At 66.0% G+C, this 56,447-nt stretch carries 52 protein-coding genes and 1 pseudogene (2 of these 53 only partly in view); 32 read left to right on the top strand and 21 right to left on the bottom strand.

Going from position 1 to position 56,447, the window contains the following annotated elements:
• From QHC78_RS08465 to QHC78_RS08405, 13 genes are all read left to right on the top strand, one after another.
• Window positions 1-66, top strand: the 3' end of a protein-coding gene (locus QHC78_RS08465; protein ID WP_319743432.1) for a methionine ABC transporter permease. Its footprint begins 597 nt before the window's first position; only the last 66 of its 663 coding nucleotides appear in the window; the start codon falls outside the window, past its left edge; the stop codon is at window positions 64-66.
• 64 nt (window positions 67-130) lie between these two features.
• Window positions 131-946, top strand: a complete 816-nt coding sequence (locus QHC78_RS08460) for a MetQ/NlpA family ABC transporter substrate-binding protein (protein ID WP_319743431.1) — start codon at window positions 131-133, stop codon at window positions 944-946.
• 139 nt (window positions 947-1,085) lie between these two features.
• A complete protein-coding gene (locus QHC78_RS08455) occupies window positions 1,086-2,180 on the top strand; it encodes an ABC transporter ATP-binding protein (RefSeq protein ID WP_319743430.1) in 1,095 nt (364 codons plus the stop codon).
• 44 nt (window positions 2,181-2,224) lie between these two features.
• Window positions 2,225-3,190 carry an ABC transporter substrate-binding protein gene (locus QHC78_RS08450; protein WP_319743429.1) on the top strand — a complete coding sequence of 322 codons (966 nt, stop codon included), beginning with the start codon at window positions 2,225-2,227 and terminating at the stop codon, window positions 3,188-3,190.
• A 40-nt stretch (window positions 3,191-3,230) separates the two neighbouring features.
• Window positions 3,231-4,895, top strand: a complete 1,665-nt coding sequence (locus QHC78_RS08445) for an ABC transporter permease (RefSeq protein ID WP_319743428.1) — start codon at window positions 3,231-3,233, stop codon at window positions 4,893-4,895.
• 70 nt (window positions 4,896-4,965) lie between these two features.
• Window positions 4,966-5,730: a GntR family transcriptional regulator gene (locus QHC78_RS08440; protein WP_319743427.1), complete on the top strand. Its 765-nt coding sequence runs from the start codon at window positions 4,966-4,968 to the stop codon at window positions 5,728-5,730.
• Window positions 5,731-5,764: 34 nt separating this feature from the next.
• Window positions 5,765-7,162 (top strand): malonyl-CoA decarboxylase domain-containing protein, encoded by a 1,398-nt coding sequence (locus tag QHC78_RS08435; protein ID WP_319743488.1) that lies wholly within the window; start codon window positions 5,765-5,767, stop codon window positions 7,160-7,162.
• A 97-nt stretch (window positions 7,163-7,259) separates the two neighbouring features.
• Window positions 7,260-8,228: a Bug family tripartite tricarboxylate transporter substrate binding protein gene (locus tag QHC78_RS08430; protein WP_319743426.1), complete on the top strand. Its 969-nt coding sequence runs from the start codon at window positions 7,260-7,262 to the stop codon at window positions 8,226-8,228.
• The gene (locus tag QHC78_RS08425; RefSeq protein WP_319743425.1) at window positions 8,228-9,091 is read left to right on the top strand and encodes an enoyl-CoA hydratase/isomerase family protein; all 864 of its coding nucleotides are present in this window, start codon (window positions 8,228-8,230) and stop codon (window positions 9,089-9,091) included. Before QHC78_RS08430 ends, QHC78_RS08425 begins: the two co-directional genes overlap by 1 nt.
• A complete protein-coding gene (locus tag QHC78_RS08420) occupies window positions 9,088-10,626 on the top strand; it encodes a malonate--CoA ligase (RefSeq protein ID WP_319743424.1) in 1,539 nt (512 codons plus the stop codon). The genes QHC78_RS08425 and QHC78_RS08420 overlap by 4 nt, the downstream gene beginning before the upstream one ends.
• Before the next feature lie 486 nt (window positions 10,627-11,112).
• The gene (locus QHC78_RS08415) at window positions 11,113-11,562 is read left to right on the top strand and encodes a low affinity iron permease family protein (RefSeq protein ID WP_319743423.1); all 450 of its coding nucleotides are present in this window, start codon (window positions 11,113-11,115) and stop codon (window positions 11,560-11,562) included.
• A 69-nt stretch (window positions 11,563-11,631) separates the two neighbouring features.
• Window positions 11,632-13,488 (top strand): diguanylate cyclase domain-containing protein, encoded by a 1,857-nt coding sequence (locus tag QHC78_RS08410; RefSeq protein ID WP_319743422.1) that lies wholly within the window; start codon window positions 11,632-11,634, stop codon window positions 13,486-13,488.
• Window positions 13,489-13,587: 99 nt separating this feature from the next.
• The gene (locus QHC78_RS08405; RefSeq protein WP_319743421.1) at window positions 13,588-14,040 is read left to right on the top strand and encodes a DUF1178 family protein; all 453 of its coding nucleotides are present in this window, start codon (window positions 13,588-13,590) and stop codon (window positions 14,038-14,040) included.
• A 52-nt stretch (window positions 14,041-14,092) separates the two neighbouring features.
• Here the strand turns inward: QHC78_RS08405 and efp are convergent, their stop codons facing one another.
• From efp to QHC78_RS08390, 3 genes are all read right to left on the bottom strand, one after another.
• Window positions 14,093-14,650 carry an elongation factor P gene (gene efp, locus QHC78_RS08400; protein ID WP_319743420.1) on the bottom strand — a complete coding sequence of 186 codons (558 nt, stop codon included), beginning with the start codon at window positions 14,648-14,650 and terminating at the stop codon, window positions 14,093-14,095.
• Between the two features lie 203 nt (window positions 14,651-14,853).
• The gene (gene earP, locus QHC78_RS08395) at window positions 14,854-15,954 is read right to left on the bottom strand and encodes an elongation factor P maturation arginine rhamnosyltransferase EarP (protein WP_319743419.1); all 1,101 of its coding nucleotides are present in this window, start codon (window positions 15,952-15,954) and stop codon (window positions 14,854-14,856) included.
• Window positions 15,954-16,886, bottom strand: coding sequence for a LysR family transcriptional regulator (locus tag QHC78_RS08390; protein WP_319743418.1), 933 nt, complete (start codon window positions 16,884-16,886; stop codon window positions 15,954-15,956). The genes earP and QHC78_RS08390 overlap by 1 nt, the downstream gene beginning before the upstream one ends.
• 95 nt (window positions 16,887-16,981) lie before the next feature.
• Here QHC78_RS08390 and QHC78_RS08385 point away from each other — a divergent pair, with 95 nt between their 5' ends.
• Both QHC78_RS08385 and QHC78_RS08380 read left to right on the top strand, forming a co-directional pair.
• Window positions 16,982-17,395 (top strand): CidA/LrgA family protein, encoded by a 414-nt coding sequence (locus tag QHC78_RS08385; RefSeq protein WP_319743417.1) that lies wholly within the window; start codon window positions 16,982-16,984, stop codon window positions 17,393-17,395.
• The gene (locus QHC78_RS08380; protein WP_319743416.1) at window positions 17,392-18,069 is read left to right on the top strand and encodes an LrgB family protein; all 678 of its coding nucleotides are present in this window, start codon (window positions 17,392-17,394) and stop codon (window positions 18,067-18,069) included. The genes QHC78_RS08385 and QHC78_RS08380 overlap by 4 nt, the downstream gene beginning before the upstream one ends.
• A gap of 33 nt (window positions 18,070-18,102) precedes the next feature.
• Here QHC78_RS08380 and QHC78_RS08375 read toward each other — a convergent pair whose 3' ends face one another.
• Window positions 18,103-18,825, bottom strand: coding sequence for a glutathione binding-like protein (locus QHC78_RS08375; protein WP_319743415.1), 723 nt, complete (start codon window positions 18,823-18,825; stop codon window positions 18,103-18,105).
• A gap of 235 nt (window positions 18,826-19,060) precedes the next feature.
• Between QHC78_RS08375 and QHC78_RS08370 the strand changes: the two genes are divergently transcribed.
• On the top strand, window positions 19,061-20,056 hold the full coding sequence (locus tag QHC78_RS08370) for a bile acid:sodium symporter family protein (RefSeq protein ID WP_319743414.1): 996 nt from the start codon (window positions 19,061-19,063) through the stop codon (window positions 20,054-20,056).
• Window positions 20,057-20,073: 17 nt separating this feature from the next.
• Here QHC78_RS08370 and QHC78_RS08365 read toward each other — a convergent pair whose 3' ends face one another.
• From QHC78_RS08365 to QHC78_RS08340, 6 genes and pseudogenes are all read right to left on the bottom strand, one after another.
• Window positions 20,074-21,261, bottom strand: coding sequence for a DUF2863 family protein (locus QHC78_RS08365; protein WP_319743413.1), 1,188 nt, complete (start codon window positions 21,259-21,261; stop codon window positions 20,074-20,076).
• A gap of 31 nt (window positions 21,262-21,292) precedes the next feature.
• Complete coding sequence (locus QHC78_RS08360; RefSeq protein ID WP_319743412.1) at window positions 21,293-22,240, bottom strand: hydroxymethylglutaryl-CoA lyase; 948 nt, start codon at window positions 22,238-22,240, stop codon at window positions 21,293-21,295.
• Window positions 22,237-23,433 (bottom strand): CaiB/BaiF CoA transferase family protein, encoded by a 1,197-nt coding sequence (locus QHC78_RS08355; protein WP_319743411.1) that lies wholly within the window; start codon window positions 23,431-23,433, stop codon window positions 22,237-22,239. The genes QHC78_RS08360 and QHC78_RS08355 overlap by 4 nt, the downstream gene beginning before the upstream one ends.
• A 122-nt stretch (window positions 23,434-23,555) precedes the next feature.
• Entirely contained in the window at window positions 23,556-24,455 is a 900-nt protein-coding gene (locus tag QHC78_RS08350; RefSeq protein ID WP_319743487.1) for a LysR family transcriptional regulator, read from the bottom strand.
• Window positions 24,456-24,549: 94 nt separating this feature from the next.
• Window positions 24,550-27,252, bottom strand: coding sequence for an aconitate hydratase AcnA (acnA, locus tag QHC78_RS08345; protein WP_319743410.1), 2,703 nt, complete (start codon window positions 27,250-27,252; stop codon window positions 24,550-24,552).
• Between the two features lie 219 nt (window positions 27,253-27,471).
• Window positions 27,472-27,836: pseudogene (locus tag QHC78_RS08340) on the bottom strand (glutathione S-transferase).
• 163 nt (window positions 27,837-27,999) lie between these two features.
• Here QHC78_RS08340 and selD point away from each other — a divergent pair.
• The 5 genes from selD (at window position 28,000) to QHC78_RS08315 (ending at window position 32,848) form a co-directional block, all read left to right on the top strand.
• On the top strand, window positions 28,000-29,034 hold the full coding sequence (gene selD / locus QHC78_RS08335) for a selenide, water dikinase SelD (RefSeq protein WP_319743409.1): 1,035 nt from the start codon (window positions 28,000-28,002) through the stop codon (window positions 29,032-29,034).
• Window positions 29,034-30,134 (top strand): tRNA 2-selenouridine(34) synthase MnmH, encoded by a 1,101-nt coding sequence (gene mnmH, locus QHC78_RS08330; protein ID WP_319743408.1) that lies wholly within the window; start codon window positions 29,034-29,036, stop codon window positions 30,132-30,134. Before selD ends, mnmH begins: the two co-directional genes overlap by 1 nt.
• Before the next feature lie 351 nt (window positions 30,135-30,485).
• Window positions 30,486-30,932 carry an SRPBCC family protein gene (locus QHC78_RS08325; protein ID WP_319743407.1) on the top strand — a complete coding sequence of 149 codons (447 nt, stop codon included), beginning with the start codon at window positions 30,486-30,488 and terminating at the stop codon, window positions 30,930-30,932.
• A 53-nt stretch (window positions 30,933-30,985) separates the two neighbouring features.
• Window positions 30,986-32,317: a 3-deoxy-D-arabino-heptulosonate 7-phosphate synthase gene (locus tag QHC78_RS08320; protein WP_319743486.1), complete on the top strand. Its 1,332-nt coding sequence runs from the start codon at window positions 30,986-30,988 to the stop codon at window positions 32,315-32,317.
• A 51-nt stretch (window positions 32,318-32,368) separates the two neighbouring features.
• Window positions 32,369-32,848: a VOC family protein gene (locus tag QHC78_RS08315; RefSeq protein WP_319743406.1), complete on the top strand. Its 480-nt coding sequence runs from the start codon at window positions 32,369-32,371 to the stop codon at window positions 32,846-32,848.
• A gap of 53 nt (window positions 32,849-32,901) precedes the next feature.
• Here QHC78_RS08315 and lysS read toward each other — a convergent pair whose 3' ends face one another.
• The 5 genes from lysS to QHC78_RS08290 all read right to left on the bottom strand — a co-directional run bounded on the left by lysS (window position 32,902) and on the right by QHC78_RS08290 (window position 39,167).
• A complete protein-coding gene (gene lysS / locus QHC78_RS08310) occupies window positions 32,902-34,431 on the bottom strand; it encodes a lysine--tRNA ligase (protein WP_319743405.1) in 1,530 nt (509 codons plus the stop codon).
• 12 nt (window positions 34,432-34,443) lie between these two features.
• Window positions 34,444-35,190 (bottom strand): SDR family oxidoreductase, encoded by a 747-nt coding sequence (locus QHC78_RS08305; RefSeq protein WP_319743404.1) that lies wholly within the window; start codon window positions 35,188-35,190, stop codon window positions 34,444-34,446.
• Between the two features lie 19 nt (window positions 35,191-35,209).
• Window positions 35,210-36,314 (bottom strand): peptide chain release factor 2 gene (gene prfB / locus QHC78_RS08300; protein ID WP_319743403.1). Its coding sequence is split into 2 segments (ribosomal slippage): window positions 35,210-36,232 and window positions 36,234-36,314, totalling 1,104 coding nucleotides; the frame shifts between segments, so codons are not numbered across the junction.
• A 79-nt stretch (window positions 36,315-36,393) separates the two neighbouring features.
• Window positions 36,394-38,106, bottom strand: coding sequence for a single-stranded-DNA-specific exonuclease RecJ (recJ, locus tag QHC78_RS08295; protein ID WP_319743402.1), 1,713 nt, complete (start codon window positions 38,104-38,106; stop codon window positions 36,394-36,396).
• Window positions 38,085-39,167 carry a hypothetical protein gene (locus QHC78_RS08290; protein ID WP_319743401.1) on the bottom strand — a complete coding sequence of 361 codons (1,083 nt, stop codon included), beginning with the start codon at window positions 39,165-39,167 and terminating at the stop codon, window positions 38,085-38,087. The genes recJ and QHC78_RS08290 overlap by 22 nt, the downstream gene beginning before the upstream one ends.
• 104 nt (window positions 39,168-39,271) lie before the next feature.
• On the opposite strand from QHC78_RS08290, the gene QHC78_RS08285 reads away from it, so the two are divergent.
• From QHC78_RS08285 to QHC78_RS08260, 6 genes are all read left to right on the top strand, one after another.
• Window positions 39,272-40,540 (top strand): lipoprotein-releasing ABC transporter permease subunit, encoded by a 1,269-nt coding sequence (locus QHC78_RS08285; protein WP_319743400.1) that lies wholly within the window; start codon window positions 39,272-39,274, stop codon window positions 40,538-40,540.
• Entirely contained in the window at window positions 40,533-41,246 is a 714-nt protein-coding gene (locus tag QHC78_RS08280; protein ID WP_319743399.1) for an ABC transporter ATP-binding protein, read from the top strand. Before QHC78_RS08285 ends, QHC78_RS08280 begins: the two co-directional genes overlap by 8 nt.
• A gap of 88 nt (window positions 41,247-41,334) precedes the next feature.
• Complete coding sequence (locus tag QHC78_RS08275) at window positions 41,335-42,147, top strand: TatD family hydrolase (RefSeq protein WP_319743398.1); 813 nt, start codon at window positions 41,335-41,337, stop codon at window positions 42,145-42,147.
• A 119-nt stretch (window positions 42,148-42,266) separates the two neighbouring features.
• On the top strand, window positions 42,267-44,663 hold the full coding sequence (locus tag QHC78_RS08270) for a DNA internalization-related competence protein ComEC/Rec2 (protein WP_319743397.1): 2,397 nt from the start codon (window positions 42,267-42,269) through the stop codon (window positions 44,661-44,663).
• An 85-nt stretch (window positions 44,664-44,748) separates the two neighbouring features.
• Window positions 44,749-45,648 (top strand): alpha/beta fold hydrolase, encoded by a 900-nt coding sequence (locus tag QHC78_RS08265; protein WP_319743396.1) that lies wholly within the window; start codon window positions 44,749-44,751, stop codon window positions 45,646-45,648.
• Between the two features lie 136 nt (window positions 45,649-45,784).
• The gene (locus QHC78_RS08260; protein WP_319743395.1) at window positions 45,785-46,132 is read left to right on the top strand and encodes a RidA family protein; all 348 of its coding nucleotides are present in this window, start codon (window positions 45,785-45,787) and stop codon (window positions 46,130-46,132) included.
• A 60-nt stretch (window positions 46,133-46,192) separates the two neighbouring features.
• On the opposite strand, the gene QHC78_RS08255 is transcribed toward QHC78_RS08260, so the two are convergent.
• Window positions 46,193-47,047, bottom strand: coding sequence for a M90 family metallopeptidase (locus tag QHC78_RS08255; protein WP_319743394.1), 855 nt, complete (start codon window positions 47,045-47,047; stop codon window positions 46,193-46,195).
• An 84-nt stretch (window positions 47,048-47,131) separates the two neighbouring features.
• Between QHC78_RS08255 and QHC78_RS08250 the strand changes: the two genes are divergently transcribed.
• Complete coding sequence (locus QHC78_RS08250; protein ID WP_319743393.1) at window positions 47,132-49,366, top strand: RelA/SpoT family protein; 2,235 nt, start codon at window positions 47,132-47,134, stop codon at window positions 49,364-49,366.
• On the opposite strand, the gene QHC78_RS08245 is transcribed toward QHC78_RS08250, so the two are convergent.
• Genes QHC78_RS08245 through ompR form a run of 4 tightly spaced genes read right to left on the bottom strand, consistent with a single transcriptional unit; the run spans window position 49,305 to window position 52,493 of the window.
• Complete coding sequence (locus QHC78_RS08245) at window positions 49,305-49,775, bottom strand: gamma-glutamylcyclotransferase family protein (protein ID WP_319743392.1); 471 nt, start codon at window positions 49,773-49,775, stop codon at window positions 49,305-49,307. The genes QHC78_RS08250 and QHC78_RS08245 overlap by 62 nt on opposite strands.
• A gap of 6 nt (window positions 49,776-49,781) precedes the next feature.
• Entirely contained in the window at window positions 49,782-50,339 is a 558-nt protein-coding gene (locus tag QHC78_RS08240) for a peroxiredoxin (RefSeq protein ID WP_319743391.1), read from the bottom strand.
• Between the two features lie 46 nt (window positions 50,340-50,385).
• Entirely contained in the window at window positions 50,386-51,747 is a 1,362-nt protein-coding gene (locus tag QHC78_RS08235; protein ID WP_319743390.1) for a sensor histidine kinase family protein, read from the bottom strand.
• Window positions 51,748-51,764: 17 nt separating this feature from the next.
• Entirely contained in the window at window positions 51,765-52,493 is a 729-nt protein-coding gene (gene ompR, locus QHC78_RS08230; RefSeq protein WP_087779290.1) for an osmolarity response regulator transcription factor OmpR, read from the bottom strand.
• Window positions 52,494-52,614: 121 nt separating this feature from the next.
• Between ompR and QHC78_RS08225 the strand changes: the two genes are divergently transcribed.
• Genes QHC78_RS08225 through QHC78_RS08210 form a run of 4 tightly spaced genes read left to right on the top strand, consistent with a single transcriptional unit; the run spans window position 52,615 to window position 55,200 of the window.
• The gene (locus tag QHC78_RS08225; RefSeq protein ID WP_319743389.1) at window positions 52,615-53,013 is read left to right on the top strand and encodes a hypothetical protein; all 399 of its coding nucleotides are present in this window, start codon (window positions 52,615-52,617) and stop codon (window positions 53,011-53,013) included.
• A 54-nt stretch (window positions 53,014-53,067) separates the two neighbouring features.
• Window positions 53,068-53,847, top strand: coding sequence for a tRNA (adenosine(37)-N6)-threonylcarbamoyltransferase complex dimerization subunit type 1 TsaB (tsaB, locus tag QHC78_RS08220; RefSeq protein ID WP_319743388.1), 780 nt, complete (start codon window positions 53,068-53,070; stop codon window positions 53,845-53,847).
• A complete protein-coding gene (gene rimI / locus QHC78_RS08215) occupies window positions 53,847-54,380 on the top strand; it encodes a ribosomal protein S18-alanine N-acetyltransferase (protein WP_319743387.1) in 534 nt (177 codons plus the stop codon). The genes tsaB and rimI overlap by 1 nt, the downstream gene beginning before the upstream one ends.
• Complete coding sequence (locus tag QHC78_RS08210) at window positions 54,370-55,200, top strand: uracil-DNA glycosylase (RefSeq protein WP_319743386.1); 831 nt, start codon at window positions 54,370-54,372, stop codon at window positions 55,198-55,200. The genes rimI and QHC78_RS08210 overlap by 11 nt, the downstream gene beginning before the upstream one ends.
• Here QHC78_RS08210 and QHC78_RS08205 read toward each other — a convergent pair.
• Window positions 55,169-56,447, bottom strand: the 3' portion of a protein-coding gene (locus tag QHC78_RS08205; protein WP_319743385.1) for an amidohydrolase family protein. 86 nt of this gene lie beyond the right edge of the window; only the last 1,279 of its 1,365 coding nucleotides appear in the window; the start codon falls outside the window, past its right edge; it ends in the stop codon at window positions 55,169-55,171. The genes QHC78_RS08210 and QHC78_RS08205 overlap by 32 nt on opposite strands.

Genomic DNA, 56,447 nt, shown 5'->3' with positions numbered 1-56,447 from the left:
ATCGTGCTGGTGCAGATCATCCAGTTCGGCGGCAACGCCTTGGCCCATAAGCTGGACAAGCGTTGACCGTCCGGTTTATCGAGGGCACGGTTCGCCGTGCCGGTAACTTCATTTACTAGGAATCCCGACGATGTCCGTCCTTCGCCGCAAAGTCATTCTCGGTACCGCCGCCGCCGTCCTGGCCCTGGGGGCCGCTGCCGTCCACGCCGCCGATCCCGCCAAGAAGAACCTGGTGTTCGGTGCGACCGCCGGCTACAACTACGACGTGCTCAAGCTCGGCATCGTGCCGCAGCTCGAGAAGCAAGGCTATAAAGTCAGGCTGGTCGAGTTCAACGACTACGTTCAGCCCAACCTGGCGCTGGCGCAGGGCTCGCTCGATGCCAACCTGTTCCAGCACATTGCCTACCTGAACCGCTTCAAGGCCGACCAGAAGCTGGACCTGGTCGATCTGGTGCAGAGCACCACCGCACCCATGGGTATTTATTCGAAGTCACGCAAGAGCCTGGCCGATGTGCAGGAGGGGGATCGCTTCACCCTGCCGAACGATCCCAGCAACCTGGCGCGCGCCTTGTTGCTGTTACAGCAGAATCGCGTGATTACCGTCAAATCCGATGTGGACCCGCTGCGGGTGACTGAGAAGGACCTCGCGAGCAACCCGAAGAAGATCCGGCTGCAGCCGGTCGAAGCTGCACAGCTGCCGCGCACCGTGGGCGACGTCGAGTTTGCCGTGGTGCCGGGCAACTTCGCGATTGCGTCCGGTCTGAAACTGACCAGCGCGGTGGCGCTGGAGACGCCGCCTGTGCAGTTCCAGCAAGTCGTGGCCATCCGCCGGGCGGACCAGGGCAAGCCGTGGGCCAAGGACTTGGCCGCGGCGTTCAAGTCGCCGTTCTTCAAGAATGTGCTGGACAAGGACTTCCCCGGATACGTTCGTCCGCAAGGGCTCTGATCGCACGCGACGCGGTGCAGTGGGGGCGCCGCTGTAATCAGTCCGTCATCGGGCAGACATAGTATTTACACGATGCTACGGCGCCATGGCCGGATTCTTCCGAATCCGGTTGCCATGGCGTTTTTCGTTCGTGTGACTCGTGCCCGACTTGTACTTCCCTTCATCGTCTTCATCATCCGGCGCCGCCATCGATATCGAGGGCCTGGTGCAGCGTTTCGGCGGCCAGGTCGTTCTGGACTCCATCGATATCCGGCTGGACCCGGGACAGGTCCTGGCCTTGCTCGGTCCGTCCGGTTGCGGCAAGACGACCCTGCTCAAGCTGCTGGCCGGGCTGAACCGGCCTAGCGCCGGACGCATCGCGATCGACGGCGTGACGGTGGTGGATGACCACGTCTTCGTTCCTCCCGAGAAGCGTGGCCTGGGCATGGTGTTCCAGGATTACGCGCTCTGGCCGCACATGGATGTAGGCGCCAATGTCGCCTTTCCATTGGAGATGCGTGGCGTGCCGCGTGCCGAACGGGCCAGGCTGGTGGATCGCGCGCTGCACACCGTGGGCCTGGCCGGATTCCAGGAGCGGGCGCCCGGGAGCCTGTCGGGCGGGCAGCAGCAACGTGTCGCCCTGGCGCGTGCGATCGTGGCGCGTCCACGCGTGCTGTTGTTCGACGAACCGCTCTCCAATCTGGACCGCGATTTGCGCGAAAGCCTGTGCGGCGAGATCGGCCAATTGCTGCGCGAGCTCGGAACGACCGCCGTCTATGTCACTCACGATCACGAAGAAGCCTTCACCCTGGCCGATACGGTCGCCGTGATGCGTGCCGGCAAGATCTGCCAGATGGCGCCGCCGGAATCGCTGGTGCAGGAACCGGCCAGTCCCGATGTCGTGGAGTTCCTGAAATTGGGTGCCTTGCGCCATGGCGTCCGCACCGAGCGGGGATGGCGGCTGTCCGGCGGTCTGGAGCTGCACTGCCCGGAGCCGCTGTCCGGTGTGCCCGGGGGCGCCGGTCATTTGTTCATTCCTCATGGCGCGCTCAAAGCGGGCCAGCGCCAGACTTTGCACGGCTACGTCGTCGCGCAGCGATTCCGCGGTGGTCACTACGCCACCACCGTGCGTATCGGCGACGATCACAATGCCTTTGAACTGGCATGGTTGACCGATAGGCGCATGCCGGTCCGCCACCCGGTAGGACTGGACCTGGATTGGAGCCGGCTGCGCTGGTTTCCGCAGGCGGCGTAAATGATTCTCCCGGCGCTATGCCGTTTTTCCACTCAGGACTCTCGATGATGAAAATCAAGCCTCTGATGGGCGCCTTGGCGCTCGCTTCCTTGCTGGCTGCGGGCTCTGCGCAGGCCTTGACCGTCTATACCGCCGGGCCCGGCGGATTGATCAAGCAACTGGCGGATGACTTCAAGAAGGAAACCGGTATTGCCGTTGATGTGTTCCAGGCAGATACGGGCAAGGTCATGGCCAGGCTGGAAGCCGAGGCATCGAATCCCAAGGCCGACGTGGTGATCTCGGCCTCTTGGGACAGCGCGCTGGACCTGGACAAGCGCGGTTGGCTCCTGCCGTACGTCAGCCCGAACGCAGCGCAGGTGCCGGCCGAATACAAAGGGCCCAGCTATGTCGCGCAAGGCCTGTCGGCGCTGGCCATAGCCTGGAATACCCAGAGCGGCACGCCGCGGCCGGCCGACTGGGCCGACCTGGCCAAGCCGCAATTCAAGGGTCTGGTCAACATGCCGGATCCCGCGCAGTCCGGCACAGCGCTGGAGTTGCTCTCCGGCCTGCAGGCCGCACGCGGCGATGAGGCGTGGCGCCTGTTCGAGGATCTCAAGCACAACGGTATGGCTATTGCCGGCGCCAATGCCCAGGCCATGAATCCGGTGCTGCAGGGCGCCAAGGCCGCGGTCTTCGGGGCAGTGGATTACGTGGCGCTGGGCAACCAGGCCAAGGGCGAGAGCATCGAGGTCATCTTCCCGTCCAGCGGCACGGTGATCGCGGCACGGCCCATGATGATCTTGAAATCCAGCCGCCATCAGGACGATGCCAAGCGCTTTGTCGATTTCGTGCTGTCCGACGCCGGTCAGGCACGCGTCGCGGCCACCTACCTCATGCCCGCTCGCCAGGACGTGAAGGCCAAGCGTCCGGTGATCAAGGACATCAAGGCGTTGCCTGCGGAAAGCGAGGCGCAGCGCGCCGGACGCCAGTCGCTGTTGGAGCGCTTCACGGCCTTGTTCGGCCGCAAGTAAGGCGCAGAGGGCACTGCATAGCGAAGAAGGAGCGGCACCGATGCGCGCGAATACGTGGCTGCTCGGCGCGGCCGTGTCGGCCTTGGGCATCCTGGTGGCCATGCCATTGGGCTTCGTCCTGCTACAGGCGGTTTTCCCTGAACTGGCCCAAGGCTCGCTGGCTCGTCCGTTCGCCCACCTGGCGGCGACGTTGGGCGACCCGGTGCTGGTCGAACTGACCTTCAATACACTCAAGCTCGGTGCCTGCGTGGTCCTTGGAGCGGCCGCCATCGGTATTCCGCTGGGCACGCTACGGGGTCTTTTCAATGTGCCGGGCGCCAGGCTGTGGGATGTATTGATGCTGGTGCCGTTCATGATTCCGCCTTATATCAGTGCGCTGGGCTGGATCATGCTGTTGCAGCCGCGCGGCTATCTGCAGCAATTGCTGGGCGTGCATGCCGGTGGGGCGCTGTTCTCGTTCGGCGGCGTCGTGTTCGTCATGGTCTGGAATGTGGTGCCGGTCGTCTATTTCGCGGTGTCGCGCACGATGGCCGCTTCGGGATCACGCCTGGCGCAGGTGGGAAGAGTATGCGGCGGCGGAGCTTGGCGCTGTTTCTGCCGCATCACGCTGCCGCTTGCCTTGCCCGGCATCGCGGCCAGCCTGCTGCTGGTGTTCGCGATGGCCATCGAGGAATACGGAACGCCGGCAGCACTGGCGGCCAACGCGGGGTTCTTTGTGCTGGTCACCGGCATCGAGCGGCGGTTCTCGGAATGGCCGATCGATTTGCCCGGGGCATCGGTGCTGTCGCTGATCCTGGTTGCTCTGGCCATGCTGGCCTTCGCCTGGCAGCGCCGCATGGTCAGGGGAAGCAACTATGAGACCACGACCGGTAAACCCGGCCGCGGCGAATTGCTCTCGTTGGGGGCGTGGCGTTGGCCCGCTGCCTTGTTGTTCGCCGCGACGGTAGCGGTGGCCGCGTTTGCGCCGTTGTTCGCCATTGCCGCGACGGCCTTCAGCAGGACCTTGTCGGGCGGTCTGACCGCCGGCAATCTGTCGCTCACGCATTTCGAGGCTATCGCCGCCAGTGGCAGCGAAGCCTCCCGCGCGCTGGCAACTAGCCTGCTGCTGGGCTTGGGGGCGGCGGTGGCGACCGGCCTGATCGGCGTACTGGTGGCCTACTGCGTGGTCAAGACCCGGGCACGCGGCCGCGTGCTCCTGGATGCACTGGCCGTGCTACCCAATACCATGCCGGGCGTCGTGGTCGGGGTCGGACTGATCCTCGCCTGGAACCAGGGGTTCTGGCCCATGACGCCGTACAACACCTGGGGCATTCTGCTGTTGGCTTATTGCTGCCTGCTGCTGCCATATCCCGTCCGCTATTGCCACGCAGCGCTGATGCAGATCGGCGATGGCCTGGAAGCCGCCGCCCGGGTGCACGGCGCGGGCGCCATCAAGGCACTGCTGCGTATCCTGCTGCCGCTGCTAGCGCCTAGCCTGGCCGCCGCCATGCTCCTGGTCTTCGCCGTCGCCTCGCGTGAACTGGTGGCGTCGCTGCTGCTGGCGCCCACGGGCGTGCAAACCGTGTCGCTGTTCATCTGGCGGCAGTTCGAGCAAGGCTCGGTGGGGCAGGGCATGGCCATGAGCCTGGTGACCGTGGCGCTGACGACCACCCTGATGGTGGCAGCGACGGTATGGCTGGAGAGACGCAAGTCCCGGCATGTGTAAGCTTATCCCGCAATTTGTGTATTTATAAAAAGTTCTTGTATACAAGAGCGGGTTCCGGCAAGATGGCTGCATGTCGTCCCGCCTGTCCCCCTCCGTATCTGCCGGCGAAAGCGAGCGTCCTGGCCGCCCGGGGGTGGCACGTCCTGCTGACGCCGCTGCTGCCGGATCGGCGCGGCAGGGCGACAAGAAGCGTTCGGAAACGCTGCGCGAAACCATCGAGGAGTTGATCGCCGTCGGGGAGTTGTCGCCGGGTGACCCGCTGGACGAGACCGTACTGGCAAACCGCTTCGGCGTCTCGCGCACGCCTATACGGGAAGCCTTGATACAGCTTGCCTCGGCCGGGCTGGTCGAGATGCGTCCTCGCCGCGGGGCGCTGGTGGCGCAGATCGGTCCGCAACGGTTGGTCGAAATGTTCGATGTCATGGGCGAGCTGGAGGCCATGTGCGCGCGGCTGGCCGCCCGCCGCATGACCGCCGAGGACCACCGGAAGCTGCAGGACGCCCACCACGCCTGCCTGGCCTCGCGCGATGCCGGCGATGCCAATGCCTATTACTACCTGAACGAGATTTTCCACCGCACCATCTATACCCTCGGCTACAACGCCTTCCTGACCGAGGAAGCCATCAAGCTGCACCGTCGCCTGGGGCCTTATCGGCGGCTGCAGTTGCGGGTGCGCGATCGCATCGCCACTTCCTACGACGAACATGAAGGCATCGTCCAGGCCTTGCTTGCCGGCGATGCCGCGCTGGCCGCCGAACGCGCGCGCGACCACGTGGTCGTGCAGGGCCAGCGCTTTGCCGATTTGATGGCCTCGCTGCCCAGGCAGCCGGGCTGATCGTTGTTACCAGGACGCACCGGGGATGAACCAAATGCTCAATAGCGACCGCCAAGATACTCAAGACACCCGCCCCGCCGCGCCGGCTCCCGATCCTCAGCCGGCGCAATCCCTGCTGGCACGTTGGAGCAAGTGGTTCGGCGGGCGGCCGCAAGGCGTGGCGGATCCGGCGCCGCCGACGCAGACCGCCGCGCTGTCCACCCGCGATGCCAACCGGCTGCGCGCGTCGTTGCTGCCGTGCTTCCTGGCGCGCTTGACCGACGTGGCCGCCAACCGCGCCGCGCGGGCATGGCAGGAGCAGTACCGGACGGCCGACGCCGAGCGGCGCGGCGCGATGCTGGCCATCCTGGCCGAAGTAGGAGCCTCGGCGGCCGGCCCGGCCGATGCCGGCAAGGACACACCACCGTCGGATCTGCCGCGGGCGCTCTCGCATGCCCGGGTGCGTTTTTTCAAGCGCCTCAATGCCTTGCCCGAGGGCCTTCCGTTCCTGCTCGAGCTGCGTACCGACATGCTGGCGTGGCGCGCGCGCATTCCGGCGCTGCAGGGCTTGGATGCCGACCTGGAGGGGTTATTGTCGAACTGGTTCGACGTCGGCCTCTTGGAGCTGCGCCGCATGACCTGGGATTCGCCGGCCTCGCTGCTGGAAAAACTCATCGTGTACGAGGCCGTGCATGAGATCGCCTCCTGGACCGACCTGCGCAATCGCCTGGACTCGGATCGCCGCTGCTACGCGTTTTTCCATCCTCGCATGCCGAACGAGCCGCTCATCTTCGTCGAGGTGGCGTTTGGCGCCGAGATGGCGGACAACGTGCAGCGCCTGCTCGACGAAAGCGCACCCATGGAGAACCTGGACAAGGCGCGGTGGGCCATTTTCTATTCCATCTCCAATACCCAGCAGGGGTTGCGCGGCGTCAGTTTCGGCAATTTCCTGCTCAAGCGCGTGATCGAAGAGCTCAACGCGGAGCTCCCGAAAATCAAGCGTTTCGCCACGCTCTCGCCCATGCCGGGTTTCTGCGATTGGCTCAAGAAGCGCAGTGCCGAGGAGATCGCTGCGCTGGCCAAGGCCGAGAAGGCCGGTGCCCAGGGCGGTGAAGCGGAGTCCGGCGCCGATCTGCTGGCGCGCATCCAACAGGCGGTGGACGAGGAGCCGGCGCCCGCTGCCGTACAGGCGCTGGCGATGCGCCTGGCGGCCCGTTACCTGGTGGAACGCAAGGGAGCGCTGCCGCTGGATCCGGTGGCGCGTTTCCATCTGGGCAACGGCGCGCGCATCGAGCGCTTGAACTGGGGGGCGGATCTCTCGCGCAAGGGGCGCAGCCAGTCGTGCGGCCTGATGGTGAATTATGTGTACGAACTGGATGCACTGGACGACAACCTGGCCAAGCTGAGCAGCGGCCGGCCGGAAATGAGCAGGGGTTTTGCCCGGCTGCTGTAAGACACCGGGCGGATCCATAATCGGGCGAAGACCGGGCGGGGGACACGCCCGGCGAGCTGGCGTGTAGCACCTTCATACCAAGAGAGAGGAGACGGAGATGAAACGCAGCATTGCCTTGTTTGCGTGCCTGGCGGGCGCGGTCGTGAGCGGCCATGCGGCAGCGGCGGACACATGGCCGTCGAAGGCCGTCACCATCATCGTGCCGTTCCCGGCCGGCGGGGGCACGGACGCTTTCGTGCGGCCGCTGGCCCAGCAGTTGGGAACCCAGCTCGGTCAAAGCGTCGTCGTCGACAACCGGGGCGGCGCAGGAGGAACGGTCGGCGCGGCCATCGCGGCGCGTGCCGCCCCCGACGGCTACACCTTTTTCGTCGGCGGGGCGCATCATGCGATCGCCCCGTCGTTCTACAAAGGCCTGACCTACGACATCGAGAAGGACTTCGTGCCGATCACGCTCATCGCGCAACCGCCCCAGATCATCGTGGCAGCGCCGACCGCGCCGTTCAACGACTTGAAGGGCTTGATCGCCCATGCGCGCAGCAACCCGGGCAAGCTGAACTTCGGTTCGGCGGGCAACGGTACCTCGCACCATCTGGCCGGCGAGTTGTTCAAGCTGCAGACCGGGGTAGAGATCGCCCATGTGCCCTACACGGGTGCAGGACCGATGCTGCTCGCGCTCATGGGAAGCCAGGTGGACCTGGCCTTCGACGGCCTCGGTTCGTCGGCCCAGCACATACGGGGAGGCAAGATCAAGCCTATAGCCGTAGCCGCCTCGCGTCGCTCGTCGGCGTTTCCGGAGGTGCCGACGGCCGCGGAGGCGGGCCTGCCAGGCTACGAAGTATCGACCTGGTACGCCATGTGGGCGCCCAAGGGCACGCCCCAGCCGGTCGTCCAGCGCATGTATGCCGAGGTGCAGAAAGCCCTGGAAACCCCTGAGCTCAAGAAAGTCTGGCTGGGCAACGGTTCGGAGGTCCCGCGCTATACCAGCGAGCAGTTCGGCAAGTACGTGCACGAAGAGGTGCAGCGCTGGGCCAAGGTCGCCAAAGACGCGGGCGTCAAGGCGGACTGATGGGCAAGCGGGCGGCCAGCGAGCCGGCAACACGCGCGACGGATTCGCCGCCTTCCGCAGGGCGCATCGAGGTCGTGCGCGAGGGTGCGGTACTGACGCTTACCCTGGCGCATCCCGGTAAGCTCAATGCCCTCACCGTCGCCATGTGGCAGGCACTGGAGGCCGCGATGAGATCGGCCGCGGACGAGCGCGGCCTGCGGGCCGTGGTGATCCGCGGCGCCGACGGCCATTTCGCCGCCGGCGCCGATATTTCGGAGTTCCCCAAGGCACGGGGGAGTCGCGCGGCAGTGCGGCATTATCATGAACAGGTAATCGCGCCGGCGTTGCGGGCGGTGGCCCGGTGTCCGTTGCCGACCCTCGCCGTAATCCAGGGGGTATGTGTAGGAGGCGGCCTGGAGATCGCGTGCTGCTGCGACCTGCGCATTGCTGCCCGTACAGCTCGGATAGGGGCGCCGATCGGCCGGCTGGGCTTCCCGATGGCACCGGCGGAACTGGCGGGCCTGCTGGCAGTGGCGGGACGCGCGGTGGCGCTGGAGCTGCTGCTGGAGGGCCGGATTATCGAGGCGCCCGAGGCTTACGCAAAAGGGCTGCTGACTCGCGTGGTGGACGACGCCGGCCTCGAGGCGGAGGCCGGCCGGACGCTGCAGCGCATCGCCGGCGGCGCGCCATTGGCGGCGACGCTGAACAAGCGGATGGTACGGCGCCTGGCGCGGCCCGAACCGCTCGACGAGGCCGAGCTGGATGCGTTTTTTTCTTATAGCGATACCCGCGATCATCGCGAAGGCGTGGCGGCGTTCCTGGAGGGACGGACGCCCGAGTTCGATGCTGACGCTTCATTTTCCCTGAACGAAGACGATAGATGAACGACGCGAATCTTTACTCCCTGCTGGCCGGTGGTTTCCCCGCCGACCGCGACACGGTGTGCATCGAGGCGCCGGGAGCCGGCGACTATACGTGGCGCGATGTGGAAACCGCCACGGCGCGCATGGCGAACCTGTTGCAGTCTCTGGGCCTTCCCGAAGGGGCCCGGGTGGCCGCCCATGTGGAGAAATCGCCCGAGGCGTTGTTGCTGTATCTAGCCACGCTGCGTGCGGGCTATGTCTATCTGCCGCTGAACACCGCGTACCAGGAAGCCGAGATCGATTATTTCCTGGGGGATGCCGAACCGGCGGTAGTGGTATGCGCGCGCAAGAACCTGGAATGGATACGCCGTTGCGCCGAGCGCGCCGGCACCCGGCACCTCTACACCCTGGACGAGGACCGCACCGGCACGCTGCTCGACGCCGCCCGCAGCCAGGCCCCCGAGCATGCCGTCGCCGCTCGCGGCCAGGACGACCTGGCGGCGATTCTCTATACTTCCGGTACGACCGGACGCAGCAAGGGCGCCATGTTGACCCATGGCAACCTGGCGTCCAACGCCCAGGTGCTGCACGAATACTGGGGCTGGCGCGCCGACGACGTGCTGCTTCACATGCTGCCCATCTTCCACGTGCACGGCCTGTTCGTGGCCGCCCACGGCGCCTTGCTGGCGGGCGCGAAAATGATCTGGCTGCCCAGGCTGGACGTCGCCGCGGCGTTGCGCTATCTGCCTCGCAGCACCGTCATGATGGGGGTCCCGACTTACTATGTCCGACTGCTGGCCGAGCCGGGCTTCGACCGCGACACTTGCCGCAACATGCGGCTGTTCGTATCGGGATCGGCCCCGCTGCTGATGGAAACCTTCAACGCCTTCCGCGAGCGCACCGGCCACACCATTCTCGAACGCTACGGCATGAGCGAGACCGTCATGCTGGTCTCCAATCCCTACGACCCCGCACTGGGCGAGCGCCTTGGGGGAACCGTGGGCATGCCCTTGCCCGGTGTGTCGGTGCGGGTGGTCGACGATGCCGGCGTTCCGTGCCCCCCGGGGGAAATCGGCAACATCCAGGTGCGCGGACCCAATGTGTTCAAGGGTTATTGGCGCATGCCGGAGAAGACCCGCGAGGAATTCACCCAGGACGGTTGGTTCAAGACCGGCGACGTGGGCCGCTGGGGGGGGGAGTCCGGCGGTGCGCAGGTGCCGGACAACTATTTGTCCATCGTCGGCCGTAGCAAGGACCTGATCATCTCCGGGGGCTTCAACGTCTATCCCAAGGAAATCGAAAGTTTCATCGACGATATGCCGGGCGTAGCCGAAAGCGCGGTGATCGGCGTGCCGCATCCGGATTTCGGCGAGGCGGTGGTGGCGGTGGTCGTGCCCAAGCCTGGAGCTAAGCTGGGCGAGGCGGAGATGATCGCGGCGCTCAAGGGAAAGATCGCCAATTTCAAGGTGCCCAAGCGCATTCACGTCGTCGAGGAACTGCCCCGCAATACGATGGGGAAGGTGCAGAAGAACGTGTTGCGCCAGCGATATGCGTAGTCGCCTGGCCCGCCTCCCGCAAGGCCGGCGGCGCCGGGGCCGCAAAGCGGACTGCTGCACTTGTGCCACAATAGCGCCTGTGCGCCCGTGACGAAATTGGTAGACGTAGCGGACTTCCGTACAAGTGGAGTGCCCTGGGCGAAAGCCCGGGAGTAGAACCCGTCAAATTCGGCGAACCCCTGGCACGGGAACGCCGAGCCAAGCAGGCGGCCCCAGTGGCCGCCGGGCGTGTGTAGAGACTCGACGGCGGGGACCTAAGGCAACGGCGGCAGCTCGCCGTGTTGCGATGGTCAAGGCAGAGTCCAGACCCCAAACGGTATTGCCTTGCCGCAATCCGGCTGCGCGAGCAGTAGCGGGTAAGAAAATCCGCAGCCGCGAGGCGTGCCGGTTCGATTCCGGCCGGGCGCACCATTCCTCAGCGTGTCACCGTCGCCAGGCGGGTATGCCGTTTGCTGGACCAGGCCGTCGGTACTTCGGGAGATGGCGATGAACAACGCCGGCAAGCTGAAAAACGGCAAGGGCCTGAAAAACGGCAAGAGCCGCCTGATATTCGATCGTTTTGCCACGGGGGTGACCCGCGCCACGGGCTCGCCGCCGGCCTTCAGCGTGGCCTTTGGAGCTATTGTGTTGTGGGCCACGTTGGGTCCGTTGTTCGATTTCTCGGAAACCTGGCAGCTCGTGGTCAATACAGGGACCACCATTGTCACGTTCTTGATGGTGTTCCTGATCCAGCGCAGCCAGAACAAGGACAGCGAGGCCCTCCACCTGAAGCTGGACGAATTGCTGGGCGCCGTGGAGGGCGCCAGCAGCAAATTGGTGGCCATCGAGACGATGGATGAGGACCATTTGCGCCGGCTTAGCGAGCGCTACCACGCGATGGCCGAAAGGGCGGCGGGGCGAGGCCGCTCCCGCACGGAGAATGCAAACCAAGGTTAAGACCTAGGCAGCCGCGACGGTTGTTGGATGTATAGTCCCGGTTGACTTTTTGTAACCTGTGATCGGTCCATGCGCTGGCTAACGTTGTGGGCCACCTTGGTAGTCGCGTGTTTCGGCCTGGCATGTGCGGCAGCGCTGTATGACACCCGCCAGGATGCCAGGCGAGCGGCTAGGGACGCGACCGTCAACCTCAGCCGAGTCGTCGCCGACGGCATCGGCCGCGATATCGAGCTGGTCGACTTATCCCTGCAGTCCATATTGCACGACTTGCGGCTGGCCGAAAACGCCGGGCTCGACGCCTATCGCAGGCATCAATTGCTGTTCGGCAACCTGCCCAGGATGCGCGGCATCGGCGCCTTGATCCTGCTGGACGCCTCCGGAAACGTGTTGACCGATTCAAGGTCGGTGCGGGCGCGCGGGATGGCCTTCGCCCACCGGGACTATTTCCGTGTGCACAAGGACTCGGCCGACGTCGGGCTGTACGTCAGCCGGCCGTTCCTGTCGCGCATGACGGGCCAATGGTCGATCGCGGTGAGCCGGCGCATCGCCCGTCCCGACGGCAGTTTTGGCGGCGTTGTGGTCGGAACCCTGCAGGTTGCCTATCTGGAAAACTTGTTCCGCCAATTGGATCTGAGCCGCAACGGCGTCATCGCGCTGGTGCGGGGCGATGGATCGGTGATCGCGCGATTTCCGGCCATCCCCGGGATGGCGGGCAGGGAAGTCACCAATCTCAAACTGTTCAAGCACTACCCGGCGGTCCAGAGCGGGTCCTACCAGGCAGAAGGCCCTGCCGACGGCCTGAGCAGGCTTTACGCGTTTACGGCGGTGCCTTCGCGGCCGCTCATCGTTGTGGTTGGCATGGCCGATACCGATATCTACGCGGGGTGGCGGAACAAGGCCGTGGGCATAGGCCTCATGACGCTGCTTCTGTGCATCGGGACCATGGCGCTGGTGTGGAAGCTGCGGCGGGAATTCACATTGCGCCTGGCCGCCGAGCGCAGCGCATCGCGCAACGAAGCCAGGTACCGGGTGCTGGCCGAAAACTCGGCCGACATGATCGCCATGTGCCGGGCCGACGGTCTGGTGACGTATATCTCGCCCGCCATCCGTGACGTGCTGGGCTGGGCGCCCGCCGACATCGAAGGACACAGCATCAACGATTTCGTGCGGGCCGACTATGTGCCGCTGTTCTCGGACGACGAGCAGTCCTGGCCGCGCCAGCTGACTTTCCCGGCCCGGCATCGCGATGCCTCCTGGGTATGGCTGGAGGCCAGCGTCCGGCGTCTGCCGCTGGAAATGGGCGACGAAGGCTATGTACTCAATGTCCGGGATGTCTCCCGCCGCAAGGAGGCCGAAGAGGCCCTGGAGGCGGAGAATGCCCAGTTGCTGGCCATGGCCGCCACGGACGGCCTGACCAACCTGGGGAACCGGCGCCGTTTCGACGAGGCGCTGGAACGGGAATGGCGCCGTGCGTTGCGCGAACAGACTTCGCTGGCGCTGTTGCTGATCGATGCCGATCACTTCAAGGCCCTGAACGACCATTATGGCCACCAGCACGGCGACCAATACCTGCGCACCATCGCCCAACTGATACGCAGCAACCTGCGGCGGCCGAGCGACATCGCTGCGCGCTACGGGGGCGAGGAGTTTGCCGTGCTGCTGCCGGGCACCGACATCGAGGGCGCCTACTTGCTGGCCGAGAACATCCGGCGTGCCACCCTGGATGCCCGTATCCCCCACCTGAAGGGGGAGCAGGGACTGATGACGGTCAGCATAGGCGTCGACGCCATGATTCCGGAAGAGGGGCTGTCGGCCGCCTTGCTGGTGCGCCAGGCCGATGCCGCGCTCTATGCCGCCAAGCGCCAGGGGCGCAACCGCACCTGCGTGTACGAACCGCCCTCAGCGGCGGCGTCGCGGTCGCTATAGCGCGCGGCGGGCGGGCTCCAGGAAGGGCCGCGCTTTGGGGTACCATAGAGTTATCGAAAGGTAGACCGCGCCGCGCATGTGCGCAAAGGCGCATTTCCTATGGCATACAAGGTTTTTGATCTGCAATGCGAGCACGGCCACGTATTCGAGGGCTGGTTCAGTTCGCACGCCGATTTCGATACGCAGCGCGAACGCGGGCTCATCAGCTGCCCTTTGTGCAATAGCACATCCATCGATAAGAAATTGTCGGCCCCGATGCTGAACGTCTCGGGTGCCAAGGCCCCTGCCGAAACCCCGGCCGAGAGCGGCAGGGCGTCCGCCGTTACGGCGGGCATGCAGGCAAAGGCGCTGCAGCACCTGCGGCAGCTTCTGCGCCAGACCGAAAACGTCGGCGAGCGTTTCGCGGCCGAAGCCCGGGCCATCCATCACGGTGATGCGCCCGAGCGGCCCATCCGCGGTGTAGCGACGCCGGAAGAACGGAAGTCTTTGGCGGAAGAAGGCATCGCCGTCACCCCCATTCCTGCGCTGCTGGACGACGACCGCTTGCAGTAGCGCGCGTTTGCGCCCTGCTGCAAGCGTGTAGGGGAGGCCGGCTACGCCGGGCTTACTTCACCCGGCTGCGGTATTCGCCGGTGCGGGTATCGATTTCGATCTTGTCGCCGATTTCGCAGAACAGCGGAACGGGCAGCTCGAAACCGGTATTGATCTTGGCCGGCTTCATTACCTTGCCCGAGGTGTCGCCGCGTACGGCAGGCTCGGTATAGGTGATCTCGCGCACGACGATGGTGGGCAGTTCGATGGAGATCGCGCGGCCTTCGTAGAAGACGACCTCGACGGGCATGCCTTCTTCGAGGTAGTTCAGCGCGTCGCCCATGCTCTCGGCTTCGACTTCGTACTGGTTGTACTCGGCGTCCATGAACACGTACATGGGATCGGCGAAGTAGGAGTACGTGCATTCGCGGCGTTCGAGGATCAGCACCTCGAATTTCTCGTCCGCCTTGTAGACCGATTCGGTGCCCGAGCCGGTCAGGAGGTTCTTGAGCTTGAGCTTGACGACGGCGGCGTTGCGGCCCGACTTGTTGTATTCGGCCTTTTGTACGACGAGGGGATCCTTGCCGACCATGATGACGTTGCCGACGCGCAGTTCCTGAGCGATCTTCATGCTGGAAATCAACCTTAGGGAGGCGACTCTAGTGGCAACCGGCGCCCGCGCCGTAAATGCCATGTAGGGTCTGACAGAAGCCCCTTCGATAGACCCGCCTGGAACGTCTCCGGACGGAAGACGCAGGGGCTAGCAATAAGGAGCCGTAAACAAAAATTGTGCAGCCTACTAGTATAGCGTGGCCGGGCTCGGGCACGCTAGGTTCAGGCGCTGTTTTCCTGCACTTTCTGGCAAAAATCGGCCAATTTCGTGGCCAAATCGGCCTGGGCGCCCAGTGCGTCGCTCCATTGGCGGGCAGCCCGGCGCCAAAGTTGGAAAACCTCCGGGGCGAGCACCTGGGCCAGGAGGTCTCCGAACCGGGCGGCGGCCGTTTCGCCGTTCCACGCGCCTTGTAACGCATGGGCGGCAGCGGGAGCAGGGTAGCGGCGCAGCCATGCGTGGAGCTTATCGACGTGCGCCGCCTCGGCCTGGGGATAGATGTGCCAGACCAGGGGCCGCCCGGCCCATTGGGCACGGACGAACGAGTCTTCGCCGCGTACGAAGTTCAGGTCCGCGCTCCAGAGCAGGCGGTCGTAGTCCGGCTGGGGCAGGAAGGGCATGCGCATCACGCGCAAGTTGCCGCGGACGGCGTCTGGCAGGTAGGGCGCGACGCCCGGGGGGATGGCCAGCACGGTGGGCTCGTTTCCGGCTGCCAGGACATCGGCCAGTGTCGTGGCCGGGGCGTCCGGGTAGCAGAACAGCGTGACCAGCCGTTCTTCCGGGTGCGGCCCGGGCAGCCCGATCCGCTGCAGGAAGGCCGCGCGTTCGCGAGAATCCGCTTGCAGGGCATCCCGCTCGGCGAGCAGCCCGCCCTCGCGCAGCAGCCCCCCGGTCGCCGGCGTGAAGCCGGGGAAGAAGAAGTATTTGCGCAAGCCGCCAGGTTGGGGCGATGGCAGGGCATGGCAGCTTTCGACCCAGTCTTCCGCACTCAGGTATTCCAGGTTGATCCAGACCGGTGGCCGGACCTGGTCGCGCATCCGCTGTACGAACTCCGCCGGAGGGTCGCAGGCAAACGCTTCGATGACCACGTCGCCGGGCATCAGCGGGGGCGCCGGGCGGGTCCAGTGCACCACTTCCAGGCCGTCTGCGTGTTGCGCGGCCCGGCGGGGATCCACGCTCGGCACCAGGCGCGCCACGACGGCCAGGTCATCCACCCACAGCCGCACTTGCCAGCGCCGCTCGAGGTGCAGTTGCCGCGCAAGCCGCCAGCACACGCCGATGTCGCCGTAGTTATCGACGATCCGGCAGAAGATATCGACGCGCATCAGCGGTTTTCCCCGTTCCAAAGGCTGTCATTATCGCCTGCCTGGGCACCGTCGCCAGGCAGCATGCGCCGCGCCAGGTCCAGCCACGCCCGGGCGGCGAACGAGAGATAACGGCCTCGGCGCCAGGCAAAGGCCATGTGCCACCACAGCTGGGGTGCTTCGAGCGGGACGACCGCCAGACGAGAGCGATCGAGCTGGCGGCTGAACAGCTCCGGAAGCAGGGCAACCCCGACGCCGGCGGCCACCATGGACGCCATGAAATCCCACTGGCTGCTGCGGCCGGCAATCCTGGGGGAGAAACCCGCCCGGACGCACGCATCGTGGACGACTTCGTTGAGGACGAAGCCTTCGCCGTAGAAGATGAAGGGCTCGGCGGCGAGTTCCGCCAAGCGTACGCGGCCGCGGTCGGCCCATCGCGACGACGCTGGCACGATCAATTGCAGCGGGAAATTGCATATGGGCAACGTTTCGTACTCGTTCTCGTCGGCCGGCAGCAGCATGGCGCCGATCTCCAGCGTGCCTGCCCGCAGTTCCTCTTCCACCGTACGCGAGCCGCGTTCGAACAGCTTGAGTTCGATCTGGGGGTAGTCGTGGTGGAAGCGGCCCAGCAACGGCGCGAGCAAGTGGTGGGCCAGGGGTGGAATGCCGAGCACGAGTTCGCCGCGTCCCACGTGCTGGACGTCGGCCAGTTCCGCCTGCAATTGCGCATGCAAGGCCAGGAGCTGGCTGCCGCGCTCCAGGACGACGCGGCCGGCATCGGTGGGTTCGAGACGCCGGCCGGCTTTACGCAGTACCGGCGTGCCGACTTCGTCTTCGAGCTGCTTGATCATCTTGCTGACCGTAGGCTGTGTAACGAAGAGCGCCCTGGCCGCGGCCGTGTAGCTCTGGCGGTGGATGACCTCGACGAAGTACCGCAATGTGCGCAGGTCCATTTCATTCCAGAATGGAATTTTAATTATTGATTTTATTCACTTTATATATGGAATGCGCGTGCGTAGAATGCTAGGTGTATACCCTAGGTTTGTTTATGCAAGCTTCTCGTTTCTCCATCCTGACCGCCCGCATTACGCAAGTCCTGGCCTTGGTCGCCGTGTGGTGGGCGGCTGATGAACTGGTGCGCCGGATAGGCTTGCCCATACCGGGTGGCGTGGTGGGACTGTTCGTGGTCCTGGCGCTGTTGCTGAGCGGCAAATTGCCTCTGCACCGCATCGACCAGGGCGCGCGGTGGCTGCTGGCCGACATGCTGGTGTTCTTCGTTCCCGCGGCCGTGGCGATGGTGCGCTATCGCGACCTGCTCGCCAGCGAGGGGCTGAAACTGCTCGCCGTCATTGTGTTGGGGAATGCCTGCGTTATGCTGGCGACTGCCTTGACCGTGGAATGGGCCGTGCGCCGGCGGCGCGTACGGGCCCGTCCGCCCGCCCGTCATGAGGAGGCTGCATGATCGTCGCTTTCTGCCTGTTGGCGACGGTGGTCGTGTATTACCTCAACAAGGGCCTCTACGCTCGCCATCCCAGGCTCTGGACGCACCCGATCCTGCTCACGCCAGCGGCGTTGCTGGCGTTGCTGTTGGTCACCGGCATTCCGCTGGACGAATACACGGCCGACACGCGTGTGCTGCTCTGGTTCCTGGGGCCGGCGACGGTGGCATTTGCCGTGCCGATCTACCAGTACCGGCGGCTGATCCGGGAGCTCTGGCCAGCCTTGGCCCTCGGGACTGCGGTGGGGATGGCGGCAGGAGTGGGAAGCTCGTGGGCGTTGGCCCGGCTGTTCCACCTGGCGCCGGAAGTGGCGCATAGCCTGCTGGTGAGGTCCATTTCCACACCCTTCGCGCTGGCAACCGCCGACAAGCTGGGCGGCAACGCGGATCTGGCCGCGATGTTCGTGATGTTTACCGGGCTGGTCGGCCTGTTGACCGGGGAAGGGATCCTGGCCCTCATGCCGCGCCGCTCGGGTTTGGCCTCCGGCGCATCATACGGGGCCGCGGCCCACGCGCTCGGCACCGCCAGGGCGCGGGAGCTGGGAGAAGAGGCCGGCGTAATAGCCAGCCTGTTGATGATTTTCAGCGGCCTGGCCATGGTGTTGCTGGCCCCGTTGCTGGGCCTATGGCTGGCCTGACAAGAGCCGGCGCCCCGGGGCGGCCGCCGCCGCTCAGCGTCGCTGGTACTGCGTGGCGCCGAACAGGTTTTCCTTGGCGGTGGCGTCTTGCGGCTTGCGCAGGTCGGCCAGTACCTGGACGCCGCGCTGCGCCGCAGGCCGGCTCTGGATTTCGTCGAACCAGCGCTTGACGTTGGGAAAATCGGCCAGGTCCACGCCCTGGTTCGCGTGCGACCGGGTCCAGGGCCAAGTGGCGATGTCGGCGATGGTGTAGGCCCGGCCGGCCAGGAAGGCGTGCTTGGAAAGCTGCTTGTCCATCACGCCGTACAGGCGCCGGGCTTCGTTGGTGTAGCGATTGGTGGCGTATTCGATGCGTTCCGGCGCATACAGCCGGAAGTGGTGGGCCTGGCCGAACATGGGGCCGACGCCGCCCATCTGGAACATCAGCCATTGCAGCGTGGCGTAGCGCTCGCGGTCGGTCTTGCCCAGGAACTTGCCGGTCTTGCCCGCCAAGTAGACCAGGATGGCCCCCGATTCGAACAGCGAGATGGGCTTGCCGTCGGGCCCCTCGGGGTCGACGATGGCGGGGATCCTGTTGTTGGGGCTGATCGCGAGGAATTCTTCCTTGAACTGGTCGCCGGCGCCGATGTTGACGGGCGTCACCTCGTAGGGGAGCTTGCACTCTTCGAGCATGATGTGCACTTTGTGGCCATTGGGCGTGGGCCAGGAGTAGACCTGGATGGGCTGTTGGGCCGGCTTGGTGGTCTTGTCGGTCATGCGGGACTCCGGAAAGAGGGCGAATTGGCTGCGATTATGCGACAAAGACCTCGCCTCGTGGCCTAAAGGCGCATATTCCCAAGGGAATTGCGTAGGCATTTTTGACCACGGCGCACAGCAGATGCATCAATGGCGGGCTGGGCAGGGGAGCGCCGAAGGGAGATAATCCGCGTTTACCCTCAGACGGGCCCGCCACGGTTCGCGGCCCGCCTCGCGTTTATTGGCTCACCCCCTCATGACTCGTCCGCGTTTTCTTCCCGACAATTTCACCCTCAGCCTGATCGTCGTCGTCACGTTGGCGAGCTTTTTTCCCTGCTCCGGACAGGCGGCGGTGGCGTTCGACTGGCTCACCAACGTCGCCATCGGCCTGCTCTTTTTCCTCCATGGGGCCAAACTTTCACGCGAGGCCATCGTGGCCGGCGCCACCCACTGGCGGCTGCACCTGCTGATCTTTGCCTTTACGTTCGTGATGTTTCCCCTGCTGGGGCTGGCCTTCAAGCCGCTGCTGGCGCCGCTCGTGACACCGGACCTGTACCTCGGCATCCTCTTTCTGTGTGCGCTCCCCGCCACCGTCCAATCTGCGATCGCGCTCACTTCCGTGGCACGCGGCAACGTGCCGGCTGCTATTTGCAGCGCCTCGGCATCCAGCCTGCTGGGCATTTTCCTGACCCCGCTACTGGTCAAGTTCCTGATGAGCACGAGCGGCGAATCGGGCGTTTCCTTCGAGGCCGTGGGCAAGATACTGGTGCAGCTGCTGCTGCCGTTCGTGCTCGGTCAGCTCATGCGCCGGTGGATAGGCGGTTGGGTGGCGCGCCATCGCGGCCTAGTCAAGAGCATAGACCAGGGCTCCATCCTGCTGGTCGTGTACACGGCCTTCAGCGAAGCGGTCGTCAGCGGTTTGTGGCATCAGACTTCCTCGGCAACCCTGGCGGGTGTCGTGCTGGTGTGCGCGGTCATTCTTGCCGCGGCGCTGCTGGTTACCACCTGCGTGAGCCGCGCCCTCGGATTTTCGAAGGAAGACGAAATCACCATCGTCTTCTGCGGCTCCAAGAAAAGCCTGGCCACCGGCATCCCGATGGCCAAGGTCCTGCTGTCAAGCAGCACCGCGGGCGCCATCGTGCTGCCTCTCATGATCTTCCACCAGATGCAGCTGATGGTATGTGCCGTGCTGGTTCGGCGCTATGCCAGCCGTCCGGAAGCAGCGCCGGCGGCCGACGCCAAGGCGGCTTGAGCCGGCCGGGCGGGCGGTCAGTGGAAATGGACGGGGGTGGGGTCCACGTCTTCCGGAGGTTCGGCGTGAACCAGTTCCCCCAAGGGGTTGGGAAAGTAGGGCGCGCCGCAATCATCGCAGAATTCCATGGGTAGCAGGCCGGACAGCTTGCGCAGGTCGGTCACGCCCAGCTCGCGCAGCAGGTCGGCGATCAGGTCGATGGCAGGCATGTCCGGATTGTCGTCGTCGCGGCCGAATAGCGGCCACGCGCAGCCGTACAGGACATCGTTGCTGTGCCGCTGGGTGAAGCCGATGCGATACTCTTCGACCTCCGTCTCGCCGCAGGCGGCGATGACCGCACGCAGCTGGTCCGGCTCGAGGTCCAGCGTCGCTTCCAGCCAAGCCACGGAAGCGCGCAGCGAGAGCGGCCGCACCCGCCGGTCGGCTTCGCGGTTGTTGACGTAGTAGGCGTCCGGCAGCAGGCATTCGAAGCCGCATCCCGGCAGCAGGTCCGCGAACAGGGGCGTGGCCTGCGCTACCCATTGCGCCAGGCAGCTTTCCCGCGTCGGGTCCGGCTTGCCGGGGTTTTCTTGCCACCGGAATACCGGCGCCCCCTGGGGTACGGCCACCGCGCCTACCACGTAGCGAGTATCGGCCAGCAGGTTGGCGACTTCGGTTTCGACCGGCGCCGTTCGCGGGAGCGGCAGCTCCAGGGCCTGCGCGCCCAGGCGTGCCAGCCATTGTCGGGTGGCGCTGAACGAGCGTGGCATCTGGTCGATGCTATAGAGGTCCGGCGCCAAGGCCAGCCGGGCTTCGCCGGCCAGGATATGGCCGTGCAGGTGGGCCTGCAGGGCCGCCTGCAGATCGGCGCGGATCGGGCCATGGGGGATGCTGAAACGCGTCCATGCGACGACCGGTGCGACGATCAGCAGGACGTCGTGGTCCTGGCCGTCCTTTTGCAGGGTGATCGATTCGGACAGCGTCTCGGCCTGCTCGACCAGGATCTCGTAGGCGCCGGCGTTGCGTTGGTACAGGGTCTCGAGGGCCGCTTCTATCGTCGCGTCCTGGCCGCCATGCATGAGTTTTTCGAGCAAGGCTGCGAGCTCCCGCTCCCAGAATAGATCTTCGACCCGGCTGCCCGAGCCGTTGAGCGACAGGGACAGCGACACCAGCTTTTCGGCGTCGCGGTTGAGGCGGGAAGAGGATTTGCTGCGGGAACGGGCCATGGATGGGTCAGGATCGGGCTGACAGAAATGATTAGTCTAATCCGCTAGTGTATCTCCCCGGCGCCGGGTGGCTGCGCAGGCGCGGGCCGGCGGCCAGCAATTGGTTGGGAAGCGGCCGCTCGACAAGGCCGGGCAGCTTGGCCACGATGTCCAGCAGCGGGACCAGGGAGACACCGGTTTCCACGCCCATGCTCTCGAACATGTGCACCAGCTCTTCGGTGTTGACGTTGCCGCTGGCACCGGGCGCATAGGGGCATCCGCCCAGTCCTCCCGCCGCAGCGTCGAAGCGGCTCACGCCGGCCTGCCATGCGGCCAGCGCGTTGGCCAAGGCCATGCCCCGGGTGTTGTGCAGGTGGATGGTGAGCGGGGCCGAGGCGGGCAGGCAGGCGGACAGCGATGCGCACAAATCCGCGACCTGCGTGGGATAGGCCATGCCTGTGGTGTCGCACAGCGTAATGCCGGAGGCGCCGGCTTGGGCAAACATCTGGGCCAGGCGGGCGACTTCGGAGGACGGGACCTCGCCCTCGAAAGGGCACCCGAAGGTGGTAGACAAGGACACGTTGCAAGGCACGCCGGCCGCCCGGGCGCGCTCCAGCATGGCAAGCAGTTGCGTCGTGGATTGGTCGCGGGTCATGCGCAGGTTGGCCCGGTTATGGGTCTCGCTGACCGACATCACCAGGTTGAGTTCGTCGGTGCCGCTGTCCAGCGCGCGTTCCATGCCGCGCAGATTGGGGACCAGGCAGGTGTAGACCACGTCGGGCCGGCGCCGGATCCGCTGCATTACGGCTTCGGCGTCGGCCAGCGCGGGAATGGCCCTGGCAGACGTGAAGCTGGTGACCTCGATACGGGCGAAGCCGCAGCCGGACAAGGCATCCACCAGGGCCACCTTGTCGTCAGTGGCGACGAACACCGGTTCGATCTGGAGGCCGTCGCGGGGACCCACTTCATTGATGGCGATTCGTCCGGGACCTGTCTTCATGCGATCACGCCCTTGCCGCGCAACGCGTGCAGCGCCGCATCGTCCAGGCCGGCGCGGCGCAGAACGGCGTCGGTGTGTTCGCCCAGCGTCGGGGCGCGATGACGGATGACCCCGGGACGGGCGGAAAGCTTGGGTACGACGCCGGGCATTTCGACCTTGAGCCCGCTGGCGGCCGTGACTTCCTCGATCATTCCGCGCGCCCGGTAGTGGGGGTCTGCCGCGATGTCGCGCGCCGTGTAGATACGTCCGGCCGGTACATCGGCCTCGCGCAGGGCATCCAGCACGGCAGTGCTGTCCAGCGTGCCGGTCCAGGCGCCGATGGCGGCGTCGAGCTCCTCTGCCCGCTGCGCGCGTCCATCGTTGTGGGCGAGGGCCGGGTCGTCCGCCAGGTCGTCGCGCCCCATGCGGCGCATCAGGCGCACGAAGATGCCGTCGCCATTGGCTGCGATCAGGACGTATTCGCCATCCCCGCACAAGTAGGCGTTCGAAGGAGCAATGCCGGGCAGCGCGCCTCCGGCAGGTTGGCGCACCGCACCGAACACCGAATATTCGGGCAACAGGCTCTCGCTCAGGTTGAACACGCTTTCGTACAGAGCCGTGTCGATCAATTGGCCTTGGCCCCCGCGTGCGTCCCGGTCATAGAGGGCCAGCAGCACGCCCAGGGCGCCATGCAGCCCGGCGATGGTGTCGCCCAGCGACAAGCCGGCGCGCACGGGCGGCCGTCCCGGCTCGCCGGTCAGGTAGCGCAATCCGGCCATGGCCTCGGCAATGGCGGCAAAGCCGGGCTCGTCGCGCTTGACGCCGGTCTGGCCATAGCCGGACACCCGCAGCATGATCAGGCGCGGGTTCATCGCGTGCAGGGCTTCCCAGGACAGGCCCCATTTTTCCATGGTGCCGGGTCGGAAGTTCTCGATCAGCACGTCGGCCTCGGCCGCCAGCTTGCGGACCAGCTCCTGGCCCTCGGCCTGCCGCAGGTCCACGCACACCGACTGCTTGCTGCGCGATTGGGCCTCCCACCATACCGATGTGCCTTCGTGCAGCATGCGCCATTTGCGCAACGGGTCGCCCTGACCAGGGGGTTCGATCTTGATGACTTCGGCCCCGAAATCGGCCAGGGTCCTGGCAGCAAAGGGGCCGGCAATCAGCTGGCCCAGTTCCAGGATGCGGATACCCTCGAGAATCTGGCGTGGCATGGCGTCTCTTGTTTGTCGTCGTGATACGGAGGACGACAGTGTGGACGAAATGCTGCGGTGGGGAAATGGGCGATCGGGCAAACGGGGTTTGTCGAACCGCGAAAGCGGACCGTCCGATGCGGCTAGGCCATATCCGCGCACAGATGCGCCGCCAGCAGGCGTGCCGGTGCGGTGAGCGCCTCCGGCGAGCGTACGCCCAACAGCAGGCTGCGTCGGGCCCAGGGGTCATCCAGCGCGACCAGGACCAGGTCCATCGACTGGGCGTGCGGTGCGGCCGCGATGCGGGGCAGGATGCCTATCCCCATGCCCGTTGCCACCATGCGGCAGATGCCGTCGAAACTGCGGACCTGGATCCGCAGCTTGAGGGGGTGGTCGAGCCGGCTGCTTTCCTCCAGCATCCGGCTCGCCAGCGACGTGGCGTCGGGCAGGCTGACGTACTCGTAGTCCAGCGTGTCGCGGAAGGATACGACACCACGCGCCGCCAGCGAATGGGCGCGCGGGACGATCAACACCAGTTCGTCCTCCCGGTAGGGGTAGGTCACCAGGCCCGGTGCCGGCGTGCGGTCCGCGAAGATGCCCACGTCGGCGCGGTTCTCGGCTATCGACGCCACGATGGCGGAACTGTTCTGTTCCTCGAGTTCGACGCGGATGCCGGGATGCCGCGCCATGAAACCCGCCAGGTCTTCCGGCAGGAACTGCGTGATGGAGGAGGTGTTGGCGGCGATCCGCACCTGCCCCCGGGCGCCGGTGGCGTAGTCCGACATCATGCCGGCCATCCGCTCGACGTCCTGCAGGATGCGCATCGCGTGCTGCAGGCAGGCCTGCCCGGGTCCGGTCAGCTCCACCCCGGAGGCGTGCCGATAGAAGAGGGGGGTCTTGACCGCATCCTCCAGGTCGGCGATGCGGCGGCTGGCCGCGCCCACCGCCAGGTTCAGCCGGCGCGCGCCGGCCGAGATGCTGCCCTGGCGCGCGGTGGCCACGAACAGCGCCAGGGTGACGAGATCGAAGCGCGAAAGATTGATCACGTGGACTCCGCAAATGGCAAGGCCTGCGCCCGCTGCCGCCAGGGCATCGGAGCGCAGGCCTGGTGCGTCGGCCGGCGCGGGGCCCGCGTCTTCAGGCTGCCAGCAACTGGCGCAGCACGAAGGGCAGGATGCCGCCGTGGTTGTAGTAGTCCACCTCGATGGGCGTATCGATGCGCAACAGCAGCGGAACCTGCTTGGTGGTACCGTCCTGGTAGTGGATGGTCAGCGTGACGTCCTGCTGGGGCTTGATGCCGTTCTCCAGGCCAGTGATGTCATAGGTTTCGCGGCCGGTGATGTTCAGGCTCTGGATGCTGTCCGAGCCCTTGAACTGCAGCGGCAGCACGCCCATGCCGACGAGATTGCTGCGATGGATGCGTTCGAAGCTGCGTGCGACGACCGCCTTGACGCCCAGCAGCTGCGTGCCCTTGGCCGCCCAGTCGCGCGACGATCCGGTGCCGTATTCCTCGCCGCCGAAGACCACGGTGGGCGTGCCTTCCGCGATGTACTTCATGGCGGCGTCGTAGATCGACATCTGTTCGCCGCTGGGCTGGTGGATCGTGAAGCCGCCTTCCACGCGGGTGCCGTCGGGGTTGGGCGGGATCATCAGGTTCTTGATGCGCACGTTGGCGAAGGTGCCGCGCATCATGACCTCATGGTTGCCCCGGCGCGAACCGTAGCTGTTGAAGTCCGCCTTCATCACCCCGTTTGCAAGCAGATACTGACCGGCGGGCGAGCTTTCCTTGATCGAGCCGGCAGGCGAGATGTGGTCGGTGGTGATGGAGTCGCCGAACAAGCCCAGCGCGCGGGCGCCCTTGACCACGGCACTGGCTGCACCCGGCTCCATCGCGAAGTCCTCGAAGAAGGGAGGTTCGGCGATGTAGGTGGACTTGGGCCAGGTGTAGACCTGTCCGGCCACGCCCTCGATTTCCTGCCAAAGCTTGCCGGGATTGGTCTTGACCTGGGCGTAGTTGCTCTTGAACGCCTTCGGGTCGAGCGCGTATTTCATCAGTTTTTCGATTTCTGCCTGGGTCGGCCAGATATCGCCCAGGTAGACGTCGCCCTTGGTGCCGCGGCCCACCGGTTCGGTCATCAAGTCGCGCTTCATGGTGCCGGCGATGGCGTAGGCCACGACCAGCGGCGGCGAGGCCAGGAAGTTGGCCTTGATGTTGGGATGGATGCGGGCTTCGAAGTTGCGGTTGCCCGACAGCACCGCGGCGCACACCAGGTCGTTCTTGGTGATGACCTCGTTCAGTTCGGGAGCAAGGTCGCCCGCGTTGCCGATGCAGGTCGTGCAGCCATAGGCTGCGACGCTGAAGCCCAGTTGCTCGAGGTAGGGCAGCAAATCCGTTTTCTCGAGGTACTCGGTGACCACGCGCGACCCGGGGGCAAGCGAGGTCTTGATGTGCGGCTTGACCGTGAGTCCCGCCTTGACGGCCTTCTTGGCCAGCAGCCCGGCAGCCAGCAGCACGCTGGGGTTGGACGTGTTGGTGCAGGACGTGATGGCGGCGATCAGGATGTCGCCGTTTTGCACCGTGATGCCGTTATCGGTCTTGAATTCCTGATCGAGTTTCTCGGCAGGCTGGGAGAAACCGTTCTCGGCCACCGGCTTGCTGAACAGTTCCGTGAAGGTGCGCTTGACGTGGCCGATCTCGATGCGGTCCTGCGGACGCTTGGGCCCGGCCAGCGAGGGCGCGACCGTGGAGAGGTCCAGCGTCAGCAGCTTGGTGTAGACGATGTCCTTGGCGTCGGGTACGCCGAACATCTTCTGGGCACGGTAGTAGGCTTCGAAGGCCTCGATTTCTTCCTTGGTGCGGCCGGTGCCCTTGAAGAAGTCGATGGTGCGTTCATCCACGGGGAAAAAGCCCATCGTGGCACCGTACTCGGGTGCCATGTTGCCGATGGTGGCGCGCTCGGACACGGTCAGGCTGGCCGTGCCGGGGCCACAGAACTCGACGAACTTGCCCACCACTTTTTCGCGGCGCAGCATCTCGGTAATGGTCAGCACCAGGTCGGTGGCGGTCACGCCTTCCCGCAGGCGGCCCTTGAGCTCGACGCCGACGACGTCGGGCGTCAGGATGTAGACCGGTTGGCCCAGCATCGCGGCTTCGGCCTCGATGCCGCCCACGCCCCAGCCGACGACGCCAATGCCGTTGATCATGGTGGTGTGGCTATCGGTGCCCACCAGCGAGTCGGGGTAGTAGACGTTGTCGCGCTTGTGCACGCCGCGGGCCAGGTATTCGAGGTTCACCTGGTGGACGATGCCGAATCCCGGCGGGACGACGCCGAAGGTGTCGAACGCCTGCATGCCCCACTTCATGAACTGGTAGCGCTCGTGGTTGCGCTTGAATTCCAGCTTCATGTTGAGGTCGAGCGCGTTCTTCTTGCCGTATTCGTCGATCATGACGGAGTGGTCGACGACCAGGTCCACCGGAACCAGCGGCTCGATGGCCTTGGCATTCTTGCCCAGCTTGGCCGCGACGTTGCGCATGGCGGCGAGGTCGGCCAGCAGCGGGACGCCCGTGAAATCCTGCAGGACCACGCGCGCCACGACGAAGGGGATTTCGTCTTCGCGCTTGGCGTTGGGTTTCCAGTTGGCTAGCTGCTTGATGTGTTCTTCGGTGACTTTCTTGCCGTCGCAGTTGCGCAACACCGATTCCAGCACGATGCGGATGGAGACCGGCAATCGCTCGACCGCCACGCCCAGGGCCTTGCCCAGCGCCGGGAGGGAATAGTACTGGCCGGATTTGTTGCCGACCTTGAACTCTTTCAGTGTTTTGAACGTGTTGTGCGGCATGATCAGCTCCGAAGGAAAACCGAATAAATCTACCACTTATGGTGCGTCGGTGCGATGTATCGGCTGCGCCAATTTGGGTAGGGGTAGATCCTATGTCTTATATAAGATATAAGACAGTCAAGTTCAAGAAGGTTCCGCGGAATTTTCATTTGAGCGTGGGTTCTTGAGCGGCAGCGGGTGGCGAGGGCAGCGCTTGACCGAGCAATTGCGAGGGAGCGGTCAGCCGGGCGATTGCACGGCTGTCATGGCTTGTGCGATGCGTGGCGGCGCCTTCGGGCGGGCGTACATCCGTTCCAGGTATGCCTTGAGGTTGGAAAAGCCCTCCAGCAATCCGTTTTCGTTGCTCCAGTCCAGGACGTAGGCGGTCACGCAATCAGCGATGCTCATGCGGCGGATTCCGTGAGGACGAGGTCATCGTCGACCAGCACCGGCAATTTTCCGGCGGGGTTCAGGCGGAGAAAGGCAGGACGCCGATGCTCTCCGGCGCGGAGATTGACGGGTACGAACTCGAAGTCCGCGTCCAGCTCTCGAAGGGCCCAGAGCGCGCGCAGTGAACGCGTCGGCCCGAATCCATACAGTTTCATCATCGTGCTCCTCCCCCAAGGCAGATCCTGTCGGCGGGTGTGTATACGTCCTGCCCGTTATACGCGCCGCGACTGTCCCTGGCTAGATGCCTCGACAGCATGACCGGCCGGCGGAGCAGATGGGGTGCTTTAGAATGAACTCATACCGTCATTACGAATCATCATGAGCAATTCCATACGCCTGACCCAGTACAGCCACGGCGCCGGCTGCGGCTGCAAGATCTCGCCCAAGGTCCTGGAGGTGATCCTGGCGGGCAGCGGCGCGCAGAATCTCGACCCCAGGCTGTGGGTGGGCAATGCATCGCGCGACGACGCGGCCGTCTACGGCCTGGACGACGAACGCGGCGTGGTGTCGACCACCGACTTTTTCATGCCCATCGTCGACGATCCGTTCGACTTCGGCCGTATCGCGGCGACCAACGCCATCAGCGACATCTATGCCATGGGCGGCGACCCGCTGCTGGCTATCGCCATCCTGGGCTGGCCGGTCAACCTGCTGCCGCCCGAGGTCGCCCGCGATGTGGTGCGCGGCGGCCGCGCGGCCTGCGACGCAGCGGGCATCCCGCTGGCGGGCGGCCATTCCATCGACGCGCCTGAGCCGATCTTCGGCCTGGCGGTAACGGGGGTGGTCGAGAAGGCCCGGCTCAAGCGCAACGACACTGCGACGGTGGGTTGCAAACTGTACCTGACCAAGCCGTTGGGCATAGGCATCCTGACGACCGCGGAGAAAAAGGCCAGGCTGCGCCCCGAGGACGCGAACCTGGCGCGGGATTGGATGTGCACGCTGAACAAGCCCGGCAGCCGCTTCGGCAGGCTGGCGGGGGTCAAGGCCATGACCGATGTCACGGGCTTCGGCCTGCTCGGCCACTTGGTCGAGATGGCCGATGGCAGCGGCCTCAGTGCCCGCGTCGAATATGGCAAGGTGCCGCGGCTGCCTGGCGTGGACTACTACCTGGCAGAGGGGTGTGTGCCCGGCGGCACGGGCCGTAACTTCGATAGCTATGGCGAGCGCATTGCGCCCATCAGCCAGGACCGGATCGACCTGCTGTGCGACCCCCAGACCAGCGGCGGCTTGCTCGTCGCGGTGGCGCCCGAAGGCGAGGCGGAGTTCCTGGCTGCGGCGACCGAATCCGGGTTGGCGCTCGAGCCTATCGGCGAGTTGATCGAGCGACAGTCTTACGCGGTCGAAGTGGTGTGATGCGCGGCGACATCGACGACTATCGCGCGCTGTTCCTGCGCGGCGTGCCGATGATGGATACGCGCGCGCCCATCGAGTTCGGCAAAGGCGCCTTCCCGGGGGCTGTCAATCTTCCCCTGATGACGGATATCGAACGCCAGAAGGTCGGTACCTGCTACAAGCAGCAGGGCCAGGATGCTGCCATTGCGCTGGGCCACAAGCTGGTCAGCGGCCGGACCAAGGCCGAGCGTATCGCCGCATGGGCGGATTTCGCCCGGGCCCATCCCGATGGATGCCTCTATTGTTTTCGCGGCGGCTTGCGTTCGCAAATCGTGCAGACATGGCTCAAGGAAGAGGCGGGCATTGCGTATCCGCGCGTTGTCGGCGGGTATAAAGCCATGCGCGGTTTCCTGCTGCAGACCATCGAGCAGGCCGTGGCGGAGTGCCGGTTCGTGGTGCTGGGAGGGATGACCGGCACGGGCAAGACGGAAGTGCTGCAGCAGCTGGCCAACGGCCTGGACCTGGAGGCGCATGCCAACCATCGTGGGTCAAGCTTCGGCAAGCATGCCACGGCACAGCCGGCGCAGATCGATTTCGAGAACCGCGTAGCCGTCGACATCCTGAAGAAACGCGATGCCGGGCTGGACCGGTTCGTCCTGGAGGACGAGAGCCATGCCATCGGCAGTTGCAGCGTGCCGCTCAGTCTTTATGAAGGCATGCAGGGCTATCCCATCGTGTGGCTGGAAGACACGCTGGAGAACCGGGTCGAGCGCATATTGCGCGATTACGTCATCGACCTGAGCGCGGAGTTCGTCCAGATCCATGGCCAGGAACAGGGCGGGGCGCAGTTCGGACAGCGCCTGCGGCAGAGCCTGGACAATATCCGCAGGCGGCTGGGCGGAGAGCGGCACCAGCGGTTGGCGGCCATCATGGACGCGGCGCTGGCCGAGCAGGCCCGCAGCGGTGAGGTCCGGGCGCACCGGGCATGGATTGAGGAGCTGCTGGTGGAGTACTACGATCCGATGTATGCCTACCAGCGCAAGGCGAAGGGTTCGCGCATTGTCTTTGCCGGGGACCAGCGGGCGGTGCTCGATTACTTCAGGGCCGATCCGCCGGCGTAGCGGGCGCCGTTTCCGGCCCTCATCCTATATGTGGTGGAGCGCGGCGCTCGGATGTCCACTGCCACAGGAGGTGGACTCCAGCGGGCGATTCATTCAGCTCGAGACAAGGCCGGGCGAGGTGCAGGTCATCATTCAGCGAGTTGATCACGAACCGCGGGCCCATCTCGATGTCGAGACCGATTCCATAATGTAGTACGGGCAGGCAGTACGGCCTTGTTCGATAAGACCGCAGAAGGCTGCATGCCCACCAAGGCTGCCGATATAAGGGTTTCCCCTAGATGTCGATGTGTCGATTCCCGGGCGGTTGGTTCGTCGTAGAGAGACATCCACCCTGATGAAAGGAGAATCCCCATGGCTACTGGAACCGTCCGCTTGCACCGCGTCCTGCGCGCCACCCCAGAACGCGTCTATCGCGCCTTCCTCGAGCCCGATGCGATCGCGAAATGGCTGCCTCCCTATGGATTCACCTGCCAAGTCCATCATATGGACGTGAAGGTGGGCGGCACCTTCAAAATGTCCTTCCGTAACTTCGGCAGCGGCAACAGTCATTCCTTCGGCGGCGAGTATCTCGAACTGGTTCCGTTCGAAAAAATCCGCTACTCGGACCGGTTCGACGATCCGAACCTGCCGGGCGTGATGCATGCGACCATTTCGCTCAAACAGGTTGCTTGCGGTACGGAGCTGGAGATTCTGCAGGAGGGCTTGCCCGAGGTGATCCCGGTCGAGATGTGCTACCTGGGTTGGCAGGAGTGCCTCGCCCAGCTGGCCAAACTGGTCGAGCCGGAAATTCCGGATTGACGTTGCTGGACGAGATCCTTCGCTCCGTGGTCCGCCGTTATCGCCTACCGGCTATGGACCCGGCATCGGTGTCCTTGGAAAACGCAGGTCCGGCGACGTTGCTCGCGGCAACGATCGAGCAGGCCCGCCAGGCGGCGGCGCGAGGCGAAATGCCGGACGCTGCCGTGCAGCGTCATTTCGTCGAAGCACTGTCGCAGATCATTCGAGATGCGCTGCGGGAGGAGTCGGGAGATCCTGCTTTCCAGGCCATGGTGCTTCGGCACCGGGCGGCAGCGGTGCGCGAGTACGCCTCGCTAGTTGCGCACGCCGGCCGGGACCGCCGCGTGGTCGGCGCGGCCGTGAACCGGATCGCGCATCCCGCCAAGCTGCGGCGCCATTTGGCCGGTGAGCGACGCGAGGCGCTGGCTGACTTGCATGCGTCCGCATGCGCGGGGTCCTGGTCGGCCGTCGAGGCGACGGTCAGGGGTCTGCTGGCCATGCCCGATGTCGTGGAGCGACCATCCTTGGTGCGTGACTTGATGGTGTTGCAAGACAGTCCCGCGTTGGCGCGCTTGCTGCGTCTTGAAGCCTTGGTGTCGGACGAGCAGGTGCGCCGGTACCGGGCTCTGTGGGATAGGCATGGCCCTCGATCGGGAAGCCCGACCGCCGTTGCGCAGGGCGTCGCGTCGCAGCGGCGTGGCGCGGCTGTTGAAGCCCTTGCCACCCAGGCCGTGGAAGCACTGGCGCGGCGCCTCGAGCAGGATGAAGGGCGTCAGGGCGTCTATCGCGTCGTGACCGCGATGCACGTACCGGCTTCGCTCGCAGCCAATCGCGAGCGTGCCAAGACCGAGTGGGATGCGGTCTTGCTCAGGCAGGCGAAGACCGTCGGCGATGCACCGGCGTGGGACCTATGCTTGCTGGTCGAGGCCAAGGCCTCCGTGGATGCCGCAACGACGGACTATCCGCGGCTGTTGCGGGGCTTGCGCCTGCTTGCACAGGCGCAAGCAGGCACCGTGTACGCGTTCAAGACTCGGCAAGGGATGGTGTGCCTGCGTGGAGAGTCGCTTAGCGCGCTGCCTACCACCGTGAAGGATCTGACGAGGACGGTACTTTATTGCAGTAATGCGCCGGCCGAAACCGGACCGCGCCTGCTTAGTGCCGCGAGCCGGATGCAGCTCCTGTCGGCACCGGCCAGCCTGGCGTTTGCCGCTGCGCTGATCGACGGCTCGCACGCGGATCCGCGGGATCTCGACTCCATCTGGCGGGAGTTATGGACGTCGCCCCGATGGGCGGCTGTGCTTTGCCAGTACCCGGCGATGCTCCAGGTACGGGAATTGATGGTGCATACCGAAGACCTGTCCGCCGCCGTCGGCGGCACGACAGACGGCGCCGCCGGCAGGGCCTGAGGCCGCGGCTGCGACGAAAAACCTACATACCCTCACGGGTGGGAGAGCAAAATGGTCAGCAAGAACACGATTTGTCTCTGGTACGACGGCACCGCCCTGGAAGCCGCCGAGTTCTATGCCGACACGTTTCCGGACAGTGCGGTGGGAGCCGTTCTTCTTGCGCCCGGCGATTATCCCGCCGGCAAACAGGGCGATGTCTTGACGGTCGAGTTCACCGTCATGGGCATCCCTTGCCTGGGGCTGAACGGCGGGCCCATGGTCAGCCACAATGAGGCGTTCTCGTTCCAGGTCGCAACCGACGACCAGGCGGAAACCGATCGCCTGTGGAGCGCGATCGTCGACAACGGCGGCCAGGAAAGCGTGTGTGGCTGGTGCAAGGACAAATGGGGAATATCGTGGCAGATCACGCCGCGCATTCTGACGGAAGCATTGGCTGATCCCGACCGCGCGACCGCCAAGCGCGTTTTCGATGCCATGATGCAAATGAAAAAGATCGACGTCGCGGCCATCGAGGCAGCGCGGCGCGGCTGACGCCACCTCGCCCCCGAGCGCATTGCTCGGGGGCGAGTGTGGGACGCCGGTCCTCAGTCCTCCCGGCGCAAATGCGGAAACAGGATCACGTCCCGGATACTGGGGCTGTCCGTCAGCAACATGACCAGGCGGTCGATCCCGATTCCGCATCCGGCAGTCGGCGGCATGCCGTATTCGAGCGCCCGGATGTAGTCCGCGTCGTAATACATCGCTTCCTCGTCACCGGCGTCTTTGGCCTCGACCTGCTTGCGGAAGCGCTCCGCCTGGTCCTCGGCGTCGTTCAACTCCGAGAATCCGTTGGCGATTTCGCGTCCCACCATGAAAAGCTCGAAGCGCTCGGTAATCCCCGGCCGCGTATCCGACGCCCGCGCCAGCGGCGACACCTCTACCGGGTAGTCGATGATGTAGGTCGGTTGCCAGAGCTTGGCTTCCGCCGTTTCCTCGAATAGCGCCAGCTGCAGCGCGCCGAGGCCGGCACGGGCCAGCTGCGGGCCTTCCACGTGGGCGCCCAGCTTCTTGAGTTCGGCCCGCAGGAAGGCTTCGTCGCTGAGCTGTTCGCTGGTGTAGCCCGGTTCGGCATACTTGTGGATGGCTTCGGTGATCGTGAGACGGTCGAAGGGTTGCGCGAGGTCCACCTCGCGTCCCTGGTAGGTGAGCTTGGCGCTGCCAGTGGCGTCGATGGCGGCCTGGCGCAGGAGTTGTTCGGTGAAGTCCATGAGCCAGCGGTAGTCGCCGTACGCCGCATAGAACTCCATCATGGTGAATTCGGGGTTGTGGCGGGGGCTGACGCCTTCGTTGCGGAAGTTGCGGTTCAGCTCGAACACCCTTTCGAAACCACCCACGATCAGGCGCTTGAGGTAGAGTTCGGGCGCGATGCGCAGGTACATGGGCATGTCCAGCGCGTTGTGGTGGGTCGTGAAAGGCTTGGCCGCAGCACCGCCGGGGATGACTTGCAGCATGGGCGTCTCGACTTCCAGGAAGCCGGACTCGGCCATGTAGCGGCGCATGGAGGCGATGGCGCGGCTGCGCGCAACGAAGGTGTTGCGCGTGGCTTCCGTCATGATGAGGTCGACGTAGCGCTGGCGGTAGCGCAATTCCTGGTCGGCAATGCCATGGAACTTGTCGGGCAGGGGACGCAGGGACTTGGTGAGCAGGCGCAGTTCGCTGGCCTGGACCGACAGTTCTCCCTTGTTCGTCTTGAAGACCTTGCCGCGTACGCCGATGATGTCGCCAATGTCCCAGTGCTTGAAGGCGTCGTAAACCTGTTCCCCCAGCAATTCCTTGCTCAGGTAGATCTGGATGCGGCCGGTGGCGTCCTGCAGGGTGGCGAAGCTGGCCTTGCCCAACACGCGCTTGAGCATCATGCGGCCAGCCACGCTGGCCTGGATGTCGGCGGTATCGAGCGCTTCCTTTTCCTGCTGGTCGTAGAGCTCGTGCAGCCTGGCCGCGCGATCGGCGGGAACGAAGTCGTTGGGGAAGGCCGGCCCGGCCTCGCGCAGGCGGGCGAGCTTGGCGCGCCGTTCGGCGATGATCTGGTTTTCGTCTTGCGCGGGTTCGGTGCCGGTGGGCCGGTTGTCGGTCATGATGGTATCGGATCAGTAGTCTCGGATGTCGTCGAGTTCGGTCTGGCCGAAGTCGTCGCGTTCCAGGTAGTCGAGGATGCGGGCAGCCACGTCGGCGGGCGCGGCGAGCTGGCCGCTGCGGTGGAGCGCCTTGAAATCTTCCACCGCGGGGAAGGCGTCGGGCAGGGTGGCGCGGATGGCCGCCTGCATGGGCGTGTCGATCACGCCGGGCGCGAGCGCCGCGATGCGCAGCCCGGAGCCTTGCTGTTCCAGCTTGACGGTGCGCGTGTACATGTCGAGCGCTGCCTTGGTCGCGCAATACACGCTCCAGCCCGGCATGGGCCGGCGGCCGGCGCCGGACGAAATGTTCAGCACGCGCCGGTCCGCCGTGGACGGCGCCGACGACAGCAGGGCGGCCGTGAGCAGCATGGCGGCCGCGACATTCACGTGCAGGGCGTGGGCGACGGCCGCCGCATCCAGCGTGGCCGCGGGCGTGATCGGTTCTACCGTGCCGGCATTGTTGATCAACCGGTAGCGGCGAGCGCCGCCGGGCAGTTCGCTGAACAGGCCCTGCGCCACCGCTTCGGTGGCTACCGGATCGGCCAGGTCGACCGTGTAGTGCCTGTGCGCGCATTGATGCTCGCGTGCATGCTGGGCCAGCAGCGCAGGCTCGGTGCGCGACAGCGTGACCAGCAGCGTTCCGGGCCGGCAGGCGGCCAGCGCCAGCGCAGCGCCGAGGCCGCGTGAGGCCCCGCTTACGATCACGATGGTCTCGCTCATGTCGTCTTGCTCCCTAGGGTCAGACGCCGTGTTTCAGGCTGGCTTCGATGAAGGGATCGAGGTCGCCGTCCAGTACCTTCTGGGTATTGGAAATCTCGACGTTGGTGCGCAGGTCCTTGATCCGGCTCTGGTCCAGCACGTAGGAACGGATCTGGTGGCCCCAGCCCACGTCGGTCTTGGAGTCTTCCAGTTTCTGCTGTTCGGCCATGCGCTTGCGCATTTCGAGTTCGAACAGCTTGGACTTCAGCATTTGCATGGCCTCGGCCCGGTTGCGGTGCTGCGAACGGTCGTTCTGGCACTGCACGACGATGCCGGTGGGGATATGGGTCATGCGCACGGCCGAGTCGGTCTTGTTGATGTGCTGGCCACCCGCGCCCGAGGCGCGGAAGGTATCGACCCGGATGTCGGCGGGATTGACCTCGACTTCGAAGGAGTCGTCCACTTCCGGGTAGACGAATACGCTGGCGAAGGAGGTGTGGCGGCCACCCGACGAGTCGAACGGGCTCTTGCGGACCAGGCGGTGCACGCCGGTCTCGGTGCGCAGGTAGCCGAAGGCGTATTCACCTTCGATCTTGATGGTGGCGGACTTGATCCCGGCGACTTCGCCTTCGGACTCTTCGAGTACCTCGGCCTTGAAGCCCTTGCGCTCGGCGTACTTCAGGTACTGCCGCAGCAGCATCGAGGCCCAGTCCTGGGCTTCGGTGCCGCCGGCGCCGGCCTGGATGTCCAGGAAGCAGTTGAGCGGGTCGGCCGGATTGGAGAACATGCGGCGGAATTCCAGGCCGTCTACTTTTTCCTCGATGCCCTGGGCATCGCCGGCGATGGATTCGAGCGTGGCATCGTCATTGTCGGCGGCCGCCATCTCGAACAGCTCGGAGGCGTCGCGCAGGGACGATTCGATGTCATGGATCGTCAGGACGACGGCTTCCAGCGCCTTCTTTTCCCGGCCCAGGTCCTGGGCGTGCTTGGGGTCGTTCCAGACCTCGGGGTTTTCTAGTTCGGCGTTGACGACTTGCAGGCGTTCATCTTTGGCATCGTAGTCAAAGATACCTCCGTAGGGCCTGCGTGCGCGCGGAGAGGTCCTGAAGTTGGGCGTCGAGTTGGTTGAGGCGTTCTGCTTCCATGCTGAATTCCAGGTGATTTTTTCGCGTAACCCGAAATTTTAACGTACTTATGTCATTGGACGCCGGGATGGCGCGCGCCTCAGGCCGCCGATTCCCGCGCGTGTTCGATCACCAGCTGCACCGACACCATGCCGTTCCAGTTGTTCAGTGCCAGTCGGTAGGCCAGGTCGGCGGCCGTCGGCAAAGCGTCGGCGCGGCCGAACCAGATCGCGTCGAAGCGTTGGTGCCCGCGCTCGAGCGCCAGCTTCAGGTGCTTCTCGCCCACCAGGCGCTGGCTGCGCACGATGAAGGAGTCGACGAATACCGGTGCGGGAAAGCCGGCGCCCCATACCTGCTGGTCGAGCAGGGTCGCGACGTCGGCATTGGCAAAATCCGCTTCGAGCGAACCGTCGGTTTCCAGGGCCGGCTCGAAGCGGCTGCGGCCGGTCAGCTCTCGTACCGCCGCATCGAAGGCCGGCACGAAGGCGGGGAAGTCGGCTTCGTGCAGCGTCAGGCCGGCGGCCATCGCATGGCCGCCGAACTTGCGGATCAGGTTCGGGTAGCGCTTGGACACCAGGTCCAGGACGTCGCGCAGGTGCACATCGGGCACCGAGCGGCCCGAGCCGCGCAGTTCGCCGTCTCCGGCGGGGGCAAAGGCCAGCGTGGGGCACCAGAAGCGGTCCTTCAGGCGCGAGGCCACAAGTCCCACCACGCCCTGATGCCAGGAGGCGTCGAACACGCACAGGCTGGCCGAGGGTGTGGTCTGCAAGGCGTCCAGGGAGGCCATGGCCTGGTCCCGCATGCCGGCTTCGATCTCGCGGCGTTCGCGATTGATCGCATCCAGCTCGCGCGCCAGTTTCAGGGCTTCGTCTTCGTCGTCGGTGAGCAGGCAGCGTATGCCCAGGCTCATGTCGGCCAGGCGCCCGGCCGCGTTGATGCGCGGGCCCAGGGCGAAGCCCAGGTCGAAGGTGCTGGCTTCACGCGGGTTGCGCGCGGCAACCGCGAACAAGGCGCGCAGGCCGGCTTGCATGCGGCCGGCGCGTATGCGCTTGAGCCCCTGGGCCACCAGGAGCCGGTTGTTGGCGTCGAGCCGCACCACGTCGGCCACCGTGCCCAGGGCCACGAGGTCGGTCAGGGCGTCGAGGCGGGGGCCGTTGTCGGCGCCGAAGACGCCGCGCCTGCGCAGTTCGGCGCGCAGCGCCAGCAGGAGGTAGAAAATGACGCCGACGCCCGCAAGGTGCTTGGATGGAAAACCGCAGCCGGGCTGGTTGGGGTTGACGATGGCCAGGGCTTCGGGAAGCCGGTCGCCGGGCAGGTGATGGTCGGTGATTACGACTTGCATGCCGGCCAGGCGGGCGGCTTCCACGCCTTCGATGCTGGCAATGCCGTTATCGACCGTAATAAGGAGGTCGGGCTTGCCGGCCGGATGCGCGCATGCGAGTGCAACCACGGCGGGCGACAGTCCATAGCCGGTCTCGAAACGGTTCGGCACCAGAAAGTCGACGATGGCGCCCATGGCCCGCAAGCCGCGCACGGCGACCGCGCACGCGGTGGCGCCGTCGCAATCGTAGTCGGCGACGATCAGCAGCCGTTTGCGGGCTGCGATGGAATCGGCAAGCAGGACGGCCGCGTGGCCGGCATGGGTCAGCAGCGATGGGGCGAGCATGGCCGACCAGTCGGGAGCCGTGTCCCGGGGGGACGAGACGCCGCGGGCCGCCCAGAGGCGGGCCAGCAGCGGATGGATGCCGGCCATCTCCAGGCGGCGCCTGGCAGCCGGATCGGGTTGGCGGGTCAGGATTCTCGGGGCAACCACCAGCGTTTCCAATCGTGTCGTGTTCGGGGCAGCCAGCGCAGCAGTGCAGGCCGCCGTTCGATGTGCAAGGTCACCAGTCGTTCGCGGCCTGGCAGTACCAGCGTGAGCTGTCGCAGTTGGCCCTTCTGCAGGGCCTCGTCCACCGGGCGGAACCAGTCGCGTTCCAGCCGCGCGGCAGCATCGAGCCAGGCTCGCCAGTCGTCGGTGCGTTCGGGTAGGGACAGGTCGGGGAGTTCCACCAGTGCCCCGGGCAGCGCGTCGGCCTTGGCCGCGGCGGCGGACGTCCAGCCAAGTCCGTCGCGTTCGGCCAGGTTGTGCAACCATTGCGCGCCGGCAGCGAGCCGGGCAGGGCGGCCGTCGGGCCAAGCGGGCTGCCACGGACGCGCCCCGCCGTACAGCCACAAGGCGTTGATAGGCGGTTCGCCGCGTGCCTCGCGCGCCTGGTTGACTGGCGCCTCGTGCCAGGCCATTTGGATTTCGTTGACCAGCTTGCGCCAAGGACGGGCGTCGGCAGTGCGTGGCCACCACGATTCGAGCGCGGCGCCGGTCACGGCTTCCGGCGTGCCGGTATGCTGCGCGATGCCGGCCGGCACGTTCAGTTTCCATCGGCCCGGGCCGACCGCCTCGGCCGATGCACTGTGGCTTGCCAAGGTGGAACGGGCCGCTGCGAGCAGGGCGTCGCTTTCGGCCTGGGTGGCGCCCAGGCCGCCAGGATCGGTCAGCACGGGGCCGTCGCGCCCGATCTGGATGTGGGCGAGGTCGGCCAGCCATACGGGCTGATCGGGCTCGGGGCTCCGTACCAGCAGGGGCGCGATACCGCGGCCATATTTGCCGTCGGGCGGACGGTAGCCTGCCCTATGCAGCCACCAGAATTCTCGAGCCGTGCAGCCGGCCACGAAGGGATCGAACGATTGTTCGGCCGGCGCCGCGGCGCCGAGCCAGGCGTGCAGGATACGCGTGGCGGGCTCGCCGGCGAGTTGCCGTGCGAGTTCCGGCGCGATGGCGGCTTCGGTCAGCAGGCCGGGCAGCAGCAAGGTCAACGAGGATCGGGAGGCGGGCACGGTCGCAAAGTTTCGAGAGGCGCCCCGGGTGTCGAGGCCACGGCCGGTATTGTAGGGGTTCGGCCGGCAAGGCCGTGGCCGTGTCGTTCTGCCATAATACGCGCGTGCTCAAGATACCCTACGAATTCTGGATAGGCTGGCGCTATACGCGCGCCGGCCGCGGGCGGCGACGAGATCGCTTCATTTCCTTCATTGCCGCCAGTTCGATGGCAGGCATAGGCCTGGGCGTGGCCGCACTGATCATCGTGCTGTCCGTCATGAATGGTTTCCAGAAGGAAGTGCGCGACCGCATGCTCTCGGTGCTGCCGCACATCGAGCTGTATCCCGTCGGCGGCGAACGCGGTGCCGCGCTGGCGAGCTGGCGCGAATTGACCGCCACCGCGAAGAAGAATCCCGAAGTCCTGGCTGGCGCGCCTTATGTGGCGGCCCAGGCCATGATCGCCCGTAACCAGGTGTTGCGGGGCGTGCAGGTGCGGGGGGTCGAGCCCCAGGCCGAACGCTCCGTTTCCGACGTGGCCAGCCACATGGTGGCCGGGTCCCTCGATGCCTTGACGCCCGGCAGTTATGGCGTGGTGCTGGGGCGCGCGCTGGCCCAGGGGCTGGGCGTGGGCCTGGGCGATCCCATCCTGATGCTTGCGCCGCAGGGGTCGGTGACGCCGGCTGGCTTCACCCCCCGCATGCGGCAGTTCACGGTGGCGGGTATTTTCGAGGTCGGCCACTACGAGTACGACTCCAGCCTGGCCTTCCTGAACGTCGATGACGCTGCGCGCCTGTTCCGGGACAGCGGCATAGGCGGGGTACGGCTGCGCATCGCCGACATGCAGGAGGCGCCGCTGGTAGCCCGCGAGCTGGCGCAGTCGCTGCCGCCCAACATCGCAGCGGCGGACTGGTCTCGCAACAACCGTACCTGGTTCGCTGCCGTACAGACCGAAAAACGCATGATGTTCCTGATCCTGGCGCTGATCATCGCGGTGGCGGCGTTCAACCTGCTGTCGTCGCTGGTCATGGCGGTCAACGACAAGCAGGCGGATATCGCGATCTTGCGTACGCTGGGGGCCACGCCTGGCGAAATCGCGCGCATTTTCGTGGTGCAGGGGGCGCTGATCGGCGTGATCGGGACCTTGCTCGGCGTGGCCGGCGGCGCGCTGGTCGCGACCAATATCGATGTCATCGTGCCCGCCATCGAGCACGCGCTGGGCATCCAGTTCCTGCCGAAGGACATCTACCTGATTACCGAGCTGCCGTCAGATCCACGCCTCTCCGATATCGTTACCGTCGGCGTGACCTCGCTGGTGCTGTCGTTCCTGGCTACCTTGTATCCCAGCTGGCGCGCGTCGCGCCTGCAACCGGCGGAGGTGCTGCGCCATGACTGATCGCCGCATCGTGCTGGAAGGGCGGGGCATCTCCAAGGTCTATGCCGAAGGTACCGAGCAGGTCACCGTGCTGCGGGGCGTGGACCTGCAAGTGCGACAGGGCGAAATGGTGGCTCTGGTCGGCGCGTCCGGATCGGGCAAGAGCACCTTGCTCCATGTGCTGGGGCTGCTCGACCGGCCCACCTCGGGCGAAGTACGGCTCGATGGCAACCCGGTGGCCGGTTTCAATGAAAAGCAGCGCAGCCTGGCGCGCAACCGCAGTCTAGGCTTCGTCTACCAGTTCCATCACCTGTTGGCCGAGTTCTCCGCGCTCGACAACGTCGCCATGCCGTTGGTGGTGCGCCGCATGGACCGCAGCCAGGCGCGCAAGGCTGCCGCGGAAATGCTGGAACAGGTGGGGCTCGCGGCCCGGGCGGCTCACCATCCCGGCCAGTTGTCCGGCGGCGAGCGCCAACGCGTGGCCTTGGCCCGGGCGCTGGTTACGCGGCCGCTGTGCGTGTTGGCCGACGAGCCCACCGGCAATCTCGACCGCCATACCGCGCGCGATGTGTTCGGCTTGCTCAAACGCTTGAACCAGCAATTGCAGATGGCCTTCGTGATCGTGACCCATGATGCCGAACTGGCGGCCTTGGCCGACAGGCAACTGCGCATGGCGGACGGCGTGCTGGCCGAGGAAACCCACGGCCCGGGCACCGCCTCTGCCTGAAATCCAGGTCGACGCGGGCAGCGGCTAGGCTACGGCCGGCCCTGGGGCATGGGCACGCCGCGAGGGAATCGGCGGTAAAGTTGGCATCATGCTGATCGATACCCATTGCCATCTCGATGCGGCCGAGTTCGACCCCGACCGCGCCCAGGTCGCCGAACAAGCGTGCCGTGCGGGGGTAGGCGCCATCGTCATCCCCGCGATCGCGCATAGCAATTTTTCCGTGGTCCGCGACCTGGCCCATCGCATTCCCGGCGGCACCTATGCGCTGGGTATCCATCCTTTGTTCGTGCGGCAGTCCGGCGACGCCGACCTGGATCGATTGCGCGATGCCGTCCAGGCCGCCCTGCCGGATCCCCGATTCGTGGCCATAGGCGAAATCGGCCTGGACTTCTTCGTCGCCGAGATTGCCAGCGGCCCGCAACGCGAGCGGCAAGAGCATTTCTACCAGGCGCAGCTCAAGCTGGCGGCGGAGTTCGGGCTGCCGGTGCTGCTGCACGTGCGCCGTTCCCAGGACGTATTGCTGAAGTACCTGCGCCGCATCGACGTGGCGGGCGGCATTGCGCATGCCTTCAACGGCAGCCGGCAGCAAGCCGATCAATTCGTGCAACGCGGGTTTGCACTGGGCATGGGCGGAGAGATGACGTACGAACGCTCCCGCAATATCCGGCGCCTGGCCACGGGCCTCGATTTATCGGCCCTGGTGCTGGAAACCGATGCGCCGGACATTCCGCCCGCATGGCTGCCGCGCGACTGCCGCCGCAACGCACCGGCCGAATTGCCGCGCATGGCCCAGGTGCTGGCCGAGTTGCGCGGGGTGACGGTCGACGAGGTGGCCGCCGCCACGTCCGAGAATGCGCGGCGCGTCCTGCCGCGGCTGGCGGCGGCGCTGTCCCTGGCCTGATCCGAAGCCTGCGTCCGCAGTGCCGTGCCCGGGGTGCGGACATGGATGGAATCGTCCTCACCCGGGCTGCGCGCCTGGGCCTGCCTGCGTACCATCTGGCCCTCTGCTGAGGGGGAGGCATGTGGCGTTTGGCGTTGGTGGCATTTGTGCTGGGTACGGCGTGGGTACACGTCCTGCCCGCGGTGCCGCGCGCCGGCTGGACGGCGGTGGGGGCCGGCGCCTTACTGCTGGCGCTCGGTGCCGCATGGCGGCGGGGGCGGGGAGTGTGGCGCGGGCCGGCGGGCCTGGCCGTGGTCCTGGCCATGGCGGGCATGGTGGCCGGCACGGGGCTCGCATTGGTCCGCATCGATCTGCGGCTACAGGATGCCTTGTCACCGGAACGCGAGAACCGTCCGATCGAGCTCGATTACCTGGTGACCAGTCTGTCCACCGCCACAGGCCGCGGCCAGCGGTTCCAGGCCGAGTTGCTGGCGCCGCCGCCCGGCGTCCCCCGGCGCGTGCAATTGGCCTGGTACGGTAAGGCGGCCGAGGTGGTGCCGGGCGAAATCTGGCGTGCGAGCGTCGTGCTCAAGCGCCCGCACGGCAACCTCAATCCCCATGGTTTCGACTACGAGGCCTACCTGTTCGAGCACGGCATCCGGGCCACCGGTTCCGTACGCGGCCGGCCTCGGCGACTGGGACAAGGCTCCGGTTTCGGCGTGCTCGTGCAGCGCGCACGGCATGACAGCCGCGCCGTCTTGCGGGAGATCCTGGGGGGCAAGCGGTATGGCCCCGTGCTGACGGCCTTGGCCATGGGCGACCAGGCAGGGGTGGACAAGCGCGACTGGGAAACTTTCAGCCGCGCGGGCATCACGCACCTGGTTTCCATCAGTGGATTGCACGTGACCATGCTGGCGGCGCTCGCGGGGTGGATCGTGCTGCAAGGCTGGAAATGCTGTAGCTGGCGCGGCACCCGCCTCGCCGAGCGCAACCCGGCGCAGGTGGCGGCCGCGGCGGCGGCACTCGTCGTGGCATGGTTGTACTGCCTGCTCGCGGGCTGGGGCGTGCCTGCGCAGCGTACCTTCTTCATGTTGTCCGTGATCGGGCTGGCCGCGATGCTTCGGTTGCCCCTGTCCGGATCGCGCGTGCTGGCGGTGGCGGCAGCGCTGGTATGCGCGCTCGATCCCTGGGCGCCGCTGGCGACCGGCTTCTGGCTGTCGTTCGGCGCGGTAGCGCTGCTGGTGCTGGCAGGCAGCGGGCGATGGCGCTGGCGCGAAGCGGGCGATCTCCCATGGCGGACGGGCCTGGCCGCATCGCTGCGGGAAGGTGCCCGCGCGCAGGTGGTGCTGACGGTAGGGCTGTTGCCGGCGCTGGGCTTGATGTTCCAGCAGATATCGCTGGTGTCGCCCTTGGCCAATGCGCTGGCCATCCCGGTAGTCAGCCTGTTGGTGACCCCGCTGGCGCTGGCAGCGCTTGCACTGGCTATGGTGCCAGGGCTCTCCGGCATCGCCGCCGCGTCGGCGTCCCTGGCCCATGCCGTGTTCGCCGTGCTGATGCAGCCCGTGCAGTGGCTGGCCCATGCACAGTTCGCTGCCCATGCGCTGGCCGCGCCGCCATGGCCGCTGGTGGCGCTCGGCCTGGCGGGCGTGGCCTGGGCGATGCAGCCGCGCGGGCTGCCTTGCCGTTGGCTGGCCCTGGTGCTGCTGACGCCGATGCTGGCCTATCGGCCGGCACGGCCAGAACACGGCGCGTGGCAAATGACCATGCTGGATGTGGGGCAGGGCAGCGCCATTGTGGTGGAAACCTCGCATACGACCTTGCTTTTCGATACGGGGCCTCCCTATGGCGACCACGCCGACGCCGGCTCGCGCGTGATCTGGCCGTATCTGCGGGCACGCGGCATACGCCGGCTCGATGAGCTGGTGGTCTCGCATGCCGACGTCGACCATGCGGGCGGATTGCGTTCGTTGCTGGCTGCGGTGCCGGTGGGCCGCGTGCATGCGTCGTACGATCTCGCGCTCCGCGAGCCCGGCATGCCGACCTCGTCGCGTTGCGCCGATGGCCAGCGGTGGACGCGGGACGGGGTGGAATTTTCGTTCGTCCATCCCGCGCGGGCGGAGGAGCACGAGACACCGGCGCCCGAGCGCAACGGGAACAGTTGTGTCCTGCTTCTGCGTGGCCAGCACCACAGCGCCCTGTTGACTGGCGACATTGGGAAGACGGAAGAAGCCAGATTGGCACGGCGCGGGGCAATCGCGGTCGACGTGCTCGCCGTGCCGCATCACGGTTCGCGCCATTCATCGAGCGGTGCACTGGTTGCGGCCACGTCGGCCGCCCATGCCGTGGCCCAGGCCGGCTACCTGAATCGCTATCGCCATCCGCATCCGCAGATCGTGCGGCGGTGGCAGCGCGCCGGAACCATCTTCCACCGCACCGACCGGCACGGCGCGGTGGTGTTCAGTTCGGATAGCCATGGGCTGACCGTCGAACGAGAGCGGGACGCGCGCCGCCGCTACTGGCATGCGTCGGCGTCGTAGTGCGCGCTATGTCTCACGTACGGCCGTTGGCCCAGTGGGGCTGGCTACAATCCTCGTACTTCGCTCCGCAAGGGATGCTTTCTCCATGAACTCCTATGCTTCGTCCGGCACCTCCCAGCCACGCCTGGACTTCGTGTCCTGCCTGAGCCCCGCAGGCCTGCACCGCATGGCGTACTGGGAGTGGGGAGACCCCGATAACGATCAAGTGCTGCTATGTGTCCACGGGCTGACACGTACGGGGCGCGACTTCGATGCCCTGGCGCGCCGCATGGCCGGCCGCTATCGCGTGGTATGTCCCGATGTGGTGGGCCGCGGACGCTCGGACTGGTTGGCCAATCCCGCCTATTACGCCATGCCTCAGTACATAGCCGATATGATGCCGCTGCTGGCGCGCCTGCAGCCGCGGATCCTGCATTGGTTCGGCACCTCCATGGGCGGTCTGATAGGCATGGCGCTGGCCGGGCTGCAGGCGTCGCCCATCGACAAGCTGGTATTGAACGATGTCGGTCCGCGCCTGGAGTGGGAAGCGCTGACCCGGATCGGACAGTACCTGGGCAAGGCGCCGGCGTTCCGCAGCTTCGAGGAAGCCAAGGCCTACGTCAGGACGGTCAGCGCCTCGTTCGGCGATCATACCGAGGATCAATGGAGCGAGCTGACCCGCAACGTGGTGCGCCAGGCAGACGGCCCAGAGGGCTCGTGGACCATGCATTACGATCCCGCCATCGCCCAGTCTTTCCAGACCCTCGACCCGGCCATGGCGATTGCTGCCGAAGCCGCGCTATGGCAGGTCTACGACAGCATTGCATGTCCGATATTGGTGGTGCGCGGTGAGCGCTCCGACCTGCTGAGCGAGGACACGGTCGAGCAGATGCTTATCCGCAACCCGCGCGCGCGCCGGGCGGACATCCCGGGAGTCGGCCACGCTCCCACGTTCATGACGCCGTACCAGCTCGATATCGCCGAGGATTTCCTGTGTCGCAGCTAGGTGGCCAGGATGTTTGCCGCGTGGTCGATCCCGGGCGGTGGGCGGCCGGCCAAACCGGGGCCCGCGGGCCGGCACCGGCACGGGCCGGGGCTGCTATGCTTGCGGCTCCGAATCTGCTTGAACTACGAGGAAACCCATGAGCATCGAGCGCTTCAGCGTCGGCAAACGCATGTCCGAAATGGTCGTCCACGGCGGCGTCGCCTATCTGGCCGGTCAAGTGGCCGAGGATCCCAGCCAGGACGCCGCCGGCCAGACGCGGCAGGTACTGGCCGCCATCGACAAACTGCTGGCCGCTGCCGGTACGGACAAGACCCGAATCCTGCGTGCCCAGATCTTCCTGGCCGATATTGCCGACTTCGCCGCCATGAATTCGGTCTGGGATGCCTGGGTGCCGGCCGGCAACACGCCGGCGCGCGCCACGGTCGAGGCCAAGCTGGCCGCGCCCGAATACAAGGTCGAGATCGTCGTTACTGCCGCGGTGTGACGGCATGCAGCGTCAGCCGGCGCCGAGCCGCCAGCTGACGCCGGCGAGCAGGGTGTATCGTCACGCCCCTAGCCGGCCTGGGTCCCCGAGCGGGTCCTGCCGGTAGTACTGCACGAGCAGCCCGTACCACTCCGGCATCGCCGCCCGCAGCGGCCCGGGATGGACGAAGAAGGCTTCGGAGCTGACCGCAAAGAATTCCGCGGTATCGGTGGCCGCATAGGGGTCGATGGGCAATTGCGCATACCACGGGTCGGCTTCTTCGGACTCCGGGTCCACGTCGGGCGGGATGGCCGCCTCGATGGTCTCCAGTTGCTGCAATAGCGACTCGTAGCTGGCCTCCAGTACGCGGCGCCACAGCCGGGGGGTGATGTCGGGGTGGGCATGCAGGCTCGGCATGCCGTCGGCCTGTCCGAATTGCAGGTCCAGCTTGTGTGCGAATTCGTGGATCACGACGTTGAAGCCCTCGGGACGCTCCCCGCCCGGGCCGGCGTCCTCCCACGACAGCACGACGGGCCCCCCCTCCCAGGCTTCGCCGGCGGCTTCTTCGATATATTCGTGGACGATGCCATCCTCATCCATGTCGGTACGGGGAATCAGAAAACCGCTCGGATAGACGATGACTTCCGTCCACCCCTCGTAGAGCCCCGGGTCCAGGTACAGGATGGGCAGACAGGCCTGCGCGGCGATGGACAGCCGGATTTCATCGGTCAGGACTTGGCCGCCCGCACCCGTCATTGCCTTGCTGGCCAGGAACCAGGCGACCCGGGCCTGCAACGCGGTCCGTTCGTCGTCATTGAGCCGCGCGAGGAAAGCATGCGAGGCCAGCGTTTGGGTCCATAATTCCGGATTGATGCGTGCCTGCATCTGCGCGACGCGGCTTTTCGAGGCGCCGCGGGCCAACAGCCATCCCAACATACAATGAATTTCCCTGGGTGGATATGCGACTAGAGTATCGCGCCGGCGCTCTTGCATGGCCGATGCAACGTAAAGTGTAAGACGATGAACGAACCCGCCCTAGATGCCTCCGGCGAACTTTCCGCAGTTTTCGACTCTGCCTGGCAAGAGGCTGCCAATGCCGGCCTGTCGGAACGGGCCCGGGAGGAGCTGCGCAAGGCGCTCGAGTGGTCGCTGCCGCGCTATGCACGCGAACCGGCCGTCGCCGAAGGCGAGACCTGGGCCGAACATGCTGCCGGGGTAGTGGCGATTCTCGCCGGCATGCAGGTGGACGGGCATACCCGCATGGCGACCCTGCTGGCCAACGCCGTGGGCGACCGCGAGGTCAATAGCAATCCGCATAAGGATCCGGTCACGCTGCAGTTCGGGACCGAGATCGGCCGGCTGGTGCACGGCTACCGGGCGCTGCTGCGCCTGGGGCAGGTCACGCGCGACGCCAGTGACGCTTCGGCCGGGAGCGGCGCGCAGGCGGAAATGCTGCGCAAGATGCTGCTGGCCATGGCGGCCGACCTGCGCATCGTCCTTATGCGGCTGGCCTCGCGCCTGCAGACGCTGCGCTGGCACGCCCAGCACAAAGTGCCGCTGCCGGAGGCCCTGGCGCGTGAAACGCTGGAGTTGTATGCGCCGCTGGCCAACCGGCTGGGCATCTGGCAGGTCAAGTGGGAAATGGAGGATCTGGCCTTCCGCTTCCTCGAACCGGTGCGCTACAAGGAAATCGCCGGCCTGCTGGAAGAAAAACGGACGGAACGCGAAGCCTTCATCGCGGACGCCATCGCACGGGTGCGCCAGGCGCTGGAGGGTGCCGGCATCGCGGCCGACGTGACCGGCCGTCCCAAGCACATCTACAGCATCTGGAACAAGATGCGCAACCGCCGCCTGAGCTTCTCGGATCTCTATGACCTGCGGGCGCTGCGCATTATCGTCGACGACATCCGTACCTGCTATACGGTACTGGGACTGGTCCACCATCTCTGGACGCCGGTGCCCAACGAGTTCGACGACTACATCTCCCGGCCCAAGCCCAACGGCTATCGCTCGCTCCATACCGTGGTTTACGACCATGACGGGCGGCCGTTCGAGGTACAGATCCGCACGCGTGAAATGCATCAGTTCGCGGAGTTCGGCATGGCCGCGCACTGGCGTTACAAGGAGGCTGGCGCCAAGGGCGGCCAGGTCAGCGCCGATTCCGAGTACGACCGCAAGCTGAGCTGGATACGGCAATTGTTGGCGTGGAAGGCCGATGTCCAGGTCGACGACGAGCTTGGACCGGCGGCGCTGAACTCGCTGGCCGACAACATCTATGTGCTGACGCCGCAGGCGCGGGTGATCGAGCTGCCGCCCGGCGCGACGCCGGTCGATTTCGCCTACCAGGTCCATACCGACCTGGGCCACCGCTGCCGCGGGGCACGGGTCGACGGGACGATGGTGCCCCTGAACACGCGGCTGACGACTGGCCAGACCGTCGAGATCATTGCCGCCAAGTCGGGCGGGCCGTCGCGCGACTGGCTCAACCCCCAGCTGGGCTACCTCGCCAGCCAGCGTTCGCGCGCCAAGGTACGTGCCTGGTTCAACGCCATCGATATCCAGGAACGCATTGCCCAGGGGCAGGGCATGCTGGAGAAAGAACTGCAGCGCCTGGGCAAGACGGCCACCAACCTGGAACTGCTCGCCCAGCAGCTGGGCTTTGCCTGCACCGAGGACTTGTACGTGGCCCTGGCCAAGGACGAGTTCAGCCTGCGCCAGATTGCCAGCGCCTTCGAGGCTCCCGCGCCCGAAGCTGCGCCCGATCTCTCCACGCTGACGCGCGACAGCCGCCCCGAAAGCGCCGTGCATGCCGGCAAGAGCGGGGTACTGGTGGTCGGCGTGGATGCGCTGCTGACCCAGTTGGCCAAATGCTGCCGGCCAGCCCCGCCTGATGCGATTTCAGGGTTCGTGACGCGGGGGCGCGGCGTCTCCATCCACCGGTGCGACTGCAAGAGCTTCCGGGCGTTGGCGGCGCGAGAACCGGAACGGGTCATCGACGTGACCTGGGGACAGACGGGCGATGCGGTGTATCCCGTGGACATCGTGGTACTGGCCAACGACCGCCATGGTCTGTTGCGCGACATCTCCGAGGTGTTCGCCCGCCAGCGGATCAACGTGATCGGCGTCAATACCCAGAGCCGCCAGGCCATTGCCCGCATGGTGTTTACCGCCGAGGTGGGCAACGGCGAGCACCTTACCCGCGCGCTGGCCGGCATTCGCGAGGTGCCGGGGGTGTTGGAGGCGGATCGGCGCTAGCGCGGCCCGCATCGCGCGTTTGCCGATACGCGATCCAGTCGTCGTGGTCGATGGGCGTCGCAAGCCCCACCAGATGCGCCTGGATGGGATAGTAGTTGCAGGGCAGCCGCTGTCCGCCGATCTGGATCTCGACCCGGCGCCGCACGAACAGGGAATCCCCGGCCGGGTCGTATTCCTCGACCTCGTCCATCGCCGCCAGCAGGGCTTCTTCCACGAGATAGACTTCTCCGCGTACGCGGGGCCCGGCCTGTTCGATCAGGCCGGGCCAATCGCCGAAATCGACCAGGCGGCCGGCGACGCTGGCCTCGCCCAGGGCGACGGGCGCGGGCAGGCCGCGCTGGCGCGCCAGGCGTTCGATGTCGTTGATTTCTCCGCGGCGCAGCGTCCCGTATACGAAAACGTGCGGCATGGCGGCTCAGGCCCCTTTGGGCATGGGTACGCCGGCGGGCCGGTTGGCAGGGCAGAAATCGCCGGTTTGCAGGGCGTCGAGTATGCGGAGCGTTTCCTCGGGACTGCGGCCGACTTTCAAGTTGTTTACCGACACGTGTTGGATGGTGTTGTCCGGGTCGACGATGAACGTGGCGCGCAAGGCGACGCCTTCGCCGCGGTCGCGGATACCGAGCTGGTCCACCAGGGCGCCGGCGCTATCGGCGAACTGATAGTGGTTCAGGCGTGACAAGGCCGGCACTTCGCGCCGCCAGGCAAGCTTGGCGTATTCGTTGTCCACCGATCCGGCCAGCAGCACGGTGCCACGCTGGGTGAATTGCTCGGCCAGCGCAGCAAAGGCGATGATTTCGCCGGCGCAGATATCGGAGAAATCCTTGGGCGTGAAATAGATGACCTTCCACTTGCCGGGAAAGGACTTTTCGGTGAGGGTTTCGAATGCCGAAGCACCGTTTTCCTCGGGTTCGTTGAATCCTGGCTTGATGCCGTGCAATTTGAACGGATCGAGCTTGGCTCCGACGGTCTTCATCTAGGCTCCTCGGTTGGGTTGCCGGGCTCGCGGCGACCCCCGGCGCCTACTTGGCGTCGGCCGATTTTTGCGAGGAGGCCGGCAGTGTGATGCAGGCGGTCAGGCCGCCGCCATCCCGGTTCAGTAGATTTAGGGTACCACCGGCGCGTTCCAGCAGTCGCTTCACGATGGCCAGGCCCAGGCCGGCGCCACCCGCATTGGTCCGCGCATCCGACCCGCGGGTGAAGGGCCGCAGCAGCCGTGGCACGTCTTCGGGTTTGACGCCGGGACCGTCGTCGGACACTTCGATCAGGACGTTGGAGCCTTGGCTGATGACCGAGAGTTCGATATGGGGAGGCTGGTCCGGCTTGTGCCCGTAGCGGCGAGCGTTCTCCAGCAGATTGCCGACAGCTCGTTGCAGGTCCGCGGTAGCGATGCGCGCCCACAGGTTGGGGGTGATCGTCACTTGCAGCGAACCGCCGAGGGCCTCGGTGTGGCTGCATTCGCGCTCGACCATCTCGGACACCAGTTCCGAGATATTGTTGTTGCGATCCGGGGTGTTGGCCGGGCGGGCGTATTCCATGAATTGCCCGATGGTGCGGTCGATCTGCGCCAGGTCTTCGTCCACCGCTTCCCGCGCCGCCTCGGACACGCCGCTCAGTTCGATCTCCAGGCGCAGGCGGGCCAGCGGCGTGCGCAAGTCGTGCGAGATGCCGGCGAGCATCAGCGCCCGGTCGGCCTCGGCGCGGTCCAATTCCTCGACCATGCGATTGAAGTTGGTATTGACGCGGCGGATTTCCTCGGGACCGCTTTCCGGCAGCGGGGGTGGCGTCTCGCCTCGGGAGAGGGCGAGCGTGGCGCGCGACAGGCGCGAGAGCGGCCGGTTGACGAATCCCACGATAACCGCAGCGCCCAGCAGCGAAAGCAATAGCGCGGCGGCACCCCAGCCCAGCCATTCCACGCCGGGTACCCGTTCGGCGCGGTCACGTTCGACCACCATCCAGTAGTCATCGTCATCGATGGAGAAACTGACCCACAGCCCGGGAATCCGGTTGACTTCCCATGCGACGATGGTTTCCGGCCCCAGCCGGTCGATCACTTGCTGTTCGACCCGCTGCAGGACCTGCCGGTCGGGCAAGCGGACCGTGATGTCGTCTTTCTCGTGGGGATAGATCTGTATGCCCTCGTTGGTAGCGAGGTCAAGCAGCAGGTAGCGCCGTTCTTGCGGCGCGGAGTGGATCAGGGCGGCGCGGGTAATGTTGACGACGGTGACGATCTGCTGGGCAACTTGCTGCGCGCGCGGCTCGACCTCCATGCTGCGGAACGCCTGCAGCCAGGCTGCAAGGCTCGCCGTCATCAGCACGGTAAGCAATAGAAAGGTCCGGCTGAACAAGCCCAGCCTGGACGCGACGCGCAGGGCGACCGACATGGATGCCTAGGAGCGGATCAACTGCCCCCATCGGGTACGAACACGTAGCCGAGGCCCCATACCGTCTGGATGAATACTGGCTTGGCAGGATCGGGCTCGATCAGCTTGCGCAGCCGGGAGATCTGCACGTCCAGGCTGCGGTCGAACGCTTCGTACTCGCGTCCGCGCGCCAGTTCCATCAGCTTGTCCCGCGACAGAGGGATCTTGGGATGGCGGGCGAATACCTTGAGCACCGAGAATTCGCCGGTGGTCAGGGCAACCGGCTCGTTGTCGCGGGTGAGCGTACGAGTGGCCAGGTTGAGAACATAGGGGCCGAAGGTGACCGACTCGTTGTCCTGGCTGGGCGCGCCGGGATGTTCTTCGGGCCCCCGGCGGCGCAGCACGGCGTTGACACGGGCCAGCAGTTCGCGCGGGTTGAACGGCTTGGGCAGGTAGTCGTCGGCGCCCATCTCGAGGCCCACGATACGGTCGACGTCTTCGGCCTTGGCCGTGAGCATGATGATGGGCGTGCTGTCGCGGGCGCCTCGCAGGCGGCGGCAGATGGACAGGCCGTCCTCGCCGGGAAGCATCAGGTCCAGTACGAGCAGGTCGAACCGCTCGCGTTGCCAAAGCTTGTTCATCGTCTGGGCGTTTTCCGCGACCCAGACCGAAAAGCCTTGTTCAGCGAGGTAGCGGCGCAGCAGGTCGCGCAGCCGCACGTCGTCGTCGACGACAAGGATTTTTTTAGGAGCGTTGGCTAGTGACATGGCGCAAATGTAACGGAGGCGTTTATATCAATCCAGCGAGGGACATTGCTTGTTACATAAATGCGGCTTTGGACACGCCGGCATCTATGACGCTGTCATGCGTACATCGTATGATTGAAACGTGAACAAAGTATTCGACTCCACCTGTCCAACCAGTTCCGGCGCAGCAATCGTGCTGTGTGGACTGGCCGTGATGATAACGGTATTGGCGACCGGTACGGCAATCGGCTATAGCCGCGATGCACGCGCACAAGCGGTGCGCGCGGAGACCGGACGGCGTGCGTCGCAAAGCGTCTCCGGCCAGGTCGAGAGCGCCGTTTCACAGGCCGCTGAGCAAGCCCATGGCGGCGAGGGGCGGTCAGGTGTGGCAGGGGCCGCGACGATGGGGTCCTGGGCCGGACCCATTCGGCCCGACGAAATGCGTCAGGTGCCGCGCCGGCTGTCCTCGCAAGAGCGCGACCTGCTGCGCGAGGAAATCCGCCGCGCCAGCGAAGAAGTGTACGAACGTCTGAGGCACTGAGCCCACGGCGCGTTTGCCCCGTGCGGCGGGCTTCTGGTCTTACAATTGCAGCCCATGTCGCTGCACATTCTCTCCCTCGAAACTTCCTCCGCCTGGTGCGGCGTGGCGCTGCTACGCGCGACCGGTCCCGGCACTGTCGATATTCTCGCGCGCGAGCACCAGGGCGTACAGGAGCATTCCGCGCGCCTGTTGCCTATGGTGCAGGAAGTGCTGCGCGAAGCCGGCATCGCCCGGACGGCGCTGGACGCTATCGCATTCGGGCAAGGACCGGGCGGGTTCACCGGGCTGCGCGTGTCTTGCGGCGTTGCGCAGGGACTGGGATTCGCGCTGGGGCGTCCCCTGGTGCCTATCGTTTCGCATGCGGCGGTGGCCCAGCAGGTCAGCGACGACGGCGGCCGCCCGCTGGTCGTGGCCATGGACGCCCGTATGCAGGAGGTCTACCTGGCTATCTACCGCCGGGTCGCAGCCGACCGGCTCGAAACGCTGCTGGCACCGCAGCTGATGGCCGGGCCGGGCCTGGGCGCATGGGTGGGTGAACAGGTATCGGCGCTGGACACGCGCGCCCCCTCGCGGCAAGCGTGGCTTTGTGGCGACGCGGCGGCAGCCTATCCCGAGTTTTTCGCGGAGTTCCCGCTCGAAGAACGCGCCGCGGCTCAGCGGCCCACGGCGGCCGCTGTGGCGTGTCTGGCTCATGCGGCGTATCTGCGCGGCGAAACCGTTGCGCCGGAGCACGCGACGCCGCTCTATGTGCGCGATAAAGTGGCGTTTACGACGTCCGAAAGGCAGGCCGGGGCCGGAGGCAATCCTCGGGTCCCTACACAGGGAGCGCAGTGATGATTGCGGTGCAGGGCGGGGCGCAGGTCGATGCAGCGAGGATCCTGGCGGCGTGGGCGCAGGCCTGCCGTCCCATGGCCGAGGAGGATCTCGACGAGGTCGACGCGATCGAGCGCCAAATCTATTCGTTCCCATGGACCCGGGGCAATTTCGCCGATTCCCTGCGTTCCGGCTACGACGCCTGGGTCGTGCGCGACGAGCTGCGGCTGCTGGGATATTGCGTGTCCATGGTGGCGCTGGACGAGGCGCACCTTTTGAACATCAGCATCGCGCCGCCGGCGCAGGGGCACGGGCTTGGCCGCCGGCTGCTGACGTGGGTCGAGCAGCGGGCGGTGGCCAACCGCGCGCGCAGCCTGCTGCTGGAAGTCCGTCCTTCCAACGCGGTAGCCAAAGGCTTGTACGAGCGGGCGGGCTATCAACGCATCGGTTTGCGCCGTGGCTACTATCCTGCCGCGCGCGGCCGGGAAGACGCGATCGTCATGCGCAAGGTGCTTCTGGACGATTCTGTGCCGGGGGCTGTCCATGGCGGCTGAACGCAGCGGGCAGACCGCGATCAGTCCGGTGCGCCGCGCCTGGTTGCGCGAACTCGGTATCGAGCGGTTGTGGAATGTTCCCTCGGCAGTGCCGTCCGGCGCAGGGATGCCCGAGGCGCCGCCAGCAGTCGCTGCCGAGCCCGCTGTCGCCGCCCCGGTGGCCGAGCTGCTGCCTGCCGCGAACCTGGAGCCGCTGCCGGCGGCCGCGCCCACGGACCCGGAACAGGCATGGGCGGTCCTCGAGGAAGAGGTCCGTCACTGCACCGCCTGCGGTTTGTGCAAGGGCCGCACGCAAACCGTGTTCGGTACCGGCTCGCGCACGGCCCGCTGGATGCTGGTGGGCGAGGCGCCGGGCGAGCAAGAGGACAAACAGGGTGCGCCTTTCGTCGGTCGTTCGGGCAAACTGCTCGACAACATGCTGGGAGCCATCGGCCGCTCGCGTCAGGCGGACGTGTTCATCGCCAATGTCATCAAATGCCGGCCGCCTGGCAATCGTGATCCTCTTCCCGAAGAAGTAGCGCGGTGCAGCCCTTACCTGATGCGGCAGATCTCGCTCGTCAATCCCGACATGATCCTGGTGCTGGGACGGTTCGCCGCGCAAACGCTGCTGGAAACCGATGCGCGCATCGGCAGCCTGCGCGGCCGGGTGCATACCTTGTCGGTCCAGGGCAAGCCGGTACCTGTGGTGGTGAGCTATCACCCGGCCTACCTGCTGCGCAGTCCCGCCGAAAAAACCAAGGCGTGGCAGGACTTGCAGCTGGCGTTGTCCGTAGCGGCACCCGCACGCCTTACCGGACAGCCCTTACCGGATGCAGTTTGACTATCGGTGCACGCGCCAGCGTGTCGCGGGCGATGGCGGCGACTTCCTGCATCAGCGCACGGGCGTCCCAGTCGAGCGGCCACCCCCGCCATAGCCGCATCTTGCCGGCCACGTAGACCGCTTCGATCTGGTCTCGATTGGCCAGGCGTACCAGTTCCCAGGCCAGGTCCCAGGACGGCAGCAGTTCGGGTACGTCCAGGTCGAGCAGCAGGAAGTCCGCCGCCAGCCCCGGCGCGATGCGCCCGGTACGCTCGCCCAGGCCCGCTGCGCGGGCGCCGCCCGCGGTGGCGGCCTCCAGCCATTGCCAGCCGCCGCCGCAGGAGAAATCGTCGGCCGCCAATCCGTAGGCGAAGCGTTGACAGGTCTCGGCCGCGTCCATCAGGCGGAAGGCGTCGCCGCGCGTGCCGTCCGAGCCCAGGCCCACCGGCACGCCCAGCTCGGACAGCATGCCCGCCTGTGCGACGGCATTGCCTTTCCAGATGCTGGCCACCGGGCAGTAGCTGACCGCGCTGCCGGTATCGCGCAAAACCCGCATCTCGCGCGGCGTCAGCAACGTGGCATGGGCCAGCAGGGCATGCGGGCCCAGCGCACCCGCGTGCTCCAGCACTTCGATCGGGCGCAGGCCGCGGGCGATGATGGAGCGTTCGAGCGAGGCCGTGTGCTCGTTCACATGGGTCTGGAAGGGGGCACCGCTTTGCGCGCACAGTGCTGCCACGCGGGCGAGCATGCCGTCGGTCGCAGCCTCAGGAATCGAGATGGCCAGCGAGGGGTGGACGAGGCCGTTATCGTCCCAGCGCGCCAGGTGGCGCTCGGCTGCCTCGATCAGGGGCTGGGTATCGGTCACCCCTGCATCGTTGCATATCAGGCCCAGCACGCAGCGCAGACCGGCGTCGGTAACGGCTTGAGCCACCGTGTCTACGCCGAGTTCGGAGCGCGTCCCGGCATCGCAGGCGGTGGTGAAGCCGCCGCGCAGGGCTTCCAGCGCAGCCAGCTTGGCGGCGAGATAGAGCCCGCGTTCGTCCAGGCTGCCTTCCAGCGGCACCCAGATGCGGCGGAAGATCTCGGACGGTTCGCCAAAGGCCAGCGACTTCCCGAAAGATTGGGTGAGGTGATGATGGGTGTCGATGAAGCCGGGCATTAGCAGGCGCCGAGGCAGTTCCACCGGTAAGGAGGTGGGGTGGCGTAGCCGCAATTCGGCCAGCGGGCCGACGTCCTCGAAGCGGCCGGCGCGCACGCGCACCGCCATT

This window comes from Pigmentiphaga sp. (genome assembly GCF_033795525.1).
In the GTDB taxonomy this organism is placed as follows: Bacteria; Pseudomonadota; Gammaproteobacteria; order Burkholderiales; family Burkholderiaceae_B; genus Pigmentiphaga.
This window is presented reverse-complemented; position numbering and strand designations above follow the sequence as displayed.

Bases quoted from the DNA above. Each gene is read 5' to 3' on its own strand.
- QHC78_RS08250 (WP_319743393.1), top strand. From the start codon at position 47,132: ATGAACGAACCCGCCCTAGATGCCTCCGGCGAACTTTCCGCAGTTTTC.
- QHC78_RS08245 (WP_319743392.1), bottom strand. From the start codon at position 49,775: ATGCCGCACGTTTTCGTATACGGGACGCTGCGCCGCGGAGAAATCAAC.
- rimI (WP_319743387.1), top strand. From the start codon at position 53,847: ATGATTGCGGTGCAGGGCGGGGCGCAGGTCGATGCAGCGAGGATCCTG.
- QHC78_RS08445 (WP_319743428.1), top strand. From the start codon at position 3,231: ATGCGCGCGAATACGTGGCTGCTCGGCGCGGCCGTGTCGGCCTTGGGC.
- QHC78_RS08210 (WP_319743386.1), top strand. From the start codon at position 54,370: ATGGCGGCTGAACGCAGCGGGCAGACCGCGATCAGTCCGGTGCGCCGC.
- QHC78_RS08275 (WP_319743398.1), top strand. From the start codon at position 41,335: ATGCTGATCGATACCCATTGCCATCTCGATGCGGCCGAGTTCGACCCC.
- QHC78_RS08435 (WP_319743488.1), top strand. From the start codon at position 5,765: ATGCTCAATAGCGACCGCCAAGATACTCAAGACACCCGCCCCGCCGCG.
- QHC78_RS08235 (WP_319743390.1), bottom strand. From the start codon at position 51,747: ATGTCGGTCGCCCTGCGCGTCGCGTCCAGGCTGGGCTTGTTCAGCCGG.
- QHC78_RS08425 (WP_319743425.1), top strand. From the start codon at position 8,228: ATGGGCAAGCGGGCGGCCAGCGAGCCGGCAACACGCGCGACGGATTCG.
- efp (WP_319743420.1), bottom strand. From the start codon at position 14,650: ATGAAGATCGCTCAGGAACTGCGCGTCGGCAACGTCATCATGGTCGGC.
- QHC78_RS08270 (WP_319743397.1), top strand. From the start codon at position 42,267: ATGTGGCGTTTGGCGTTGGTGGCATTTGTGCTGGGTACGGCGTGGGTA.
- QHC78_RS08440 (WP_319743427.1), top strand. From the start codon at position 4,966: ATGTCGTCCCGCCTGTCCCCCTCCGTATCTGCCGGCGAAAGCGAGCGT.
- QHC78_RS08355 (WP_319743411.1), bottom strand. From the start codon at position 23,433: ATGCCACGCCAGATTCTCGAGGGTATCCGCATCCTGGAACTGGGCCAG.
- lysS (WP_319743405.1), bottom strand. From the start codon at position 34,431: ATGACCGACAACCGGCCCACCGGCACCGAACCCGCGCAAGACGAAAAC.
- selD (WP_319743409.1), top strand. From the start codon at position 28,000: ATGAGCAATTCCATACGCCTGACCCAGTACAGCCACGGCGCCGGCTGC.
- QHC78_RS08375 (WP_319743415.1), bottom strand. From the start codon at position 18,825: ATGACCGACAAGACCACCAAGCCGGCCCAACAGCCCATCCAGGTCTAC.
- QHC78_RS08365 (WP_319743413.1), bottom strand. From the start codon at position 21,261: ATGGCCCGTTCCCGCAGCAAATCCTCTTCCCGCCTCAACCGCGACGCC.
- ompR (WP_087779290.1), bottom strand. From the start codon at position 52,493: ATGTCACTAGCCAACGCTCCTAAAAAAATCCTTGTCGTCGACGACGAC.
- earP (WP_319743419.1), bottom strand. From the start codon at position 15,954: ATGCGCGTCGATATCTTCTGCCGGATCGTCGATAACTACGGCGACATC.
- QHC78_RS08265 (WP_319743396.1), top strand. From the start codon at position 44,749: ATGAACTCCTATGCTTCGTCCGGCACCTCCCAGCCACGCCTGGACTTC.
- QHC78_RS08405 (WP_319743421.1), top strand. From the start codon at position 13,588: ATGGCATACAAGGTTTTTGATCTGCAATGCGAGCACGGCCACGTATTC.
- QHC78_RS08360 (WP_319743412.1), bottom strand. From the start codon at position 22,240: ATGAAGACAGGTCCCGGACGAATCGCCATCAATGAAGTGGGTCCCCGC.
- QHC78_RS08430 (WP_319743426.1), top strand. From the start codon at position 7,260: ATGAAACGCAGCATTGCCTTGTTTGCGTGCCTGGCGGGCGCGGTCGTG.
- QHC78_RS08390 (WP_319743418.1), bottom strand. From the start codon at position 16,886: ATGGACCTGCGCACATTGCGGTACTTCGTCGAGGTCATCCACCGCCAG.
- QHC78_RS08380 (WP_319743416.1), top strand. From the start codon at position 17,392: ATGATCGTCGCTTTCTGCCTGTTGGCGACGGTGGTCGTGTATTACCTC.
- QHC78_RS08320 (WP_319743486.1), top strand. From the start codon at position 30,986: ATGGACCCGGCATCGGTGTCCTTGGAAAACGCAGGTCCGGCGACGTTG.
- QHC78_RS08260 (WP_319743395.1), top strand. From the start codon at position 45,785: ATGAGCATCGAGCGCTTCAGCGTCGGCAAACGCATGTCCGAAATGGTC.
- QHC78_RS08415 (WP_319743423.1), top strand. From the start codon at position 11,113: ATGAACAACGCCGGCAAGCTGAAAAACGGCAAGGGCCTGAAAAACGGC.
- QHC78_RS08370 (WP_319743414.1), top strand. From the start codon at position 19,061: ATGACTCGTCCGCGTTTTCTTCCCGACAATTTCACCCTCAGCCTGATC.
- QHC78_RS08450 (WP_319743429.1), top strand. From the start codon at position 2,225: ATGATGAAAATCAAGCCTCTGATGGGCGCCTTGGCGCTCGCTTCCTTG.
- QHC78_RS08280 (WP_319743399.1), top strand. From the start codon at position 40,533: ATGACTGATCGCCGCATCGTGCTGGAAGGGCGGGGCATCTCCAAGGTC.
- acnA (WP_319743410.1), bottom strand. From the start codon at position 27,252: ATGCCGCACAACACGTTCAAAACACTGAAAGAGTTCAAGGTCGGCAAC.
- QHC78_RS08410 (WP_319743422.1), top strand. From the start codon at position 11,632: ATGCGCTGGCTAACGTTGTGGGCCACCTTGGTAGTCGCGTGTTTCGGC.
- QHC78_RS08305 (WP_319743404.1), bottom strand. From the start codon at position 35,190: ATGAGCGAGACCATCGTGATCGTAAGCGGGGCCTCACGCGGCCTCGGC.
- QHC78_RS08255 (WP_319743394.1), bottom strand. From the start codon at position 47,047: ATGTTGGGATGGCTGTTGGCCCGCGGCGCCTCGAAAAGCCGCGTCGCG.
- QHC78_RS08315 (WP_319743406.1), top strand. From the start codon at position 32,369: ATGGTCAGCAAGAACACGATTTGTCTCTGGTACGACGGCACCGCCCTG.
- QHC78_RS08385 (WP_319743417.1), top strand. From the start codon at position 16,982: ATGCAAGCTTCTCGTTTCTCCATCCTGACCGCCCGCATTACGCAAGTC.
- QHC78_RS08420 (WP_319743424.1), top strand. From the start codon at position 9,088: ATGAACGACGCGAATCTTTACTCCCTGCTGGCCGGTGGTTTCCCCGCC.
- QHC78_RS08240 (WP_319743391.1), bottom strand. From the start codon at position 50,339: ATGAAGACCGTCGGAGCCAAGCTCGATCCGTTCAAATTGCACGGCATC.
- QHC78_RS08460 (WP_319743431.1), top strand. From the start codon at position 131: ATGTCCGTCCTTCGCCGCAAAGTCATTCTCGGTACCGCCGCCGCCGTC.
- mnmH (WP_319743408.1), top strand. From the start codon at position 29,034: ATGCGCGGCGACATCGACGACTATCGCGCGCTGTTCCTGCGCGGCGTG.
- tsaB (WP_319743388.1), top strand. From the start codon at position 53,068: ATGTCGCTGCACATTCTCTCCCTCGAAACTTCCTCCGCCTGGTGCGGC.
- QHC78_RS08325 (WP_319743407.1), top strand. From the start codon at position 30,486: ATGGCTACTGGAACCGTCCGCTTGCACCGCGTCCTGCGCGCCACCCCA.